At 59.7% G+C, this 56,634-nt stretch carries 57 protein-coding genes (1 of these 57 cut by a window edge); 34 read left to right on the top strand and 23 right to left on the bottom strand.

The window, feature by feature from the left end; genetic code table 11:
• On the bottom strand, positions 1 to 867 hold the beginning of the coding sequence (locus tag BLR25_RS14130; protein WP_091938536.1) for a valine--tRNA ligase. It extends 1,956 nt beyond the left edge of the window; only the first 867 of its 2,823 coding nucleotides appear in the window; its start codon is at positions 865 to 867; its stop codon lies off the left edge, out of view.
• A 157-nt stretch (positions 868 to 1,024) separates the two neighbouring features.
• Positions 1,025 to 2,440, bottom strand: a complete 1,416-nt coding sequence (locus BLR25_RS14125; protein ID WP_091938535.1) for an MBL fold metallo-hydrolase RNA specificity domain-containing protein — start codon at positions 2,438 to 2,440, stop codon at positions 1,025 to 1,027.
• A 139-nt stretch (positions 2,441 to 2,579) separates the two neighbouring features.
• On the opposite strand from BLR25_RS14125, the gene recQ reads away from it, so the two are divergent.
• Entirely contained in the window at positions 2,580 to 4,457 is a 1,878-nt protein-coding gene (gene recQ, locus BLR25_RS14120) for a DNA helicase RecQ (protein WP_245715568.1), read from the top strand.
• Positions 4,458 to 4,515: 58 nt separating this feature from the next.
• Here recQ and BLR25_RS14115 read toward each other — a convergent pair whose 3' ends face one another.
• Together BLR25_RS14115 and BLR25_RS14110 are read right to left on the bottom strand one after the other, a co-directional pair.
• Positions 4,516 to 5,022 (bottom strand): DUF1993 domain-containing protein, encoded by a 507-nt coding sequence (locus tag BLR25_RS14115; RefSeq protein WP_091938534.1) that lies wholly within the window; start codon positions 5,020 to 5,022, stop codon positions 4,516 to 4,518.
• An 85-nt stretch (positions 5,023 to 5,107) separates the two neighbouring features.
• Complete coding sequence (locus tag BLR25_RS14110) at positions 5,108 to 5,593, bottom strand: Lrp/AsnC family transcriptional regulator (protein WP_091938533.1); 486 nt, start codon at positions 5,591 to 5,593, stop codon at positions 5,108 to 5,110.
• Between the two features lie 126 nt (positions 5,594 to 5,719).
• Between BLR25_RS14110 and aceE the strand changes: the two genes are divergently transcribed.
• Positions 5,720 to 8,425, top strand: a complete 2,706-nt coding sequence (gene aceE / locus BLR25_RS14105) for a pyruvate dehydrogenase (acetyl-transferring), homodimeric type (RefSeq protein WP_091938532.1) — start codon at positions 5,720 to 5,722, stop codon at positions 8,423 to 8,425.
• A gap of 138 nt (positions 8,426 to 8,563) precedes the next feature.
• Complete coding sequence (locus tag BLR25_RS14100; RefSeq protein ID WP_143009868.1) at positions 8,564 to 8,911, top strand: hypothetical protein; 348 nt, start codon at positions 8,564 to 8,566, stop codon at positions 8,909 to 8,911.
• A 24-nt stretch (positions 8,912 to 8,935) separates the two neighbouring features.
• On the opposite strand, the gene BLR25_RS14095 is transcribed toward BLR25_RS14100, so the two are convergent.
• From BLR25_RS14095 to BLR25_RS14085, 3 genes are all read right to left on the bottom strand, one after another.
• Entirely contained in the window at positions 8,936 to 9,496 is a 561-nt protein-coding gene (locus BLR25_RS14095) for a hypothetical protein (protein ID WP_091938530.1), read from the bottom strand.
• A 185-nt stretch (positions 9,497 to 9,681) separates the two neighbouring features.
• Positions 9,682 to 11,724 carry a ferrous iron transporter B gene (locus BLR25_RS14090; RefSeq protein WP_091938529.1) on the bottom strand — a complete coding sequence of 681 codons (2,043 nt, stop codon included), beginning with the start codon at positions 11,722 to 11,724 and terminating at the stop codon, positions 9,682 to 9,684.
• Positions 11,725 to 11,729: 5 nt separating this feature from the next.
• Positions 11,730 to 12,680, bottom strand: coding sequence for a cation diffusion facilitator family transporter (locus tag BLR25_RS14085; protein WP_091938528.1), 951 nt, complete (start codon positions 12,678 to 12,680; stop codon positions 11,730 to 11,732).
• Positions 12,681 to 12,801: 121 nt separating this feature from the next.
• On the opposite strand from BLR25_RS14085, the gene BLR25_RS14080 reads away from it, so the two are divergent.
• From BLR25_RS14080 to motD, 17 genes are all read left to right on the top strand, one after another.
• On the top strand, positions 12,802 to 13,461 hold the full coding sequence (locus tag BLR25_RS14080) for a TonB family protein (protein ID WP_091938527.1): 660 nt from the start codon (positions 12,802 to 12,804) through the stop codon (positions 13,459 to 13,461).
• Between the two features lie 110 nt (positions 13,462 to 13,571).
• Positions 13,572 to 14,429 carry a flagellar motor stator protein MotA gene (motA, locus tag BLR25_RS14075; protein WP_091938526.1) on the top strand — a complete coding sequence of 286 codons (858 nt, stop codon included), beginning with the start codon at positions 13,572 to 13,574 and terminating at the stop codon, positions 14,427 to 14,429.
• 29 nt (positions 14,430 to 14,458) lie between these two features.
• Positions 14,459 to 15,400 (top strand): flagellar motor protein MotB, encoded by a 942-nt coding sequence (motB, locus tag BLR25_RS14070; protein ID WP_091938525.1) that lies wholly within the window; start codon positions 14,459 to 14,461, stop codon positions 15,398 to 15,400.
• A 107-nt stretch (positions 15,401 to 15,507) separates the two neighbouring features.
• The gene (locus BLR25_RS14065) at positions 15,508 to 16,335 is read left to right on the top strand and encodes a CheR family methyltransferase (RefSeq protein ID WP_091938524.1); all 828 of its coding nucleotides are present in this window, start codon (positions 15,508 to 15,510) and stop codon (positions 16,333 to 16,335) included.
• A 1-nt stretch (position 16,336) separates the two neighbouring features.
• A complete protein-coding gene (locus BLR25_RS14060; RefSeq protein WP_245715567.1) occupies positions 16,337 to 16,987 on the top strand; it encodes a chemotaxis protein CheB in 651 nt (216 codons plus the stop codon).
• 139 nt (positions 16,988 to 17,126) lie between these two features.
• Positions 17,127 to 18,098, top strand: a complete 972-nt coding sequence (locus BLR25_RS14055) for a chemotaxis protein (protein ID WP_091938522.1) — start codon at positions 17,127 to 17,129, stop codon at positions 18,096 to 18,098.
• A gap of 36 nt (positions 18,099 to 18,134) precedes the next feature.
• Positions 18,135 to 19,076: a chemotaxis protein gene (locus tag BLR25_RS14050; RefSeq protein WP_091938555.1), complete on the top strand. Its 942-nt coding sequence runs from the start codon at positions 18,135 to 18,137 to the stop codon at positions 19,074 to 19,076.
• 26 nt (positions 19,077 to 19,102) lie between these two features.
• A complete protein-coding gene (gene cheY / locus BLR25_RS14045) occupies positions 19,103 to 19,492 on the top strand; it encodes a chemotaxis response regulator CheY (protein WP_091938521.1) in 390 nt (129 codons plus the stop codon).
• A gap of 2 nt (positions 19,493 to 19,494) precedes the next feature.
• On the top strand, positions 19,495 to 20,433 hold the full coding sequence (gene cheZ / locus BLR25_RS14040; RefSeq protein ID WP_091938520.1) for a protein phosphatase CheZ: 939 nt from the start codon (positions 19,495 to 19,497) through the stop codon (positions 20,431 to 20,433).
• Positions 20,434 to 20,443: 10 nt separating this feature from the next.
• Complete coding sequence (locus tag BLR25_RS14035) at positions 20,444 to 22,390, top strand: chemotaxis protein CheA (RefSeq protein ID WP_176785901.1); 1,947 nt, start codon at positions 20,444 to 20,446, stop codon at positions 22,388 to 22,390.
• Between the two features lie 175 nt (positions 22,391 to 22,565).
• Complete coding sequence (gene flhB, locus BLR25_RS14030) at positions 22,566 to 23,708, top strand: flagellar biosynthesis protein FlhB (RefSeq protein WP_091938518.1); 1,143 nt, start codon at positions 22,566 to 22,568, stop codon at positions 23,706 to 23,708.
• On the top strand, positions 23,701 to 25,785 hold the full coding sequence (gene flhA, locus BLR25_RS14025; RefSeq protein ID WP_091938517.1) for a flagellar biosynthesis protein FlhA: 2,085 nt from the start codon (positions 23,701 to 23,703) through the stop codon (positions 25,783 to 25,785). The genes flhB and flhA overlap by 8 nt, the downstream gene beginning before the upstream one ends.
• On the top strand, positions 25,782 to 27,083 hold the full coding sequence (gene flhF, locus BLR25_RS14020; protein ID WP_091938516.1) for a flagellar biosynthesis GTPase FlhF: 1,302 nt from the start codon (positions 25,782 to 25,784) through the stop codon (positions 27,081 to 27,083). The genes flhA and flhF overlap by 4 nt, the downstream gene beginning before the upstream one ends.
• On the top strand, positions 27,076 to 27,960 hold the full coding sequence (locus BLR25_RS14015; protein WP_091938515.1) for a MinD/ParA family ATP-binding protein: 885 nt from the start codon (positions 27,076 to 27,078) through the stop codon (positions 27,958 to 27,960). Before flhF ends, BLR25_RS14015 begins: the two co-directional genes overlap by 8 nt.
• 12 nt (positions 27,961 to 27,972) lie before the next feature.
• Positions 27,973 to 28,719 carry an RNA polymerase sigma factor FliA gene (locus BLR25_RS14010; protein WP_091938514.1) on the top strand — a complete coding sequence of 249 codons (747 nt, stop codon included), beginning with the start codon at positions 27,973 to 27,975 and terminating at the stop codon, positions 28,717 to 28,719.
• Positions 28,712 to 29,452, top strand: a complete 741-nt coding sequence (locus tag BLR25_RS14005) for a flagellar motor protein (RefSeq protein ID WP_091938513.1) — start codon at positions 28,712 to 28,714, stop codon at positions 29,450 to 29,452. The genes BLR25_RS14010 and BLR25_RS14005 overlap by 8 nt, the downstream gene beginning before the upstream one ends.
• A gap of 2 nt (positions 29,453 to 29,454) precedes the next feature.
• The gene (gene motD, locus BLR25_RS14000) at positions 29,455 to 30,246 is read left to right on the top strand and encodes a flagellar motor protein MotD (RefSeq protein WP_091938512.1); all 792 of its coding nucleotides are present in this window, start codon (positions 29,455 to 29,457) and stop codon (positions 30,244 to 30,246) included.
• Between the two features lie 59 nt (positions 30,247 to 30,305).
• Here motD and BLR25_RS13995 read toward each other — a convergent pair whose 3' ends face one another.
• From BLR25_RS13995 to flgA, 3 genes are all read right to left on the bottom strand, one after another.
• On the bottom strand, positions 30,306 to 30,794 hold the full coding sequence (locus tag BLR25_RS13995; RefSeq protein WP_176785900.1) for a flagella synthesis protein FlgN: 489 nt from the start codon (positions 30,792 to 30,794) through the stop codon (positions 30,306 to 30,308).
• Positions 30,795 to 30,802: 8 nt separating this feature from the next.
• Positions 30,803 to 31,081, bottom strand: a complete 279-nt coding sequence (gene flgM, locus BLR25_RS13990; RefSeq protein WP_091938510.1) for a flagellar biosynthesis anti-sigma factor FlgM — start codon at positions 31,079 to 31,081, stop codon at positions 30,803 to 30,805.
• A 72-nt stretch (positions 31,082 to 31,153) separates the two neighbouring features.
• On the bottom strand, positions 31,154 to 31,846 hold the full coding sequence (gene flgA / locus BLR25_RS13985) for a flagellar basal body P-ring formation chaperone FlgA (RefSeq protein ID WP_091938509.1): 693 nt from the start codon (positions 31,844 to 31,846) through the stop codon (positions 31,154 to 31,156).
• Between the two features lie 202 nt (positions 31,847 to 32,048).
• On the opposite strand from flgA, the gene flgB reads away from it, so the two are divergent.
• From flgB to BLR25_RS13925, 12 genes are all read left to right on the top strand, one after another.
• Complete coding sequence (flgB, locus tag BLR25_RS13980) at positions 32,049 to 32,447, top strand: flagellar basal body rod protein FlgB (RefSeq protein WP_342718602.1); 399 nt, start codon at positions 32,049 to 32,051, stop codon at positions 32,445 to 32,447.
• A gap of 4 nt (positions 32,448 to 32,451) precedes the next feature.
• Positions 32,452 to 32,856, top strand: a complete 405-nt coding sequence (gene flgC, locus BLR25_RS13975) for a flagellar basal body rod protein FlgC (RefSeq protein WP_091938507.1) — start codon at positions 32,452 to 32,454, stop codon at positions 32,854 to 32,856.
• Positions 32,857 to 32,880: 24 nt separating this feature from the next.
• On the top strand, positions 32,881 to 33,573 hold the full coding sequence (locus BLR25_RS13970; RefSeq protein ID WP_091938506.1) for a flagellar hook assembly protein FlgD: 693 nt from the start codon (positions 32,881 to 32,883) through the stop codon (positions 33,571 to 33,573).
• 15 nt (positions 33,574 to 33,588) lie between these two features.
• Positions 33,589 to 34,887, top strand: a complete 1,299-nt coding sequence (flgE, locus tag BLR25_RS13965) for a flagellar hook protein FlgE (RefSeq protein WP_091938505.1) — start codon at positions 33,589 to 33,591, stop codon at positions 34,885 to 34,887.
• A gap of 38 nt (positions 34,888 to 34,925) precedes the next feature.
• Positions 34,926 to 35,666 (top strand): flagellar basal-body rod protein FlgF, encoded by a 741-nt coding sequence (gene flgF / locus BLR25_RS13960; RefSeq protein WP_091938504.1) that lies wholly within the window; start codon positions 34,926 to 34,928, stop codon positions 35,664 to 35,666.
• Positions 35,667 to 35,677: 11 nt separating this feature from the next.
• On the top strand, positions 35,678 to 36,460 hold the full coding sequence (gene flgG, locus BLR25_RS13955; protein WP_091938503.1) for a flagellar basal-body rod protein FlgG: 783 nt from the start codon (positions 35,678 to 35,680) through the stop codon (positions 36,458 to 36,460).
• Between the two features lie 9 nt (positions 36,461 to 36,469).
• Complete coding sequence (locus tag BLR25_RS13950; RefSeq protein WP_091938502.1) at positions 36,470 to 37,132, top strand: flagellar basal body L-ring protein FlgH; 663 nt, start codon at positions 36,470 to 36,472, stop codon at positions 37,130 to 37,132.
• A gap of 57 nt (positions 37,133 to 37,189) precedes the next feature.
• Positions 37,190 to 38,278 (top strand): flagellar basal body P-ring protein FlgI, encoded by a 1,089-nt coding sequence (locus BLR25_RS13945; protein ID WP_091938554.1) that lies wholly within the window; start codon positions 37,190 to 37,192, stop codon positions 38,276 to 38,278.
• Positions 38,279 to 38,374: 96 nt separating this feature from the next.
• Positions 38,375 to 39,337: a flagellar assembly peptidoglycan hydrolase FlgJ gene (gene flgJ, locus BLR25_RS13940; protein WP_091938501.1), complete on the top strand. Its 963-nt coding sequence runs from the start codon at positions 38,375 to 38,377 to the stop codon at positions 39,335 to 39,337.
• Positions 39,338 to 39,396: 59 nt separating this feature from the next.
• On the top strand, positions 39,397 to 41,415 hold the full coding sequence (gene flgK, locus BLR25_RS13935; RefSeq protein ID WP_091938500.1) for a flagellar hook-associated protein FlgK: 2,019 nt from the start codon (positions 39,397 to 39,399) through the stop codon (positions 41,413 to 41,415).
• Between the two features lie 11 nt (positions 41,416 to 41,426).
• Positions 41,427 to 42,632 (top strand): flagellar hook-associated protein FlgL, encoded by a 1,206-nt coding sequence (gene flgL, locus BLR25_RS13930; protein WP_091938499.1) that lies wholly within the window; start codon positions 41,427 to 41,429, stop codon positions 42,630 to 42,632.
• A gap of 28 nt (positions 42,633 to 42,660) precedes the next feature.
• Positions 42,661 to 43,107, top strand: a complete 447-nt coding sequence (locus BLR25_RS13925; RefSeq protein WP_176785899.1) for a hypothetical protein — start codon at positions 42,661 to 42,663, stop codon at positions 43,105 to 43,107.
• A 7-nt stretch (positions 43,108 to 43,114) separates the two neighbouring features.
• On the opposite strand, the gene fliR is transcribed toward BLR25_RS13925, so the two are convergent.
• The 13 genes from fliR to fliF all read right to left on the bottom strand — a co-directional run bounded on the left by fliR (position 43,115) and on the right by fliF (position 53,836).
• Positions 43,115 to 43,894, bottom strand: coding sequence for a flagellar biosynthetic protein FliR (gene fliR, locus BLR25_RS13920; RefSeq protein WP_091938497.1), 780 nt, complete (start codon positions 43,892 to 43,894; stop codon positions 43,115 to 43,117).
• Between the two features lie 49 nt (positions 43,895 to 43,943).
• Positions 43,944 to 44,213 (bottom strand): flagellar biosynthesis protein FliQ, encoded by a 270-nt coding sequence (fliQ, locus tag BLR25_RS13915; RefSeq protein ID WP_091938496.1) that lies wholly within the window; start codon positions 44,211 to 44,213, stop codon positions 43,944 to 43,946.
• Complete coding sequence (gene fliP, locus BLR25_RS13910) at positions 44,210 to 44,974, bottom strand: flagellar type III secretion system pore protein FliP (RefSeq protein WP_091938495.1); 765 nt, start codon at positions 44,972 to 44,974, stop codon at positions 44,210 to 44,212. The genes fliQ and fliP overlap by 4 nt, the downstream gene beginning before the upstream one ends.
• Positions 44,961 to 45,410: a flagellar biosynthetic protein FliO gene (gene fliO, locus BLR25_RS13905; RefSeq protein ID WP_091938494.1), complete on the bottom strand. Its 450-nt coding sequence runs from the start codon at positions 45,408 to 45,410 to the stop codon at positions 44,961 to 44,963. The genes fliP and fliO overlap by 14 nt, the downstream gene beginning before the upstream one ends.
• A gap of 84 nt (positions 45,411 to 45,494) precedes the next feature.
• Entirely contained in the window at positions 45,495 to 45,923 is a 429-nt protein-coding gene (gene fliN / locus BLR25_RS13900; RefSeq protein ID WP_091938493.1) for a flagellar motor switch protein FliN, read from the bottom strand.
• Complete coding sequence (fliM, locus tag BLR25_RS13895) at positions 45,920 to 46,918, bottom strand: flagellar motor switch protein FliM (RefSeq protein ID WP_091938492.1); 999 nt, start codon at positions 46,916 to 46,918, stop codon at positions 45,920 to 45,922. Before fliM ends, fliN begins: the two co-directional genes overlap by 4 nt.
• A gap of 18 nt (positions 46,919 to 46,936) precedes the next feature.
• A complete protein-coding gene (gene fliL / locus BLR25_RS13890; protein WP_091938491.1) occupies positions 46,937 to 47,482 on the bottom strand; it encodes a flagellar basal body-associated protein FliL in 546 nt (181 codons plus the stop codon).
• Between the two features lie 38 nt (positions 47,483 to 47,520).
• Entirely contained in the window at positions 47,521 to 48,585 is a 1,065-nt protein-coding gene (locus BLR25_RS13885) for a flagellar hook-length control protein FliK (protein WP_091938490.1), read from the bottom strand.
• Positions 48,586 to 48,639: 54 nt separating this feature from the next.
• On the bottom strand, positions 48,640 to 49,089 hold the full coding sequence (fliJ, locus tag BLR25_RS13880; protein WP_091938489.1) for a flagellar export protein FliJ: 450 nt from the start codon (positions 49,087 to 49,089) through the stop codon (positions 48,640 to 48,642).
• A 15-nt stretch (positions 49,090 to 49,104) separates the two neighbouring features.
• Positions 49,105 to 50,514: a flagellar protein export ATPase FliI gene (gene fliI, locus BLR25_RS13875; RefSeq protein WP_091938488.1), complete on the bottom strand. Its 1,410-nt coding sequence runs from the start codon at positions 50,512 to 50,514 to the stop codon at positions 49,105 to 49,107.
• A 2-nt stretch (positions 50,515 to 50,516) separates the two neighbouring features.
• A complete protein-coding gene (locus BLR25_RS13870; RefSeq protein ID WP_091938487.1) occupies positions 50,517 to 51,203 on the bottom strand; it encodes a flagellar assembly protein FliH in 687 nt (228 codons plus the stop codon).
• 13 nt (positions 51,204 to 51,216) lie between these two features.
• A complete protein-coding gene (gene fliG / locus BLR25_RS13865; protein ID WP_091938486.1) occupies positions 51,217 to 52,215 on the bottom strand; it encodes a flagellar motor switch protein FliG in 999 nt (332 codons plus the stop codon).
• Positions 52,205 to 53,836 (bottom strand): flagellar basal-body MS-ring/collar protein FliF, encoded by a 1,632-nt coding sequence (gene fliF / locus BLR25_RS13860; protein ID WP_245715566.1) that lies wholly within the window; start codon positions 53,834 to 53,836, stop codon positions 52,205 to 52,207. The genes fliG and fliF overlap by 11 nt, the downstream gene beginning before the upstream one ends.
• A 190-nt stretch (positions 53,837 to 54,026) precedes the next feature.
• Between fliF and BLR25_RS13855 the strand changes: the two genes are divergently transcribed.
• Together BLR25_RS13855 and BLR25_RS13850 are read left to right on the top strand one after the other, a co-directional pair.
• On the top strand, positions 54,027 to 55,247 hold the full coding sequence (locus tag BLR25_RS13855; RefSeq protein ID WP_091938484.1) for a sensor histidine kinase: 1,221 nt from the start codon (positions 54,027 to 54,029) through the stop codon (positions 55,245 to 55,247).
• A 9-nt stretch (positions 55,248 to 55,256) separates the two neighbouring features.
• Positions 55,257 to 56,627, top strand: coding sequence for a sigma-54-dependent transcriptional regulator (locus BLR25_RS13850; RefSeq protein WP_091938483.1), 1,371 nt, complete (start codon positions 55,257 to 55,259; stop codon positions 56,625 to 56,627).
• The last annotated feature ends 7 nt before the right edge of the window (positions 56,628 to 56,634 follow it).

Raw genomic sequence — 56,634 nt, 5'->3', positions numbered from 1 at the left:
GTGGCGCTGGCTGACGGCGTAGTCGTTGAAATCGTGCGCCGGCGTGACCTTGACGCAGCCGGTGCCGAATTCGCGATCGACATAGGTGTCGGCGATGATCGGGATCTCGCGGTCGGTCAGCGGCAGCTTGACCATCTTGCCGATCATGTCGCGGTAACGCTCATCCTCGGGGTGGACCATGACGGCGGTATCGCCGAGCATGGTTTCCGGACGCGTCGTCGCCACCGTCAGGTCGCCCGAACCGTCGGCGAGCGGATAGCGGATATGCCACATGAAACCGGCTTCTTCCTGGCTGTCCACTTCGAGGTCGGAGACGGCGGTGTGCAGCACCGGGTCCCAGTTGACGAGGCGCTTGCCGCGATAGATCAGGCCTTCCTTGTAGAGCCGGACGAAGGTTTCGGTGACGATCTTCGAGAGGCCGGCGTCCATCGTGAAGCGTTCGCGCGTCCAGTCGGGCGAGGTGCCGAGGCGGCGCATCTGGCGGGTGATGGTGTTACCCGAATATTCCTTCCACTCCCAGACTTTTTCGAGGAACTTCTCGCGGCCGAGGTCGTGTCGTGAAATGCCTTGAGCATCGAGCTGGCGCTCGACGACGATCTGCGTGGCGATGCCGGCGTGATCGGTGCCCGGCTGCCACAGCGTGTTGTCGCCTCGCATGCGGTGGTAGCGCGTCAGCGCGTCCATGATCGCCTGGTTGAAGCCGTGACCCATGTGCAGCGTGCCGGTGACGTTCGGCGGCGGCAACAGGATGCAAAAGGCATCGGTCTTGGCCGTATCGAGTCCGGCGTTGAAATGGCCCTTGGCTTCCCAGTCGGGATACCAGCGACGTTCGATTTCTGCGGGTTCAAAGCTCTTGGCGAGTTCCATGGCTAGCGTAGGGAAGTGCGAAATGGATAAACCGCGCATTATACCGGACGCCGGGCCGGCGCCGGCAGTTCGCCGACGCGTTCGGCATGGAGACGCTTGGCTGGCGGACCTCGGCGAATGGCGAGCCCGTCGATGTGTGACACAGCGGCTCGGCGTGTTAGAACTCGATGAATTCGCCGCGCTTCGGGCGACGTAGCGCCGTCCAGCCGAGTTTTTCGCGAATCGCGGCGTCGAAGGCTTCGGCCGCGCCGACTTCGCCGTGTACGATGCAGGTCTGTGTCGGCGGCGTCTTGAAGCCGCGCAACCAGTCGAGCAGCGTCGGCTGGTCGGCATGCGCCGAAAGTCCGCCGACCGTGCAGATCCTGGCGCGCACTGGCACCGGCTGGCCGAAGATGTGCACGAGCTTGGCGCCCTCGACGAGGCGGCGGCCGAGCGTGCCGGCCGCCTGGAAGCCGGCGATCAGCACGGTGCATTCGCTGCGCGGCAGGTTTTCGCGCAGGTGGTACTTGATGCGTCCGGCTTCGCACATGCCGCTGGCCGAGATGATGACGGCGCCGCTCCTGATGTCGTTGAGCGCGCGCGATTCATTCACGTCGCCGACGAAATTCACCTTCATTTTTTCGGGATGGTGCTGCACCCAGTCGACGAGTTCCTTGACGCCGCGGTCGAGCAGTTCCGGATGGGCGAGGGTGATGCGCGTGGCGGTGTTGGCCATTGGCGAGTCGACATAGACCTTGAGCGGCGCGATGCGGCCACGGCGGACGAGATCGGCGAGCAGGTAGATGATTTCCTGGGTGCGGCCGACGGCGAATGAGGGAATGACGAGATTGCCGTGGGTGGCGTGGGTGCGCGCGAAGGCGGCGACGATCTCGTCTTCGGTCTCTTGCATCGAGCGGTGCTGGCGGTTGCCGTAGGTCGACTCGACGAGCAGCAGGTCGGCGGTCGTGCGGACCGGTTCCGGGTCGTGGATGATCGGCCGGTCGCGCATGCCGAGGTCGCCGGAGAAAATCAGCCGGCGCGGTTTGCCGTGACCGCCGATGATGACTTCGATCCAGGCCGAGCCGAGGATATGGCCGGCTTCATGGAAATGCACGGAGATGCCGTCGGCGGGTTCGAGCGTCGCGCCGAAGGCGACCGGTTGCAGCAGTTGCAGCGCCGCCTGCGCCTGGGCGACGGTGTAGAGCGGCGGTGTGATGCGTGCCGTCGCGCTCTTGCCACGACGGTGCTGGTGGCGCAACTGCCATTCGCTTTCCTTCTCCTGGATGTGGGCGCTGTCGGGCAACAGGACTTCGAGCAGGTCGACGGTGGCGTTGGTCGCATAGATCGGCCCGCGGTAGCCGAGCACGGCGAGGCGCGGCAGCAGACCCGAGTGGTCGATGTGGGCGTGGGTGAGCAGGACGAAGTCGATGTCACGGATGGCGCAACCGAAATTGAGCGCCGAGAGGTTTTTCGCCCGCGCTTCGGGACCGCCCTGGAACATGCCGCAATCGACGAGGAAGCGCGTCGTGCCGGTGTCGACGAGATAGCTGGAGCCGGTGACTTCGCCGGCGGCGCCAAAGAATCCGATGCGCATGATCCGAGTCCTTTCCTGTAGTCGAGTCGGGTCCATCTTACGATGCCGCGTCGGGAAATTCGACCGGAAAAACGCCGGTCGGTTCGTCGGGACGATTCGGCGATCGGTTAAACTCGCGCTTTTGCCGCGCTGCCGAACCGTGACGTCTCCTGCCTCGAACTCCCCCGCCGCCATCCTGCACGACGTCTTTGGCTACGGTGCCTTCCGCGGTCGCCAGGCCGAGATCATCGACCACGCCATCGCCGGCGGCGACGCGCTGGTGTTGATGCCGACCGGCGGCGGCAAGAGCCTGTGCTATCAGGTGCCGGCGATCGCGCGGCATCGCGCCGGCCTGGGGGTCACCGTCGTCGTCAGTCCGCTCATCGCCTTGATGCACGATCAGGTTGGTGCGCTCGAGGAGGCCGGTGTCCATGCTGCCTTTCTCAATTCGACCCTGAGCCTGCCGGAGACGCAGCAGGTCGAACGCGAGATGATGAGCGGCCGTCTGGTGCTGCTCTACGTCGCCCCTGAACGCCTGACGACGCCGCGCATGCTCGGACAACTCGATTCGCTCTATGAGCGCGGCCAACTGAGCCTGGTGGCGATCGACGAGGCGCATTGCGTCAGCCAATGGGGCCACGACTTCCGCGCCGATTACCTGGCGCTGAATCTCTTGCATGAACGCTATCCGCGCGTGCCGCGGCTGGCGCTGACGGCGACCGCCGACGAGCAGACGCGCGCCGATATCGTCGATCGTCTCGCGCTCGGCGAAGCGCGTCGTTTCGTCAGCAGCTTCGACCGTCCGAATCTCCGCTATACCGTCGTCGAGAAGGACGATGCCCGGCGACAGCTCCTGCAGTTCATCCGCGACGAGCACGAGGGCGATGCTGGCATCATTTATTGCCTGTCGCGTCGCAAGGTCGAAGAGACCGCCGACTGGCTGAATGCGCAGGGGATTGCTGCCTTGCCCTACCACGCCGGTCTGGAGGCCGAGTTGCGGCGGCAGCATCAGAATCGCTTCTTGCGCGAAGATGGACTTGTCATGGTCGCGACGATCGCTTTCGGTATGGGCATCGACAAGCCCGACGTGCGCTTCGTCGCCCACCTCGACCTGCCGAAGAATATCGAAAGCTACTACCAGGAAACCGGTCGTGCCGGTCGCGACGGATTGCCGGCCGATGCCTGGATGGCGTATGGCTTGGCCGATGTCGTGAACATGCGGCGCATGATCGACGACAGTCCGGCCGACGAGTTCTTCAAGCGCAGCCAGCGCGGCAAGCTCGAAGCGCTGCTGGCGCTCGCCGAGGCGCACGATTGCCGGCGTGCCCGCCTGCTCGCCTATTTCGGCGAGCCGAGCGACGCCTGTGCCGCGCACCAGAGCGCCTGCGACAACTGCCGCCAGCCGCCGGCGACCTGGGAAGCGACCGAGGCGGCGCGCAAGGCGCTGTCGTGCATCTATCGCTTCCACCAGAACGGCGGCCAGAGTTTCGGCGTCGTGCATCTGATCGACGTGTTGCGCGGGCGGATGACCGACAAGGTGGCGCAATACGGGCATGAACACCTCAGCACCTTCGGTATCGGCGCCGACCTCAGCGAAGTCCAATGGCGGGCGGTGTTGCGGCAGTTGATCGCGCTCGGCCATGTCCATGTCGAGGGCGAATACAGCACCTTGGCATTGACCGAGTCGGCGCGCGCGGTGCTGCGCGGCGAAGTGTCGATGCGCCTGCGGCAGCCGTCCGAACGGACGAGCCGGGCGAAGCGTAGCCGAGGCGCCAAGGCCGGCGGGGCGAAACGTTCGGCGGCGGCGATGGCGCTCGACGGCGCCAGCCTGGAACGCTTCGATATGCTGAAAGCCTGGCGCGCCGGTGTCGCCAAGGAACATAACCTGCCGGCGTATGCCGTTTTCAACGATGCGACACTGGCCGAGATGGCGCAGCGCGTACCCGAATCGCTGGCCGCGCTGAGCGAGATCAGCGGCGTCGGTGCCAAGAAGCTCGAGGCCTACGGGCGCGATATCCTGCGCATGCTGGTGGGATAGCGTCCCGGTCGTTGCATTCGCGGCGGGCGACTATCCGCGCCCGCCCCGGTCCGTATCGTCAAGCGCCGAGGTAATCCTTCTTACCGACGTCGATGCCGTTGTGGCGCAGGATGGCATAGGCCGTGGTGACATGGAAATAGAAATTGGGGAACACCCAGGTGAGCAGATAGTCCTTGCCGAGGAATTCCTTCTTGGCGCCGCCATGCAGGTCGAGCACGATGGTGCGTGTTTCGCTGCCGTCGATTTGCGCGGCCTGGATGCCATCGAGGAAGCCGATCGTCTTGGCGATGCGCGCTTGCAGTTCGTCAAAGCTCGCTTCGGTGTCCTCGAATTTCGGAATCTCGATACCGGCCAGTCGGGCGGCACAGCCCTTGGCCTGATCCGTGGCGATCTGCACTTGTCGCGACAGCGGGAACATGTCGGGGAAGAGGCGGGCGTTGATCAGCACCGTCGGCTCGATCTTGCGCTGCGCGGCGTGCTCTTCGGCCTTTTTCAGGATGGCGGCGAGGTTTTGCAGCCAGCGTTTCAGGACGGGTATCGATGCGTCGTACATGGATAGGGACATGAAGATCTCCTGGTGAGCGTTGAGGGAGCGGATTACTTAGAGGCCGTTCCTGACAAAGCGTTCGGCGATGTGTGAAAACGATGGCCTAGACATCCATCGGCAAGGCGGTCTTGTACTTGATCTGCTTGAGGGCGATGCTCGAACGGATGTTGGCGACGTTGGGCAGGCAGGCGATGCGGTCGACGATGAAGGACTGGAGTGCCGCCAGGTCGCGCGCGACGACGCGCAGCAGGTAGTCGGAATCGCCGGTCATCAGGTAGCACTCCATGACTTCCGGATAGCCAGCGATGGTTTCCTCGAAATTCTTGAGCGCGTTGAGGACCTGCTTTTCGAGGCTGATCTGGATGAAGACCGAGACGTGGAGGCCGATGGCTTCGGGGTCGATGAGCGTGACGTAGCCGCGGATGGCGCCGGCCGATTCGAGGTCGCGCACCCGGCGCAGGCAGGGGGCGGGCGAGAGGTTCACGCTTTCGGCGAGCGCGACATTGGTGATGCGCGCGTCATTCTGCAGGCGGTCGAGCAGGCGCAGATCCATCGGGTCGTCGATGCTTTGTGTGTAATTGTTGCGCATAAGGCCGGGAAAAATTGTGTTTATTGCTAATCATCGCGCAGATGCTCCCAAAAAGGCAATGATCGCTCGTCGGCTTAATTCTAGAATGCATCGGGTCGCCGTCCCGCTTATCGTCGGAGTCTTGCCATGAATCTAGCCAATGTCCCCCCTTATGCCGATGCCGCCGGGATTCGTCCGGACACCGATTCCGACGAAACGCAGGACTGGATCGCCAGTCTTGCCGATGTCATCGCTCGCGACGGGGTGGCGCGCGCCGAATTTCTCGTCGATCGCCTGATCGAAACGGGACGGGCCGCCGGCGGGCGCTTCCACACGCGGCACACGACGCCCTACCGCAACACGATCCCGGTCGAGGCGCAACCGCCGTATCCCGGCGACCTCGATCTTGAAATGCGGATCACGGCGATCCATCGCTGGAATGCCTTGGTCATGGTGATGCGCGCCAATCAGGCGCACGCCGAACTCGGCGGGCATATCGCCACCTATGCGTCGAGTGCCGATCTGTTCGAGGTCGGTTTCAACCATTTTTTCCGCGCGCCGAGTGAGTCGCATCCCGGCGACCTCGTCTATTTCCAGCCGCATTCGGCGCCCGGTGTCTATGCCCGTGCGTTTCTCGAGGGACGGCTCTCCGAGGACAGGCTCAACTATTTCCGTCGCGAGGTCTCGGGCGGTATCGGTCGCGGCCTGTCCTCGTATCCGCATCCGACGCTGATGCCCGATTTCTGGCAGTTTCCGACCGGGTCGATGGGGCTTGGCTTGCTCACGGCGATCTATCAGGCGCGCTTTCAGCATTATCTGCAGCGTCGCGGCCTGGCGCCGGCCAGCGATCGCAAGGTCTGGGCCTTTGTCGGCGATGGCGAGATGGACGAGCCGGAATCGATGGCCGGCATCTCGATCGCCGCACGCGAACAGCTCGACAACCTGATTCTCGTCGTCAATTGCAATCTGCAGCGGCTCGACGGTCCGGTGCGCGGCAACGGCAATATCGTGCAGGAACTTGAAACGCTGTTTGCCGGTGCCGGCTGGAACGTCGTCAAATGCCTGTGGGGCAGCAACTGGGACGTGCTTTTCGCCCGCGATCGCGATGGCTGGATCCTGCGACGCATGGCCGAGGCCGTGGACGGCGAGTTCCAGAAGCTGTCGGCGACCGACGGACACTACAACCGCGAGCATTTTTTCTCGCGCTATCCCGAACTGGCGGCGCTCGTCGCCAACATGTCGGACCGCGATATCGACGCGCTGATGCGCGGCGGTCATGATCCGGTCAAGATCTACGCGGCCTACGCCGCCGCCATGGCGTGTCGCGGCCAGCCGACGGTGATCCTGGCGCAGACGACCAAGGGCTTCGGCATGGGCGCGTCCGGCCAGGGCGCCAATACCTCGCACCAGATCAAGAAGCTGGCGCGCGACGACATGGTCCGTTTCCGCGAGCGCTTCGGCTTGCCGCTCAGCGATCGCGATATCGACGAAGCGCGCTTCTACCATCCTGGGACGGAAAGCGCGGAGTTGCGCTACCTGCAGGTGCGGCGTGCTGCGCTGGGCGGCGCACTGCCGCAGCGCCAGGCCTTGGCGGCGCCGGTGCCGGCGCCGGCGGACGAGGTCTTTGTCCCCTTGCGCGAGGATTCCGGCGATCGGCCGGTGTCGACGACGATGAGCTTCGTCCGGCTGTTGTCGCGCCTGATGCGCGATCCGGCGGTCGGTGCGCGCGTCGTGCCGATCGTTACTGACGAAGCACGCACTTTTGGCATGCAGGACCTGTTCCGCCAGGTTGGCATCTATTCGCCCTGGGGGCAGCGCTACACGCCGGAAGATGCCGGCCAGCTGGCTTTTTATCGCGAGGACGTCGCCGGCCAGATCCTCGAGGAAGGCATCACCGAAGCCGGCGCGATGGGCTCGTGGATCGCCGCTGGCACCGCTTGGTCGCACAGCGCGCAGCCGATGTTGCCGTGTTACATCTTCTACTCGATGTTCGGTTTCCAGCGCGTTGCCGATCTGATCTGGTGCGCCGCCGACAGTCAGGCGCGCGGCTTCCTGTTCGGCGCCACGGCCGGGCGTACGACGCTGTCCGGCGAGGGGTTGCAGCACGAGGACGGCCAGAGCCACGTCTACGCGGCGACGGTACCGAATTGTCGCGCCTACGACCCGGCGTTCAGTTACGAGGTGGCGGTGATCGTCGAAGACGGCATCCGGCGCATGCTCGGAGCGGGCGAGAACGCGTTCTATTACGTCACGCTCTACAACGAAAACATGCCGCAACCGGGATTGCCCGAGGGCGCCGAGGCGGGGATCCGGCAGGGCTTGTACCGGCTGCGCGTTTCCGCCTGCGATGCTGCCTGGCCGCGGGTGCAGTTGCTTGGCAGCGGCAGCATCCTGCGGGAAGTGCTGGCGGCGGCCGACCGGCTCGAAGCCGAGTTCGGCGTTGCCGCCGACGTCTGGAGCGCGACGAGCTACGGCGAGTTGCGTCGTGACGGGATCGACTGCGATCGCTGGAATCTGCTGCATCCCGACCAGCCGGCGCGGGTCCCCTACGTGACGGCGCAACTGGCCGCGACGCGCGGACCGGTGATCGCAGCGAGCGATTTCATTCGCGCCTATCCCGACCTCATCCGCAACTGGATTCCACGCGCCTACACCGTCCTCGGCACCGATGGCTTTGGCCGCTCCGATACGCGGGTCGCCTTGCGCGATTTCTTCGAGGCCGATGCGCGCTATATCGTCCTCGCGGCCTTGCGCGGTCTGGCCGACGATGGCGTCATCGCGCGGACAGTCGTGGCTGATGCCTTGAGGCGCCTGGGGATCGACGCCGAGAAGCCCGATCCGCGTCATTGCTAGGAGGCGCAATCAAGATTGATGGTGAGCCCCTTCCCGGTTGCCGGCGGTGTGTCCCGCGCCGGGGCGATCGGGGCTAGAATGGCCGTTGGTCGCTGTCGGTCGGACGCGGAGCGGAGGGTGCCGGTGAACGGGATGGGCGTGGGGCGAGCATTGATCGTGCTGGTCGGGCTGGGCGGGCTGCCCGCCTGGGCGCAAGGCGTTTACGTCACACCGGGCGAGAGCAGCCCGTTGTTTTCAGATAAGCCGCGTGCCGGCTCGCGCGAGGTCCGTCTGCGGCCCTTGAGTGTCATTCCCGCCGAGAAGGTGCGCGGCGCCGGTCAGGCGCTGGCAGCCAACCCGGCAAGCGCAACAAGTACGGCTGCCGGAGCGCCCCGGGGGGCATCGGCAGCGCCGGATGCCACTGCGCCGGCTACGGGCGACGCGCCGATCATTCCCGGTTTTCCGAGCAGCCCATTTCCCGAATCGGCCGAGACGCGCCAGCCCTGAGGCACGCTTGCGGGCAGGTCTTGTTCAGAAAAATCCGGGCAGCATGGGCGTCTGCGGCTGCAGACTGATCGGGTCGAGCTTGCCCTGAAACAGCGCTTCGATGACGGGCGCTTCCCGCCACGGCTCGTCCATGAAGCGCAGGCCGACTTCTTCGACGAGCGCGCCCTTCCAGTAGTAGTTCGAGACTTCGTCGAGGGTCGACAGGCCGAGGCTGTGCGGCAGTCGCAGGTAGTCGAGCCAGCTCGAATCGTGGAACGACACCGTATAAGGGCCGCGGCTGCGCGCGCAGACGAGGTACTTGCCATAGACGCGGCCGGGATGCTTGGCCCGGAAATTCTCGGCGTCGACCTTGGTGGCGAAGAGCAGCAGCGCATGCAAACGGCTTGGAAAATCGTTGAAGAGCCGCTGCCGGTAGTACTCGAGATGGTATTCGGCGAAGTAATTCTGGACCGTCGTGAACTGGTCTTCCGGTAGCGACGTGCCGAACGGATTGCCGGTCAGCACATCCCAGCCCGGCAGTTCGGCTTCGGGGTCGAGCCAAGCGTAGAGTTCCAGCGTCGCGGAATCTTTGATCAGATGATCCATGGTGACGCTATTGTCACCTTTTGCCGTGGATTGTCCACGGGGTTAAGAGCCTGTTTCAGTAGAGCTCGCGAGCCGCGTTGTCGATAGGGGCGGATGGATGCAAGCCAAGCAACGCCGCAGACGCCACCCGTATCGACACCCCGGAGGGCTGCCGGCGCGGCCCACTATCTCCGCCGAAATTGGCGCTAAACCATGCGTTGGGAGATCTCCAGAATGAGACGGGCCAATCCCGAAAGCACGAGCGCGCTGGCGAGCGACACGGTCGCCGAGAACCAGGCTTCCTTGCGTCCGAGTGCCCGGTAAGTGACGGCGAACGTCGACAGGCAGGGGACGTAGAACGTCAGAAATACCAGGAAGGTGAAGATCTGCGTCGGATCGAGGACGGCGGCGATATCGGCGGTGCCGAGTGCCTGCTGGATCATCAGCATCGAGAGTTCCTTGCGCAGCACGCCAAACAGGATCGGTACACCGAGCGCTTCGGGCAGGCCGAGCCACCAGACGGTGACCGGCGTCAGCAGGATGTCGATGATGCGGTCGGCGCCGAAGTGGCTGAGCAGGGCGAGGACGACGCTGCCGACGACCAGCAGGGGCGTGACGATGGTGACGATGTCCTCGGTGCGCGACCAGGTCTTGCGCCAGACACAGGACCAACGCGGCAGCGAATAGGGCGGGATGGACTGGACCACGCCGGGGGCGCTGTCGGCCAGGCGCCAGGAGAGCAGTTTGCCGAGCACGGCGATGGCGAACAGCGTCAGCACGAAAATGGCGAGGACGCCGGCCCCGCCCAGGTATTTTCCGCCGATGGCGAGCAGGATCGCCGAACGCGCCGAGCAAGGGACGAAGGTGATCAGGATGGCGGCGACGACGCGCTCGCGCCAGGAGCCGGTGGCGGTGGCGGCGGAAATGGCGGGGACGTTGCAGCCGAGGCCCATGAGGAACGGGACGGCGACGCCGCCGTGCAGTCCGATGCGGTGAAAGCCGCGGTCGACGACGAACGCGACCCGGTGCATGACGCCCGACTCCTCGAGCAGCACCAGCAGCAGAACGAGCGGCAGCATGTAGGGAGCGACGATGCCGACGAGACCGACGAGGCCGTCGGCAACGGCGCGGCCGATGACACCCGGCGTGGTGTCCGGTTGCCATTGTTGCACCCATTCGGCCAGGCGCGCCGAGGTGAAAGCGTCGATCAGCGCGCTGATCTGGAGGACGATGAACAGCACAGCGGCGAAGACCAGCAGGCTGCCGACGAGCCCCCAGCGCCGGTGCAGGAAAACTTTGTCGAGGCCGTGTCGCCAGTTGTCGCCGAGGTCGGCGCCGCGGGCGCTGCTGACCGCTTCGTGCAGGAGCGCGGCGCGGTGGTGGCGGTCGGCGTGCACTTCCTCCGGGAGCGGTCGCGGCAGCATGGCTTCGGCGGCAGCGCGCGCGGTAGTGATCTTGTCGAGCAGCGGCGGGAAATGGGTGCCGATGGCGCTGAGGAAGTAGTCGTCGTTTTCCGCGAGTTGCGAGAGCAGCAGGGCGCGCGGGACGCGGAAGATATTCTCGATTTCCGGGGTGGCGATGACCGCCTGCAAGGCGTGCAGGCTTTCGGCGATGTGCCGCGTCGGCGGCTGCGGCAGCGGGCAGGATTTTTCCCGGGCGACGGCGACGATCGTTTCGAAGAGCTTGGCGACGCCCTTGCCCATCGCCGCGTTGGTCGGGATGACCGGCACGCCGAGGCGTGCGCTCAGGGTCTGGACGTTGATGTAGCGGCCTTTGCGGCGCGCTTCGTCGATCCGGTTGAGGGCGATGACCATCGGCCGTCCGAGCATGCTGAGCTCAAGGGCGAGCTCAAGGTCCTGTTCGAGGGCGGTGGCGTCGACGACCTGAACCAGGACGTCCGGTGCAGGGAAGTCACTGTCGGCCTCGACTGCGTCGCGTGGCGCCACCTCGGGCCATTGGTCGCCCCAGAGCAGATACATGAGGACGACCTGATCCTGCGGGCTCAGACGGTGCAGCGAATCGATCGACGGCAGATCGACGAGTGAGATCTGGTCGAGTCCGACATCGACGATACATTCCTGATAGGCGCCGCCCAGGCCGGCGAGATGTTCGTGGCGGACGACCGGGCTGGAAGCCGCCTCGAAGATGGTGCTCTTGCCAGCGCCGAAGCGGCCGACGAGGACGACCCGCGGACGTCGGGCGCCGCGTAGCAGGGGGCCGCGCAAGGGGGCTGTGGGGGTCGGTCGCATTGGGCTCAGGGGGGCGGCTGGTGATCGAGGTCGGGGCGCTGCGCCGGGTCGATGTGCGTCAGGAGATTGATTACCCGGTGTCGCTGCATGACGCGGTTGCGGGCGGCGACGGCGATGTTGTGGCCGGCTTCGACGGTCTGCGCGGCGTCGACTTCGAGGTGGACATCGACGACGATCATGTCGCCCATCTTGCGGGTGCGAAGGTCATGTACGTTCTCGACGCCGGGTGTCTCGAGCAGCGTGGCGCGAATCGCGGCGACTTCCTCGTCGTCGACCGCGCGGTCCATGAGGTCGTGCAGCGCGTCCCAGCCGAAGGACCAGCCCATGCGGCTGACCATGAAACCGACGATCAGCGCGGCGATCGGGTCGAAAATCGGGAATCCGGCGAGGTTGCCGACGATGCCGATGGCGACGACCAGCGACGAGGCGGCATCCGAACGGGCGTGCCAGGCATTGGCGACGAGCATGCTCGATTTGACGCGCTTGGCGACGGCAAGCATGTAGCGGAACAGCGTCTCCTTCGCGATGAGGGCGCCCAGTGCCACCCAGAGCGCTGACAGATGCACGGTCGGAATGCTGGCCGGCGCTTCGAGCTTGGTGAAGGCGGACCACAGCATGCCAAGGCCGACGGCCAGCAAGAGTGCGCCGAGCGCCAGCGACGCGCCCGTTTCGAAACGCTGGTGGCCGTAGGGGTGATCGGCGTCGGCGTCCTTCTGACTGTGATGGTTGGCGACCAGCACGACGAAGTCGGCGACGAGGTCGGACAGCGAATGGATGCCGTCGGCGATCAGGCCTTGCGACTTGGCCAGGATGCCGGTCGCGATTTGCAGGAGGGTCAGGGCCAGATTGACGACGACGCTGACCCAGGTGCTGCGACTGGCGGCGGCGGCGCGCTGTGCCACCAGCGACTCGTTGTCGTGGACGTTATCGTCGTATTCGGTTTGGTGCAGGGTCATGGGACGGGGTGGCTGGCGGCGTGAAGCCGCGCCACATACAATAAAGCCTGTATTTTGCCTGCCCCAAGGGTTTTTCTCTAGGAGCAAAGCCGCTTTTTTCCAGGGTCTACCGGGGAATTCAATGTTCCAGCGCTTGCCCCGCGCGCTTGTCGGCGCGCTCCTGCTTTCGCTTGTGGCCCACTTGGTGCTATTGATCGGAATGCCACGGGACTCGCTGTTTTGGCTGGGGCGCGTGCCGGTTGACGAAGTCTCGGGGCGGTTCGATGCTCGTTTGCAGACGGCCGCAAGGACGGTGACGGACGGGCATGCAAGGAATGGCGGTGGTGCGGCGCCGCGGCGGCACGAGGCAGAGTCGCCGGTGCCTTTGATCCGGTCCGCGGCGACGCGCCGCGGCGAATCGCGGCGCTTGGTGGCGACCGTTCATGCGGCGCCGGAAACGATGGTGTCCAATACGCTGTCTGCCGACAGGGCCGACGGGATCGATGCTGACGACATGCGCGCGTACCGCTTCAATCTGGCGCTCGCTGCCCGGCAGGGGCTTTCCGCCATTGCCGCGGAAGGCGATGAGCACCGGCAGGGACGTGTCGATGTCTCGGTGACGCTGCGCGGTAGTCGGGTAGCGGCAGAGGTCGTCGTGCATCGGTCGAGCGGCCAGCCAGCCCTCGATCGGGACGCGGTCAGGATGATGGCGCGTGCAGTGGCTCTGGCCGACCTTCCGCGCGGGATGTCCGGGCGGGATTTTCGTCTTGTGCTGCCTTTGTTGTTCGGGACTGTGGAATAGCGGCGGTGGGCGTGTTTTGCGGTTTCCTCCCACGGGTCATATCGTTACAATATGACAGTGCGCGGAGCAGGCGATGGTCGTGCCATCGCATGAGAAAGCTAGAGGGCTGAATGTTTCTGATTGTCGGGTACATCATTATTCTTGGGTCGTCGATTGGCACCTACGCGGTTCACGGCAGTCTTGCTGCCCTGTGGATGCCGCTGGAGTATGTGGCCATCGTCGGGTTGGCGCTGGGCGGATTCCTGGCCGGCAACGACATCAAGGTCATCAAATCGACGGTTGGCGCTCTGCCAAGTCTGTTCAAGGGGTCGAAATACAACAAGGCCCTGTATGTCGATCTCCTGGCGATGCTCTTCGAAGTGCTCTCGAAGGTGCGCAAGGAAGGCCTGATGTCGATCGAGAACGACGTCGAGAATCCGCACGAGAGTCCGATTTTCAGCAAATTCCCGGGGATATCGCACGATCATCACGTCATGGAATTCATCACCGACTATCTACGCATGATGGTCGGCGGCAACCTCAACGCGATGGAAATCGAAAACCTGATGGACATCGAAATCGAGACTCATCACCACGAAGTCGAAGTCCCTGGGCACGTCATGTCAAAAGTGGCCGATGCCTTGCCGGCATTCGGTATCGTCGTTGCCGTGATGGGCGTGGTCAACGTCATGGGTTCGGTCGGCGAACCGCCGCCGGTCCTCGGCAAGATGATTGGCGGCGCGCTCGTCGGTACCTTCCTCGGTATTCTCGTTTCATACGGCTTTATCGCGCCGATTTCGACCCAGCTCGAACAAAAGGCGCACGAAGGCTCGAAGATTTTCCAGGTGATCAAGGTCGTGTTGCTGGCGTCGATGTCCGGCTATGCGCCACAGGTGGCGGTCGAGTTTGGGCGCAAGGTCCTCTTCTCGGGCGACCGGCCGACCTTCAGCGAGCTTGAGAACGAGCTCAAGGCGCGCAAGGGCAAATAAACGGCGGACCCGTCCAGGAATAGAAACGAATGAGCGAAGACGTACGCCCTATTGTCATCAAGCGCATCAAGAAGTCCGCCGCCGGGCATCATGGCGGCGCCTGGAAGCTTGCCTATGCCGACTTCGTCACGGCGATGATGGCATTCTTTCTGCTCATGTGGCTGCTTGGATCGACGGCGAATGGCGACCTCAAGGGGATTGCCGAGTATTTCCAGAACCCGATGCGAGTGAGCATGTCCGGCGGCACTGGCGCCGGCGATGCGACCAGCATTCTCAAGGGGGGCGGCAAGGACATCACCGCCACCTCGGGGCAGGTCAAGGGCGGAGACATGCCGGCCAAGCGCGACGCGGGCAAGGATGTCCGCGAAAAGTTGCGCAAGGAGTTCGAGATGCGCGAGAAAGCCGCGCTCAATGAACTCAAGCAGAGCATCGAAAAGCTGATCGACAGCAACTCGACGCTACGGCAATTCAAGAATCAGCTTCTCATCGATGTGACGCCGGAAGGCTTGCGCATCCAGATCATCGACGAGAAAAACCGGCCGATGTTCGATCTCAGCAGCGCCGAACTCAAGCCCTATTCTCGAGTCATATTGCGTGAGATCGGCAAGGCGCTGAACGCAGTACCGAACAAAGTCAGCTTTTCCGGACATACCGATGCAGCCCAATACAGCAGCGGCGAGAAAGGCTTTTCGAACTGGGAGCTCTCGACGAACCGGGCCAACGCGTCGCGGCGCGAGATGATCGCCGGTGGCATGGATGAGAACAAAGTCTTGCGCGTTGTCGGTTTGTCGTCGACCGTGTTGTTCAACAAGAACGACCCCCTCGATCCGTCGAATCGTCGGATCAGCATTGTCGTCCTGAACAAGAGGACGGAAGAAGCGATGCTCCAGGAGGACGGTAGTGCCAACATCGAGATCGACGGCGAGCAAGGCGCAGAAAACGCGGTCAAGCCGGCCGAAGGACGCAATTGAACCAGCGCGGACCGAATTTGTCAGTCAACGGAGCGCCTTGCTGTAATGTCAATCGGGGGTAAAAAGTGGCTGAACTGAGGTCCGGACTGGGCTTTTCGTCGACCGGGATGGGTGATCGGGAATTTGTGTTCACCGCGGCTGATTTCGAGCGTGTGCGCAAGATGATCTACGATCACGCCGGGATTTCGCTTGCGGCGACCAAGCAGGATATGGTCTATAGCCGACTCGCCCGCCGTCTTCGTGAAACCGGCAAGCGGACTTTCACCGAATATCTGGCGCTACTTGAGCGTGGTGATCGATTGGAATGGGAAAAATTCGTCAATTCGCTGACGACAAACCTGACCTCTTTCTTTCGCGAACCCCACCACTTCCCGATCCTGGCCGATCACCTCCGGAAAATTCAGGGCAAGCAGTCGATCAAGATCTGGTGTTCCGCAGCATCGACCGGCGAGGAGCCGTATAGCATCGCGATGACTGTGGTCGAAGCGCTCGGCGGCTTCAATGTGCCGGTGACGATCGTCGCGACCGACCTCGATACCAGCGTTTTGGCGACGGCCGCCAAGGGCGTATATCCGGCGGATCGTGTGGATAAGATTTCACCCGAACGGCTGAATCGTTTTTTCACGCGCGAAGCGCTGACCGCAGGTGGCGGCTACGTGGTGAAACCCGAACTGCGGCGCATGATCACTTTTCAACGCCTCAATCTGCTCGAGCCCAATTGGTTCGTGCGCGGCCCTCTCGATGCGCTTTTTTGTCGCAACGTGATGATTTATTTCGACAAACCGACGCAGCACAAAATTCTCACGCGCTTTGCCCCGCTGATGGCCGAAAACGGACTGCTATTCGCCGGGCATTCGGAGAGCTTCCTGCATGCAGCGGATCTTTTCCGTTCGCTTGGAAAGACGGTCTACGACCTTGCTCCAAAGAAGCGGTGACATGAATCCGAGCCCGGTTGTGCAAACGTCATGCCGTCCGGTGGTCAACGGGGCGAAGATCATCTTCGTCGGTGCGTCGACTGGCGGGACCGAGGCCGTCAAGAACTTTCTGCAAGGGATTCCGGCCGACTGTCCGCCGATTTTGGTCGTCCAGCACATGCCGGAGACATTCACCGGCCCTTTTGCTGCCCGCTTGAACAGCCTGAGCAAGCCGCGCGTCGTCGAGTCGCACGGTGGTGAGGTCCTCGAAACCGGGACGGTCTATATCGCACCCGGCCACTCCCATCTGCGCGTGCGGCGCCAAGGCGGCGGGTATATGACGGAACTGTTGTCGACGCCGCCGGTGAATCGTCATCGTCCCTCGGTCGATGTGCTCTTCGATTCGGCGGCGGAAGTGGTTGGGCGCAATGCGATCGGTGTCATCCTGACCGGTATGGGAAAAGATGGCGCCTGCGGTTTGCTGCGCATGCGTCAGGCGGGGGCAAGGACCTTCGGTCAGGACGAGGCGAGTTGTGTCGTCTACGGCATGCCGAGGGAAGCCGCGCTGATCGGCGCCGTCGAGGACGTGGCCAGCGTGTCCGAATTGCCCAAGCGTGTCATGGCGCTGGTCGGGCGTCCTGGCGAGACGCCGCAGCGAGTCGTGCTCAAGTAATGTGCGCCGGCGTCGTCAACGCAGGCTGATGCACGCAAAGACAAGGGTTTGCGGCGTGGCTGCGTTGGTTAAATGAAATCCGATGGATTAAGATGTACGAAAGAATAGTAAGGTAATTTTCCCTAGAGGGAGTCACAGTATGTCAGAGCTTTTGAAAAGCATTGATGCGCGGACCAAGCTCGCCGGCACCAACAAGCTTGAGATTCTTCTTTTCTCGCTTGGCCTGAACGAAAGAACGGGGCGCCGCGAAACCTTCGGCATCAACGTGTTTAAGGTGCGTGAAGTGATGCGGACGCCGCCGATTACGTCGGCGCCGGAGATGCCGGCATCGGTGGAAGGCATGGTCAGTTTGCGCGGTGCGCTGGTGCCGGTGGTCGATCTGGCGAAATATGCCGGTGTCTCCACCGATACGCCGCGTTCGATCATGATCGTCACCGAGTATGCCGGGCATACTCAGGGCTTTTTGGTTGAAGCCGTCGATACCATTCTGCGCCTCGACTGGAGTCAGATGAAGGTGCCGCCGGAGATGCTGACGGCGGAAATGGGCGGGCTGGTGACGGCGGTGACCGAACTTCCCGACGGTCGCCTGGTCATGATGATGGACGTCGAAAAGGTCTTGTCCGAGACGACCAACTACGATGAAGAGTCCATCTACCGGAATATCCAACCGCTGAACAACACGCAGGCGACGGTGCTGTTTGCCGACGATTCCGTCGTGGCGAGACGTCAGATTATCCGTACGCTCGAAGCGATGAACGTCAAATACATCGAGTCGATCAACGGACGTCATGCCTGGTCGGAACTCGAGAAAGTCGCTAATTACGCGCAAGCGGCCGGGCAGGAAGTCAGCAATTTCGTCAGCCTGGTCCTGACCGACGTCGAAATGCCGGAAATGGACGGCTATATCCTGACCAAGAAGATCAAGTCGGATTCGCGCTTCGCGGGTATTCCGGTGATCATGCACTCTTCCCTGTCCGGGATGTCCAATCAGCAATTGGGCAAATCGGTCGGTGTCGACGAGTATGTGGCCAAGTTCGAACCCCACAAGCTTTCAGAAACGCTGAGCCGGCGTTTGCTTGGAGAGCTTCCGGTGGCTCAGGCCAATGCTTGAGTCTGCGGCCGTTATTGCTGGAGTGACGCCATGACGATGGATATCGCGGAAAGAAACAAGAACCTGCTGGATACTGTTGATGCCAGAACGCGCCTGGCCGGTTCGAACAAAATGGAAATTCTCCTGTTCTCGCTCGGGACGCGGGAGACTTTCGGAATCAACGTATTCAAGGTGCGGGAAGTGGGGCGTACGCCGCATATCACCAAGACCCCGAACATGCCGCGTGGCGTCGAGGGTTTGGTGTCCTTGCGCGGCAACGTGATTCCCGTGCTCTCGCTGGTCAGCTTCCTCGACATCAAGGACAAGCCGACGGAGCGCGGACAGACCATGATGGTGGCCGAATACTCCAAGCGCACGCTCGGTTTTCTGGTGCACGAGGTCGACCGCATCATTCGCGTTGATTGGGAGAAGGTCCGTGCGCCGGAAAGCGTGCTGTCGTCCAATCAGGGCTTGATCACGGCGATTACCGAGTTGGAAAACGGGACGCTGGTGTCCCTGCTCGATGTGGAGCAGATTCTGGCCAATGCCTTCGGGGAGGCGCTGATCGTCGATGTGCCGAAGGCGCAGGTCTCGGAAGATACAGGCGTGTTCTTCGTCGATGATTCGATCGTCGCGCGGCGGAAGATTTCCGAGGTGTTCGACAAACTGGGCGTCAAGCACAAACATGCCACCAACGGCCTGGAGGCCTGGGGGCGTTTGCAGGGACTGGCTGCGCACGCGCAACAGACGGGCGCTTTACTGCGCGACGCCGTGCGACTCATCCTTGTCGATGCCGAGATGCCGGAAATGGACGGCTACGTGTTGACGAAGAACATCAAGGCCGATTCCCGTTTTGACGGGATTCCCGTTGTCATGCACTCGTCACTGTCTTCAGAGGCGAACCGCGCCATGGGGCAGGCGGTGGGCGTCGATGCCTATGTGGCCAAGTTTGACGCGGAAGTGCTTGCCGATACCTTGCGTCCCTTACTTGAAAGATAAAAGAAGCGTTTCAGGAGTAACAAATAATGGCTGATCCCAAGTTGAGAATTCTGGTTGTCGACGATTTTTCGACCATGCGTCGCATTGTGCGAAACCTGCTCAAGGAACTCGGTTTTACCAATGTCGACGAAGCGGAGGATGGTGCGATTGCATTCCAGAAGCTCCAGTCGGGCGGGTTCGAGTTCGTCGTGACGGACTGGAATATGCCGAATATGGATGGTCTGCAGTTGTTGCAAGCGATTCGCTCGACGCCGACGCTGTCGCATCTGCCGGTGCTGATGATCACGGCGGAGGCCAAGAAAGAGAACATCATCGCTGCTGCGCAGGCGGGCGCCAACGGCTATATCGTCAAGCCGTTCACCGCAGCCACACTGGCTGAAAAACTGCAAAAAATCTTCGAGAAAATGGGTATTTAAAGATGAGTGACGCGAATACCTCAGGGGATTCGAGCGAGCTTGAAGCCCTCTTTGACAGCATAGCCAGCGGAGTGGCGAAGACGCCTGCGCCGGCGGCGGCTGCTGCTCCCACGCCTCCGGCTCCAGCGGCGGCTCCCACGGCCGCTGCCGCGCGCTCTTCTTTAATGCAACAGGCGCGCGAGAGCGAAGCGACGACAGAAGATTCCGACGAGTTGCAGGCGCTTTTCGATTCGGTGGCGGAGAGGATGTTGACGCCGCCAAGTGCCGAGCTTGCATCTCCCGCACCGGCGGCGCCTGAAGCGGCTTCTGCCGAGGCGGCGATACCGTGGCCAGCGCAGGGCAAAGTGTTTCAGCAGGTCGGCCAGATGGCCCGCCTGCTTCACGATACGCTCGGCAATCTTGGTTTCGACGACTTGTTGAAAAACACCGTGGCAGCACTACCCGATGCCAAAGACCGCCTGTCCTATATCGCAAACCTGACCGAACAGGCTGCGTGCAAGGTGCTCAACGCGACGGATGTGGCCAATCCTCTGCAGGAAGAACTCGAAAACGGCGCGTCGCTGTTGGCTGCGAAATGGGACCGTTTGTATGCCAATCAGATGAATGTCGATGAGTTCAAGCTGTTGGCGGCAGAAACGCGGGCATTCTTGAAGAGCGCGGTACCGCAACGCACAGCCGCAACGAAAGAGCAGTTGATGGAAATCATGATGGCTCAGGATTTCCAGGATCTGACCGGGCAGGTCATCAAGAAGGTGGTATCGGTTGCGCAGGATCTCGAATCACAGTTGATGGGGGTGTTGATCGAGGTTATGCCCGGGGATCGGCGAACCGATTCGGTGAATTCGCTGCTCAATGGTCCTGTCATTGATGCCGCAGGACGTGCGGATGTCGTCGCCAGTCAGCAGCAAGTCGATGACTTGCTCGACAGCTTGGGTTTCTAGGAGGTTCAGCATGAGTGATTTTTCCGGGATGGAAGACCTGCTGCAGGATTTCCTGCAAGAGGCAAACGACTTGCTGTCCGATGTCGATAATAAACTCGTCGATTTGGAGCGCGCACCAGACGATCGCCGGTTGCTGAACGATATTTTCCGCGGCTTTCACACGATCAAAGGCGGTGCAGGTTTCCTGAACGCAACCGAATTGGTGGCGCTGTGCCATTTGACTGAAAACCTGTTCGACAAATTGCGCAACGGTGAGATGAATCTGTCGCCGGACTTGATGGATACGATCATGGCCGCGACACAGGAAGTGCGCAGCATGTTCGGCGAACTGGCGCAGGCAACGCAGCCGCGCTCGGCGCAGGCGCATGTTTCCGCCGCGCTTCGAGCAGCGCTTGAGGGTGATGTTCATGCTGCCGCACCGGCGGTCGCCGTGGCACCGACTGCGCCTGCAGCGGCTCCAGTAATGCCGCCACCGGTTGTCGAATTGCCGGAGACGGCAACCGTGCAGTCCGACGACGAGCCGGATTGGGAGACTCTTCATAGCGCGATCAGTGGTGCGCCTGTGGCGCCTCCCCCCGTTTCGGCGCCGGTTGCGCCTCAGGCGGTGGTAACGCCGGTCGTGGCGTCGGCGGGACAGCATTTTCCGCCGGAAGGGCGTCGTTCCACCGACAAGCCGGGCGCGGTTGCCGCAACTTCAGCAGCCGGACGGCGGTCGGAAGAGAAATTTGCCGCGCGCGAGTCGACGATTCGTGTTGATACGGCACGGCTTGATCAGGTTCTGAACCTGTCGGGCGAAATCGGATTGACGAAGAACCGTCTGACCAGCCTGCGTGCCGACATCCTGGCCGGACGCAACGATTCGGACACTCTGCACGCACTCGATCAGGCGGTCAGTCAGCTCGACCTGCTGGTGTCCGATCTGCAGAATTCGGTGATGAAGACCCGGATGCAGCCGATTGGTCGGCTCTTCCAGAAGTATCCGCGAATTGCGCGTGATTTGGCGCGTCAATTGGGCAAGGATGTCGAACTGGCGCTGATTGGCGAGGAAACGGAAGTCGATAAGACGATGATCGAGGATCTTGCCGATCCTTTGGTCCATCTGGTCCGCAATGCCGTTGATCACGGCGTCGAATCTCCCGAGGATCGCGTGGCCGCCGGCAAGCCGGCCAAGAGCATCGTTCGTCTCGAAGCGCGTCAGGAAGGCGACCACATCGTGCTGATCATCGCCGATGACGGACGCGGCATGAGTCCGGAACGCATTCGTATGAAGGCCATCGAGAAAGGCCTGATCCGTGAAGAAGAAGCCAATACACTCGATGATCGGCAAAGTCTCAACCTGATCTTCCTGCCCGGCTTCTCGACGAAGATGGAAGCGTCGGCGGTGTCCGGTCGTGGGGTCGGCATGGATGTGGTCAAGACCAATATCCAGAAACTGAACGGATCGGTCGATATCCGTTCGGAACCCGGTAAGGGATCGGTATTTATCATCTCGCTCCCGCTTACCCTGGCGATTCTGCCGGTTCTGCTCGTGCTTTTGGGTGATCAGCCGTTTGCCTTGCCGCTGTCGATGGTGCGCGAGATCCTGCCGATCGACAAGACCAAGATGCAGGAGGTTGGCGGCAAGGAAACGCTCGTGGTGCGCGGCGAGGTGTTGCCGGTCGTGGCGCTGTCGCGCCTGCTTGGTTGGCCGCAACTGCAGACACCGGAATACGGAGTGTTGATGCAGACTTCGGAGCGGAGCTTCATTCTCTCGGTCGATAGCTTTGCCGGTCGGGACGATGCGGTGATCAAGTCGCTCGATGACTTCCGTCCGCGTGGCGTGGCTGGGGTCACGACGCTCTCGAACGGGCAGATCGTGTTGATCCTCGATATGAAAGAGTTGCTTGCTGACTTAAATGCTCACATTGACACGAGCTTAGGCGTCAAACATACGAGATCACTTGAACTTTCTGCATAACTTCAGGAAATTCAAAGAATTAAGCGGGGCGCTTCGGCGCCCCGCTTGTTTTTTGGCGCAAGTTTTGCTGTTGCAATTGCGCGACTATCTAAGAAATTGAGTAAATAAAATCGCATACCTCTTTATTTTATATAGTATTTTTATATAATAGGCGCTAACTTACCGGAAGTCGCCAATGGCAGAAGAAAGCGATCTCGAAAAAACAGAACCTGCATCAAGTCGTCGCATTGAGCAGGCACGCGAGGAGGGGCAAGTTCCCCGTTCTCGGGAGATCGGTGCCTTTATGATTTTGATGGTTTCGGCGGGGGCCTTCTGGTTCATCGGACCTTGGATGATGCAACGTACCGCGGCGCTCGTTCGACGCGGCCTGACGCTTGACGCCCAGTCGTTGAGCGATTCGCAGTTCATGATGGCGCGGCTCACCGTGCTCTCGGGCGATGCCCTGATGTCCTTCGCGCCGCTCTTCATTGCCCTGGTCGTTGCGGCATTGCTGTCGCCTTTCTTGCTGGGCAGCTGGAATTTCACGCTCAAGGCGATTGAACCGGATTTCGGGCGGCTGAATCCGATGAATGGTTTGTCCCGCATCATCTCCTGGAGCGGGCTTGCGGAACTTGTGAAAGCCGTTGCCAAGGCAATGCTGGTCGGTGGTGTCGCCGCTTGGGTGATGTGGAGCGAGCGCGCTGACATCTTCGCCCTGTTTGGCCAGTCGATCGAAGTGGGCTTGCTGAGTGCCGGGCAACTGATCAATTTCAGTTTTCTGATGATTGTCGCGTCGATGCTGCTGATCGTGGCCATCGATGTTCCCTTCCAGTTGTGGCAGTACTACGACAATCTGAAAATGACCCGCGAAGAAGTCAAGCAAGAGCACAAGGAAATGGAAGGTAATCCGGAGGTGCGCGGACGGATTCGCCAATTGCAGCGCGATGCGGCGCGCAAACGGATGATGGGCGCGGTGCCGAAGGCGGATGTGATTGTGACCAACCCGACCCACTTCGCCGTGGCTCTGGCCTACAAGAACGGAATGAAGGCGCCCAAGGTGCTGGCCAAAGGTCGTGGCGCCATAGCGCTGAAAATACGTGAAATCGGCGCGGCCAATGGCGTGCCGATGCTGGAAGCACCACCACTGGCGCGGGCCCTCTATCGCCATGCCGATTTGGATCAGGAGATTCCGTCGGGCTTGTATGCGGCGGTGGCCGAAGTCCTGGCGTACGTGTATCAGTTGGCCAATTGGCGAAAAGTCGGCGGTCGCTTCCCGAGCCCGCCGAGGGAAATCGCGGTTCCGGCTGAGCTGGTCCCAGCGGAGGTGAGCTATGGCTAACGCGACCATGTCGCTTCAGCGCTTGTTTGGGCGCGTTGGCATTCAACAACTGGCCGGCCCCGTGTTGATCCTCCTGATCCTGTCGATGATGGTGTTGCCGTTGCCGCCGTTCATGCTGGATCTGTTCTTTACGTTCAACATCGCCATCTCGGTCATCGTCATGTTGGTGGCGATCAACGTGATGAAGCCGCTCGATTTTTCGGTGTTCCCGACCGTGCTGTTGGTGACCACGTTGCTGCGCCTTTCGCTGAATGTCGCCTCGACGCGCGTCGTGCTGCTCGAAGGCCATACCGGGCCGGGCGCAGCCGGGCAGGTGATTGATGCGTTCGGACATTTCCTGGTTGGCGGCAATTACGCCGTCGGTATCGTCGTTTTCACGATTCTGGTGATCATCAATTTTGTCGTGATTACAAAAGGCGCCGGCCGCGTCGCGGAAGTGGCCGCTCGCTTTACCTTGGACGGCATGCCCGGCAAGCAAATGGCTATCGACGCCGATCTCAACGCCGGGCTGATCGGCGAAGACGAAGCGCGGCGTCGGCGTGCCAACATTTCCGAAGAGGCGGATTTCTTCGGGTCGATGGACGGTGCGTCGAAGTTCGTGCGCGGTGATGCGGTCGCCGGCATTTTGATCATGTTCATCAACGTCATCGGCGGTTTGTTCGTCGGCGTCTTGCAGCACGGAATGGACGTCGGCGCGGCCGCCAAGGCCTACACCTTGCTCACGATTGGCGACGGACTGGTCGCGCAGATTCCTGCTCTGATTATTTCGATTTCCGCCGGTATGGTGGTGACGCGGGTCGGTGATACACAGGATCTTTCGCAGCAGTTCCTGTCGCAGTTGTTCAATAATCCGCGCCTGATTGGTCTCACTGCCGCGATTCTCGGCCTTCTCGGCCTGATTCCGGGAATGCCCAATCTGGTCTTCCTGCTGCTGGCCAGTTGTCTCGGTGCGATTGCCTGGGAAATGGATCGCCGGCAGAAAATGGCCAAGCCCGTGCCGGTGGTGGTGGCGCCGACCGTCGCGGCGGAATCGCTGGAAGCCAGTTGGGCCGATGTGACGCCGCTCGATGTTCTGGGCCTGGAAGTCGGGTATCGCTTGATTCCGCTGGTCGACAAGTCGCAGGATGGCGAGTTGCTGCGACGGATTCGCGGGATCCGTAAGAAATTTGCACAGGAAGTCGGTTTCTTGGTGGCCTCGGTCCATATTCGCGACAACCTCGAATTGAAGCCCAATGCCTACCGGATTCTGCTGAAGGGTGTCGAAATCGGACAAGGGGAAGCTTTCCCCGGAAATCTGTTGGCCATCAATCCGGGCCGTGTCTCCGGGACGGTGCGCGGTACTGCGACGAAAGATCCCGCCTTTGGCTTGCCGGCGGTCTGGATCGAAATCGGCCTGCGCGATCAGGCTCAGGCTTACGGTTACACCGTTGTCGATGCCAGCACCGTGGTGGCGACGCACCTCAATCACCTGATCCTCGGACACGCGGCCGAGTTGCTCGGACGCCAGGAGGCGCAGGCGCTACTCGACCATCTGTCGAAGGAAATCCCCAAGGTCATCGAGGAACTCGTTCCCAAGATTCTCCCGCTCGGCGTCGTGCAGAAAGTTTTGCAAAACCTGCTCGACGAAGGAATACACATTCGCGACATGCGCACCATCATCGAGACGCTGGCGGAGATCGCGCCGCGTGTCCAGGATGCCGAAGTGCTGACGGCGCAGGTGCGCATCGCATTGGGACGGTCGATTGTTCAGCAGCTCTATCCGACCGGGCAGGAAATGCAGGTGATGTCGCTCGATCCCCAACTGGAGCGCGTGCTGATGCAGGCCATCTCCGGTGGCGGCGACAACGCCAGTATCGAACCGGGGCTTGCCGATACGCTGATTCGCGAAACCGCGGTGGCGGCGCAACGGCAGGAAGAACTTGGTTTGCAACCGGTGCTGTTGGTGCCGGGCAATCTTCGTACGCTGCTCTCGCGCTTCCTGCGCCGCGGCATAACTCAACTCAAGGTACTGGCTCATGCAGAAGTGCCTGAAAACAAGATTATTAAAGTGACCTCGATTATTGGAGGCAAGGCATGAATGTCAGGAAATTTATCGCGGCGACAGCGCGTGACGCGTTGCGTAAGGTCAAGGAGATGCTTGGCCCCGATGCGATCATCCTGTCGAACCGGGCGATTCCCGGTGGGGTGGAGATCATGGCTGTGGCCGCCGGAGAGATGGATACCATCCTGCCGCCGCCGGTCGTCGAGTCGCGTCTGGATGACGACTACACGGTGCATCTGAGCGCCGAGCGGCTTGCCGCGCCGACTCCGGCTCCGGTCCAGCGGCGTGTCGAGGTGGCGCCACCGCCCCTGTCGCCGCGTCCGGCGCCGCAGATCGAACGTCCCTCCCGTCCGGCCATGAATCACGAACCGGCGGAAGTGATTACCGCCGACATGATGGAAGAAATCCGTTCCTTGCGCCGCATCGTCGAACAGCATCTCGCAGGCGCGGCCTGGGGGGAAAGCGCGCGCAGTGAGCCGGTCAAGACCGAAGTCCTGCGCCAAATGCTCGATGCCGGATTTTCGCCGAGCCTGGCGCGCGAATTGTTGAATGCACTTCCTGGTGATTTGAGCGTGGCCAAAGCGATCGCCTGGGTCAAGCAGGCGGCTGACCGGGCGCTCGTTACCCTGCCGGCCGAAGCGGATATCGTCGATCGCGGCGGCATATACGCGCTGGTGGGGCCGACCGGGGTCGGCAAGACGACGACGACCGCCAAGCTGGCGGCGCGTTGTGTTCTGAGGCACGGCGCTGGAAAAGTGGCGTTGATAACCACTGACGGCTATCGGATCGGCGCTTACGAACAACTCAGAATCTACGGTCGGATTCTTGGCGTGTCGGTGTATCTCGTCAAGGATGCGCAAGAACTCAAGCAGACGCTGGTCGATTTGCAGCACAAGCATATGGTGCTGATCGATACCATGGGAATGAGTCAGCGCGATAGCATGGTCGGCGAACAGGTGGCGATGTTTGGCGCCAACAATGTCAAACGATTGCTGCTGCTTGCGGCGACGGGTCGGGGCGATACCCTTGACGACGTCGTGCGTGCTTACGGCGGTCCTGACCTGGCCGGGTGCATTCTCAGCAAGATCGACGAGGCGGCCGGTTTGGCGGCGTCGCTTGATACGGTCATTCGAAACAAGCTGACGCTGCATTACGTGTCGAATGGGCAGCGCGTGCCCGAAGATCTGCACCTGCCGAATCGAACCTATCTCCTGCATCGGGCCTTCAAGGACGTTCCGGAAGCTTCGCCGCATCGCCTGGACGGGGTCGAACCCGGGCTTGTGATGTCGGCGACGGGAATGACACTTAAGGCGGCAGGCGGACGTCGTGGCTGACTATCGAGGCGATCAGGCTGACGGCTTGCGGCGTCTGTTTGGACGAGAACAGACGCGCGTTGTGGCGTTTACCTCGGGACGGGGCGGCGTCGGAAAAACGGCGCTCGTGGCGAACCTCGGGGCCGCTTTGGCGTCGCAAGGGCGTCGGGTGTTGATTGTCGATGAGAATACGCAACATAACGTGGCAGCCTTTTTCGGCATGCGTTCGCGGCACGATCTGCTTCAGGTGCTCGACGAAGAGATCGGTCTGGACGAGGCCTTGCTTGGCGTGACGCCTGGCGTGCGGGTGTTGCCGGCAGCCAAGGCGGTCAAGCAGCTTGGGCACCTCGATGCCCGGCAGCAGGATACGCTCATCCATAGCCTGACCGGGATGGATCAGCCGGCCGATGTCATCCTGGTTGACGCATCGCCGGATCATCCGCTCGGGTTTTCTCCTTTTGGTTTGGCGGCGCATGACACAGTCGTTGTCATCTCGCCGAGCGGGGAGGATATTACAGACGCATATGCCCTGATCAAGAAGGTGAGTTTGGGATACGCGCATCGCAGTTTTCGTTTGTTGGTCAACAAGGCGAGGAGCGCGGAAGAAGCGGTCGCGATTCACAGAAATATGGCGCGGCTTAGCCATGGACGCGGCGTGGCGCGCTTGTCCTTGGCAGGCTATGTGCCAGCGGATGATGCCATGCGCCAGGCGGCGCGTCTGAGGCAAGCTATTGCCGTTGTCTTACCAGGGTCGCCCTCGGGGCGGGCATGCCAGACCTTGGCGACTGAATTGCAGCGCTGGCCATTGCCGGATGAAAACGCGGGCGGGCTCGAATATTTTGTTCAACAACTGCTACACTTGAGCCAGCACATCGATCCGCAACCCATCTACGCGTGATACCCTTTTTCTATGTATAACGCTGCCGGTCAAATCGACAGGGATCAGCTGGTGCAGCGCTTTGCTCCGCTGGTGAAGCGTATCGCCTATCACCTGATGGCGCGTCTGCCGGCCAGCATCCAGGTGGACGACCTGATCCAAAACGGCATGATGGGGCTGCTCGACGCGATCGGGCGATTTGAATCGGGGATGGGAGCTCAGTTCGAGACCTATGCCACTCAACGCATTCGTGGTGCCATGCTCGATGGATTGCGCGACAACGATTGGCTGCCGCGTAATCTGCGGCGCGATTTTCGTCGAATAGAGTCGGCGATTGCCAAGCTTGAGCAGGAGAACGGGCGTCCGCCGAGTGAAAATGAGCTGGCAGCCGCGCTCGGTATGTCGCTCGCCGAATATCAAAAAATGTTGCAGGATGCCCGTGGGCATCAACTGGTATCGTTTGAGGATCTCGTTGAAGATGGCGACGATGACTATCTTGAACGTCATCTTGCCGACCCTTCCCGCGAACCCTCAAGATTGCTCGAAGAGGAAGGCTTGCATCGGCTGTTGGTCGAGGGTATCGAAATGTTGCCGGAACGGGAGCGCCTGATGATGGCGCTCTACTATGAACAAGATCTCAACCTGCGCGAAATCGGTGAGGTCATGGGGGTGACGGAGTCGCGCGTCTGCCAACTGCACAGCCAGGCTGTCGCGCGCTTGCGCGTCAGGATTCTCGGCGAAACCCGGGTCATCAAGAGCAAGAAGAAACGCAATGGATAAGATCAGCGTATTGGGATTGCTGCTGGGAGTTGCTGCTATCGTTGGCGGTCAACTCCTCGAAGGTGGCAGTGTCGCGTCGCTGGCGCAGCCGACGGCTCTTCTTATCGTCCTTGGCGGTACGATGGGTGCAGTCATGCTGCAAAGCCCGTATGCCGTATTCATCCGCGGTATTCGCATGGTTCGCTGGGTCTGGTTCCCGCCGGTCATCGACCATGCACAACTCATTGGGCAGGTGACGGGCTGGAGTCAGGTGGCGCGCCGGGAAGGATTGTTGGCACTCGAAGGTATCATGAGCCAGCTTGACGATCCCTTTATGCGCAAGGGCCTGCAATTGCTGGTAGACGGCGCCGAGCCGGAGCGCTTGCGCGAGGTGCTGGAGGTAGAGATCAACACCTTCGAAGAGCAGATGAAGTCGTCTGCCAGGATCTGGGAAGCCGCCGGAGGCTATTCACCGACCATTGGGATCATGGGGGCCGTGCTTGGGCTGATTCATGTCATGGAGAATCTGTCGGAGCCCGCGAAACTCGGCGCCGGGATCGCAGTTGCGTTTGTCGCGACCATCTACGGGGTCGGATTGGCCAATCTGGTCTTTCTGCCGATGGCCAACAAGCTCAAGGCGCATATCAGTCGGCTGGTGGCGCAGCGTGAGATGGTCGTCGACGGATTATTGGGTATAGCCTGCGGCGATAATCCGCGGATTATCGAGAGCCGGTTACAGGGTTACATCTTCTAGGCATGGCCCGCAAGCGCCGAGAGGAGCCAGGGGACAACCACGAGCGGTGGCTGGTCTCTTATGCTGACTTCATTACGCTGTTGTTTGCCTTCTTCGTTGTCATGTACGCCTTGTCGACGGTCAACGAGGGAAAGTATCGGGTGTTGAGCGAGTCGCTCGTGCACGCGTTTCGCAACGTTCCAGTCAATACGGCGTCGACGATGACGCAGGTAGCCCCTCCGCCATTGCCTGTCGTGCCAAAGAATGCGACGGCGACAGCGGCGACGCGCGCGCAGGAAGCGGCCAAGCAAAAACAACGCGAAAAAATGCGCGGGATGGCGAAGGACATCATGGAAGTGATGGCGCCGCTCATTGAGCAGGGAAAGGTACGGGTGATCGAAACCAGCCGCGGAGTGACGATCGAAATCAATGATAGCGTGCTGTTCTCGCCCGGTCAGTCAGTGCTACAGCCGCCCCTGGTCAAGGCAATGCGGGCAGTGGCCGATGTGATCGCGACGACCGATTTTCCGGTCACCATCGAGGGGCATACCGATAATGTCCCGATCAAGACGTCGCAATTTCCCTCCAATTGGGAGTTGTCTGCGGTGCGTGCGACCACGGTCCTCCGCTTGTTTTCCGATGCTGGTGTGTCGGCCGAACGGCTGACGGCGATCGGGTATGCCGATACGCGGCCGGTGGAAACGAACGCGACGATCGAAGGACGTGCGCGTAACCGTCGGGTCAACATCCTGATTGACTCGGCAGCGCCGGAAAAAGGTAAAGAACTCGATCTCGACGCGAGCGAAAAACGCTAGAGGCTGATCTTTGCAGGGAGATGCTCTCGCGTTGCACTCGGCACGTCCCAGGGCTTAAATCAGGCGCTGTCGTTCAAGCGTCCGAGGTTATGAGGGCGTGTCTGTCCGTCCGGACCGTATACCGAGGAACTCGACGGGTTGCCCTGCAATGCGCCCAGCACCTGGCTGTTGAAATGCATGCGCAAATCAACCAGCGCTCCGCTCACCCGGTTGATTTCCTTGGCGCGGGTCGCGAGGGCAATAATTTCTGCCCAGAGGGTAGCGAAGTATTTCTCTGCAGGTAGATTGGCGCAAAACGCTTCGATACCGGGTCTATCGGCCGGGAATCCCAATTGCTGTAGCAGTGCGTTGCGTTGCATGGCCAGAGCGCCCAAGCGCTCAGCCAGTTGATCCTTGATGTCGACGTTCTTGGGTAATGCTTCAGTATCGCCACGCTTGAGAATGTCCTGCTCCTGCTCAAGCACATTGACGAAAGCGGCAAACTGATCCCGTTCCGATTGAAGGCTATCGCGGAGTTGGGAAATGAGGGTCGAGCTCAGTTTATGCAAGCTACGACTTACCGATTGATGGCGAGAAATTCTTGTGCTGACGCGATCAGTCGGTCGCTGATGGCGCTGGCGTTGATGGTGAATTGTCCGTTGGCGATAGCCTGCTTGATTTCGGCGACACGCGCTGCATCAAATGGATAGTCGCTGTCTGACCCGCTAAGCTGGGTGCCGAGCGCGCTGAGTTGTACTTCATCGCTGGAGGAGGACTCCGTTTTGCTGGATGAGGTACTACGGCTGCCTTTGATCAGCGTTGTTCCGACAGGAGTGGTCAAACTATCGATCTTCATGACAAAGCCTCAGGCAGTCTTCTGCATAAGTGCGCTAACGGAAATTACAGGCAGAACTTTAGCACTATTTTGCTAATGTGAAACATCAACAATGCCATTTGGCTTGGCGATGCCGCTGACAATCTGCCCGGAACTCGTTCTGACCTGTACGACCTGGCCGTCGAGTGCGTTGCTGATGGCCTTGCCTTCGCTGCTGACGCTGAATCCACTGCCGTTTGCGACGGTGCGTACTGTTTGTCCCTGGAGGATGGCCCAGCTGGCAACAAGCAAATCGCTGCGTAGAGGGGCTCCGCTCATGATGCCGGCACGGAGTCGCTTGCCGATTGCTTGCGTTGGATCGGTCAGAATACTGTTTGGGAACGTTGTCAAATCACCGCTGCGAACGGCGATGTCGTCGGAGGTCAGCATCGTCCCGCTGGGCAAGGTGCGGGTTGATGCCAAGAAATTGCCGGTGACACTGATGTTGACTTGAACATAAACCGTCCAGTTGGCCGGGCCCAGGCAGCGCACCCCAATCATGGACTTTCCCCACAGTTTGGCACCCGGGGGTAAAAACGGCTCGAAAAGTTGACACGGAGCGAGCTGGGCGCGGGGATCAATCGGGGAGATCGAAAAACTTACCTTGCCTGGCAGGCCTCGCGTTTGGGTGCTGACGAAATCCTCCAATGTGGCGGCCAGTGGCGATGTCTGGGCGCTCGCCGTCGACCATAAGACGCTTACCAGCAAGGCTATGCCTGCCGCCAGTTGAAGAAGTCGCTTAATCATTCTCCTATTGTGCCTGAGAGTCGTTCAAGGGGGAAATCAGAGCGGCGAACACCTCCGGATAACCCGGCAAGATTTGCCGTTGCGCCGGGATAACGTGGCCGGAGATGCCGATGTTTTGGTCTGTCTGAGCGATTGTTTGCTGGTGGCATGTAGCTTGCTTGTTGTTGGCCTGTGAATGTTTTTCCAGTAGAGGGATGGTGTGGTGAGCAGAATCGATCAGGCGTTTGCTTTTCAGGAAAGAGCACTGAACCTGCGGGCGTATCGGCAGCAGGTGCTGGCGAGCAATATCGCCAATGCCGATACGCCGAATTACAAGTCGCGCGACTTCGATTTTGCTTCGGCGCTGAAGGGCGCGATGGCCGGGCAAGGACAATCCGATCTGGCTATGGAAAAAACATCGCCGATGCATCTGTCCGGAAGTGGCGACCAGGGGTTGGTGTCCTTGCAATATCGTTCGTCGCTACAACCGAGCGCGGACGGAAATACCGTCGATATGGACATTGAACGCGGTGAGTTCTCCGAAAACGCCGTTCGTTATGAGGCCGGCATCACTTTCCTCTCTCATCAGATCAAGATGCTGACAGCAGCACTGCAGAGCTAATGCCATGAGTGTTTTCAACGTATTTCATGTTGCTAGTAGCGCGCTGACCGCGCAGAGCTTGCGCCTCAATGCTGTCGCCAGCAATCTGGCCAATGCCGATAGCGTTGTCGGCCCGGATGGGAAGCCGTACCGCGCGAAACAGGTCGTTTTTGAGACGGCGAAGGTTGCCGACGGCGGAGCCCAGGGCGTGCGTGTGCGCCAGGTTGTCGAAGATGCGAGTCCGGGACGGATGGTGTACGACCCCCGTAACCCGGCTGCAAATGAAAGCGGTTATGTGACGATGCCCAACGTCAGTGTTGTGGACGAGATGGTGAATATGCTTTCGGCGTCACGTTCCTATCAGACCAATGCCGAAGTGATGAATACGGCAAAGCAACTATTGCTCAAGACCCTGACGCTGGGTCAGTGAGAAACGGGATACCAGGAGATCTGAATGACTACAACGAGTGGCGTAACATCAACGAGTAGCACGACTTCAACGTCGTCGTCGAACAGTACGACGACGGCAGCCGATATCCAGAACCGCTTCATGACCTTGCTGGTTGCCCAGCTTCAGAATCAGGATCCTCTCAATCCGTTGGATAACACGCAGATCACGAGTCAGTTGTCTCAGATGAGTACGGTTCAAGGCGTCGAGCAACTGAACACGACGCTCAACTCTCTCGTGTCGAGTCTTGCCGATACGCAAGCGGTTCAGGCTTCGGCCTTGATCGGCAAAACCGTGTTGGTGCCCGGTTCCAGTCTGACGCTCTCAACGTCCACGAATTCGAGTGGAACGACCACTACAAGCGCATATGGTGGCGTCAATTTGGCGAGTGCCGCCGATGCGGTTACCGTCAAAATTTACGACTCCTCGGGCAATTTGGTTCAGACGCAGTCGCTTGGCAAGGCCGATGCCGGAAGCATGCTGTTCAACTGGGACGGCACGACGAGTTCCGGGACGACGGCCTCGACCGGGTCTTACACCTTCAAAGTGACGGCGACCAAAGGGACCGAAAGCGTGACCGCGACGGCGCTCGATTTGGGAACGGTATCGGCGCTGACCCGTGCTTCGAGCGGAAATTTTGTTCTCGACCTCGGGTCGAAGGGCACCGTCAGCTTCGACGATGTGTATCAAGTTTATTGAGATCGGGAGTCGGAAATGTCATTTCAAGCAGGATTGAGCGGACTCAATGCTTCGTCGAAGGCGCTGGATGTCGTTGGCAACAACGTTGCGAACAGCAGCACGGTTGGCTTCAAATCGGCCTCGGCGCATTTTGGCGATCTCTATGCGGCTTCACTGACCGGCAGCGGCGCTTCGCAGATCGGTATCGGGACGGCGCTTAATACAGTTGTGCAACAGTTTACGCAGGGCAATATCACGACGACGAGCAATACGCTCGACCTCGCGATCAACGGTGGTGGGTTCTTCAAGGTCACGAACGGAACCTCTGTTTCCTACACCCGCAATGGACAATTCCATACCGATAGCAAGGGTTATGTCATTAACGACAATGGCTATAAGCTGGAAGGCTATATCGCTACTGCCACCGGTGAAATCGTCGCCTCCGAACCAGCGGCGATTCAGATCGACACGGGGAATATCTCGCCGCTTGCAACGGGGAATGCGACGGGGGGCGACGCGACGCTGAAGCTGAATCTCAACTCCAGCAAGTCGACGCCGACCGTGACGACATTCGATTCGACGAATCCTTTGTCTTACACCTACTCGACGTCGATGACTACGTATGACACGCTCGGCGTCGAGCATGCGATTCGGTATTACTTCATCAAGGGCGACACCGATACGACCACTGGGCTGACGAGTTGGACGGTGCACGCGACGCTGGATGGTGATTCGGCGACGGACACTACCATGGGGACCCTCGATTTCGATTCCAGCGGCCTGCTGTCCAGCGTGACCGATTCGGGTGGGGCCTCGACGACAACCGGTGTGCTTGCGCTGCCGTCGACCTGGGATATCACAACCGGTGCGACGACGCCTCTGGGGTCTGGTTTGCCCAACTGGAACGTTGATTTTAGCGGGTCGACAAGCTACAGCGGCGAAAGTACCGTCAATGCGATGACGCAAGGCGGATATGCCCAGGGACAATTGTCGAGCCTGACGGTGTCCGATGACGGGACGATTCAGGGTAACTACAGCAACGGGCAGACCAAGACCCTGGCGCAAGTCGTACTCTCGACATTCGCTAATCCCAACGGCCTGAGCAGTATCGGCAATAACCTCTACACGTCCACGCCTGCTTCCGGGCAAGGGCTTGACAGCGTGCCGGGCGCAGGAACGCGCGGTTTGTTGCAGTCTTCTGCTGTGGAAGAGTCGAACGTCGATTTGACGCAGGAACTCGTCAATATGATCACGCTGCAGCGTAACTACCAAGCCAATGCCCAGTCGATCAAGACGCAGGATCAGATCATGCAGACGCTAGTGAATCTGCGCTAAGACGGCTGATGCAAGCCTGATGCACTAAGGAAAAAACGATGGATCGACTGATATATACGGCTATGAGCGGCGCCAAGCAGGCCTTCCTGCAACAGGCCGGTGTCGCCCAGAACCTGGCCAACGCCTCGACGGTCGGCTATCGGGCCATGGAACATAAGTTCCGCGCGGTGCCGGTGCAGGGTGAGGGCGCATCGACGCGTGCTTTCGTCGTCGATGCGTCGGTGGCGGATACCTTCGACCAGGGGCCGTTGATGGCAACCGGACGGCCGCTTGATGTCGCTGTCCAGGGGGCGGGATGGATCGCGGTCGAGGGGCGTGACGGGCGTGAAGCCTACACGCGGGCGGGTAATCTGCAAGTGAATGCCAACGGGCAATTACAAACCGCGAGCGGCCTGAACGTACTCGGCGACGGCGGGCCGATCGCCCTGCCGCCGGACAACCGGATCACGATTGCGGCAAATGGCACCGTGTCGGCGGTTCCGCTATTCGGTGTGCCGAATAATGTGAATGCCGTTGGCCGTATCAAGTTGGTCAATCCGCCGGAGGACCAATTGGTGCGGGGCGATGACGGCCTCTTTCGTACCAAGAATGGCGTTCCGGCGACGACCGACGAAGCAGTCAAGGTTGCACCGGAAACACTGGAGGGTAGTAACGTCAATCCGGTGGATTCGATGATCGGCATGATTAGCCTCGCACGACAGTTCGAAATGCAGATCAAGATGTTGCAGTCCGCTGACAGTAATGCCAACAAGGCCAGTCAGATTCTTTCGATGAATTAAGAGAACCGAACATGATACGTTCCCTCTGGATCGCCCGGACCGGGCTTGACGCACAACAGACCAGTCTGGATGTGATCGCCAACAACCTGGCGAACAGCAGTACCAACGGCTTCAAACGGGCGCGTCCGGTTTTTGAGGACCTGCTGTATCAGACCCTGAGGCAACCGGGGGCACAGTCGTCGCAGACGACGCAGATTCCGAATGGCTTGCAACTGGGTACGGGAACCCGGCCGGTGTCTACGGCGCGCATCCATACGCAGGGATCGCTGCAGCAAACCAGTAACGATCTCGACGTGGCCATCGATGGCGCCGGGTTCTTTCAGGTGCTTCTGCCTGATGGGACGACTGCTTATACGCGGGATGGTTCGTTCCAGAAAGACAACCAAGGGCAGATCGTTACGTCGAGCGGCTATCCGGTTCAGCCGAGCATTACGGTGCCGAGCAATGCGCTGTCGGTGACGATTGGCAAGGACGGTGTGGTCACGATCACGCAGCCCAGTTCGTCGGCGACCACGCAGATCGGTACCTTGCAGGTTGCGACCTTCATCAACGTCGGCGGCTTGCAAAGCATCGGCGAAAATCTTTTCCTCGAGACGGCCTCGAGTGGTACGCCGACGCCCAATACGCCGGGGACTAATGGTTCGGGGTCGCTCAACCAGGGGTATGTGGAAACGTCGAACGTCAACGTGGCGGAGGAACTGGTCAGCATGATCCAGACGCAACGCGCGTATGAACTCAATTCGAAAGTGATTTCGACCTCGGACGCCATGCTGGCGAAACTGGCCGAGGTGTAGGAGATAGTCATGACTAAAGCCGCAACGGCAGTTCTTCTGACGGCGCTGCTCGCCGCGTGCACGACTGTTCCGCCGACCAATGTGCATCAGCCGATGACGGCGCGACCGATGCCACGGACGGAGAATTTGGCAGCGACCGGAAGCATCTATAACGCGGGGAACTCACGGACCCTGTTCGAGGATCGTCGAGCGCGCTATGTCGGGGATACGCTGACGATCGTGATCAGCGAAACGACGTCGGCATCAACCAAATCGAATACCAATGCCAGTCGCTCGACCAGCACCACCGCGTCGATTCCGACGGTGGTTGGCTTGCCGTTCAAGGCGTTACAGGGGATGGATCTCTCGGCGAGCAGCGCGAACTCGCTCGCCGGTAAGGGCGATGCGGCGGCCAATAATGTATTCACAGGGAACATCACTGTCACCGTCATTGAAGTGCTGGCGAACGGCAACTTGTTGGTGTCCGGCGAGAAGCAGGTGTCGATCGGTCATGGGACCGAATATATTCGCCTGTCCGGTGTCGTGAATCCGTACTTCATCACGAGCGCCAATTCGATCAGTTCGGCGAACGTGGCCGATGCGCGGATCGAATACAAGGAAAGCGGCGTTATCAGCGAGGCCCAAGCGATGGGTTGGCTGGCACGCTTCTTCCTGTCAGTCCTTCCCTTCTAGCGCGCCCGTCGGAGTGTGATGATGAAAAGCCGTGTCGGTCAATTGCTGGGCAAAGCGATGTTGTTGATGTGCGTTGCCTTGTCGTTCTTCAGCGGAACAGTCCAGGCTGAGCGCATCAAGGATTTGGCGTCCGTGCAGGGGGTGCGCAATAACCAGTTGGTGGGCTACGGCCTTGTCGTCGGTCTGGACGGCACTGGCGACCAGACGACCCAGACGCCATTTACGACGCAAAGCATCATCAATATGCTGGCCCAGTTGGGGACGACGCTACCGACGACGCAATCCTTGCAGTTGAAGAACGTCGCCGCGGTGATGGTGACCGCGAATCTGCCGCCGTTTGCGCGGATCGGGCAGCAGATCGATGTGACGGTCTCATCCATGGGAAACGCCAAGAGTCTGCGCGGCGGCACCTTGGTAATGACACCGCTCAAAGGGGCCGATGGACAGGTCTATGGGCAGGCACAGGGCAACCTGATGGTCGGCGGCGCCGGTGCCGCCGCCGGCGGTAGCCGGGCGGTCGTCAATCATTTGCTGGCCGGGCGCATCGTTGGCGGTGCGACCGTTGAACGTGAAGTGCCGACAATGCTAGGCGAGGGCGGCTATATTCACTATGAGTTGATCAACACAGACTTCGGCACGGTGCAGCGCATGGTCGATGTGATCAATCGTGAAATTGGGCCGGGGATGGCGCAGGCGCTGGACGGTCGGGTCATTCGCGTGCTGGCGCCCGAAGATCCGAGCGCGCGTGTGGCTTTCCTTGGGCGGATCGAAAACCTCGACGTGAAGCCGATGAAGATGATGGCCAAGGTGATCGTCAATCCCAGAACCGGTTCGGTAGTCATGAATCAGACGGTGACGCTCGAAGCCTGTGCGGTGGCGCATGGCTCACTGTCGGTTGTGGTGAACTCCGAGCAGCAGGTGAGCCAACCCAATGCACTTGCCGGCGGCCAGACCGTCACGACGACACAATCCGATATCGAGATCAAGCAAGGCAGCGGATCGTTGATGGCGGTCAAGGCAGGGGCCAATTTGTCCGACGTGGTCAAGGCGATTAACGCCCTCGGCGCCAACCCGCAGGACCTGTTGTCGATCTTGCAGGCGATGAAGGCGGCCGGGGCGTTGCGGGCGGATCTGGAAATCATTTGATGCGTTTGCCGCAGGCGGAGTCTGGACTGGCTCCGCCCGGGGCGCCGATGTTTCCGGCAAGTTTGACGGTGGCGCGGGTTTTGCTTCTGGCCTGTCATGCACTTCGATACCATCACTCCGAATCGTTTCGTTCTTGATCCCAAGAACATGGCAGACCTGCGATCCTCGATCAAGGGCGACCCGCAGGCAGGATTGAAGCAGGCCGCGCAGCAGTTCGAAGGCATGATGCTGCAAATGGTGCTGAAAAGCATGCGCGATGCGACGCCACAAAGCGGCATGATGGATAGCGACCAGACCCGCTTCTTCACATCGATCCTCGATCAGCAGCTCGCGCAAAACTTGTCTGCGCAGGGCAAGCTTGGATTTGCCCGTCTCATTGAGCAGCAATTGGGACGCAATCTGACCGCAGGAATGCCCGCAGCGCCTGCCGAACTGGATGGAATGCCGTCGGATGTTTTCCAGAAAAGTCTGCTGATGCAGCGGCAAGCGGCAAATTCTGCCGGGCTGCGTGTTGCCGGAACAGGCGCGAGTCGCTGGCGGAGCGTGCCGGATGCCGTGAGCGGCTCGCCGATGACGGCTGGCGCGGATTCCAGTGCCGGTGAGTTCGTGAGCCGAATCTGGCCCTATGCCGTTGGTGCGGCCAATGCGCTCGGCGTTCCGGCGCAGTTCGTCGTTGCCCACTCGGCCTTGGAAAGCGGCTGGGGAAAGGGCGAGATCCGCCAGGGGAACGGCGCTTCGACGTTCAATCTGTTTGGCGTCAAGGCCGGGCGAGGATGGCAGGGGCCCAGCGTCGAAGTGCAGACCACCGAATATGTCGATGGCGTGGCACAGACGGTTCGAGAGAAGTTCAGGGTGTACAGCTCTTATGCTGAATCCTTCCGCGATTACGCCAATTTGCTGCGAAACAACGGACGGTTTTCCTCGGTAATCGGGCAACAGGATGGCGCTCAGTTTGCCGGGGCGTTGCAACGCTCGGGCTATGCGACCGATCCGGCGTATGCGGACAAACTGACACGCATCATTAACGGAGCAACCTTGCGTCAAGCATTGATCGGCTGATTTCCGGACTCAATGATCCGGCGTTGCTGCCGTAATGCTTAGCAAGAGAGGAGAGTTTCATGGGATCTGGAGTTTTCAGTGTTGGTGTAAGTGCTTTGCAGGTGGCGCAGATCAATCTTGCGACGACCGCGCACAATATCGCCAACACCAGTACCGATGGATACAGTCGGCAGCGTACGATTCAAGCGTCGAACATCGCAGTCCTGACCGGGGCGGGTTATGTCGGTAGTGGCGCGCATGTCACGACGATTGAGCGCGCATACAGTTCGACTGTGGCGGCGCAGGTGAATCTGGCGCAGTCCAAGGTCAGCGCGCTGGATACGTATTCGACCGAAATTACGACGCTGGACAATCTGCTGTCGGATGAGGGATCGTCGGTGTCTTCGGCATTGTCCAGCTTTTTTGGCAGCGTCAGCGATGTCAGCGCCGATCCATCTTCGTTGACGACGCGGCAGACGCTTGTGTCGGCAGCCAAGACACTTTCTGCCCGGTTTCAGAGTGTCAGCGAGCAGATCAATCTGCAGTATCAGAACGTCAATAGCGAAATTCAGAGCTATGTGTCGGAAGTCAATTCGTATGGGCAACGCATTGCGACCCTGAATAAGCAGATTATTTCGGCCGAGGCGGCGAACGGTCAGCCGCCGAACGATCTCTATGACCAGCGGGATCAATTGGTCGCAGAGCTGAACAAGCTCGTAGGGGTTGGCACGACGGCGAATACAAACGGGTCTTACAACGTCTATTTCGGCAACGGACAACCGCTGGTGACTTCAACGACTGTCACGACGCTGAAGGCTGTCGCTTCGTCCGAGGATCCCTCACGCATTACGATCGGTGTCGATACGGCGAATGGTGGCGTTGAATTGCCGGAGTCGCTTATCTCCGGAGGGAGTCTGGGGGGGATTCTGCAATATCGGTCGGAGACGCTGGATACTGCGGCCAATGAACTGGGACGCGTGGCCGCCTCGGTGGCGGCGACCGTCAATGCGCAGCAATCACTTGGGCAGGATTTGCTCGGCAATGTCGATGGCGATTCCCAATTTGCATCGACATTTTTCAACGTCAGTGCGCCAAAGGTCGTCGCGAACGTCACTAACACCGACATGTCGGTGGTGGTCTCGGCGAGCTATTCGGCACCGTCAATCAGCAGCGACGGTGTTCCGTACACAAACCTCACTACCAGCGATTATCGTCTCCAATATGACGGTACCAACCTGTCGCTGACCCGTCTGTCGGATAATCACACGTGGTCGGTCGCTTCCAGCAGTATCGAAGATCTGAATGCGGAGATTGCATCAAGTGCCGAGGGCGATCAAGGGTTCTCGCTTTCGGTGACCGGATCGTTGACTGCGGACTCGTCGTATCTCATTCAGCCGACCCGATTGGCGGCGTCCAGCATTGCGGTCAATGATGCCATTTCGTCCGATGTTCGCCTGGTTGCGGCAGCCGCGCCGATTATTGCATCGGCATCGTCGTCGAATACGGGAAGCGCTGCGATTACCAATGGTACGGTTGCATCTGGGTATTCAATGAACAATGTTCCGGTAACGCTGACCTACGACAGTGCGTCGGGGAGCCTGTCCGGTTTTTCATCGTTTCCCGTGACGGTCACGATTGACGGCATCAGTTCAGAGTACAGCAGCGATCCGGTTCCCTATTCAAGCGGTGCGACAGTCAGTTTTGACGGAATCAGTTTCAAGCTATCCGGGACACCGGGTAATGGCGATACCTTCGCCATCAAGGCTAATACCAACGGCGTTTCCGATAGTCGCAACATGAGTCTGATCGGGTCGCTGCAGACGGCCAAAACCATGGCTGGAAATACTGCGAGCTATGCCACCGCCTACTCGCAAATGATCAGCGACATCGGGAACAAAGCGAGCGAGATCGATACGGTCAAGACCGCACAGACAACGATCTTGACGCAGTCGCAGGACTCGCGGAATTCGATTTCAGGCGTCAACCTGGATGAAGAGGCGGCGAACCTGATCCAGTATCAGCAAGCCTACCAGGCTGCCTCTAAAGTGTTGGAAATCGCCTCGAAATTGTTCGATTCGATCCTGGCGATTGGCGCCTGAGGGAGATAGGAATGCGCATTAGCACAAGTCAGATTTATGGAACCAGTGCCGCCGGCATCATGGACAACCAGTCGTCCTTGTACAAGCTGCAAAACCAGCTGTCGACCGGCAAGAAAGTTCAGTCGGCCAAGGACAATCCTGTTGCCGCAGCACAGGTTTTGCTTAACACGCAGTCATTGGCGGTAACAACGCAGTACGCGAACAATCAGGGTACGGCCACCGATCTGTTGGCGCTGGAGGAGGACCGTTTGCAGTCGATTGTCGATAGCGTTCAGTACATCAAGGAACAGGTTGTGGCGGGAACGAATGCGACGTATTCCGACAGTCAGCGCAGCTATATCGCGCAAAACCTTCAGAGTCAGTATGAATATCTGCTTGGCATCGCAAACGGTACCGACTCGGCAGGGAATTACCTGTTCTCCGGGTTTCAAGGCGATACCAAACCATTCCAGCAACTTAGCGACGGCAGTGTCGTATATGCCGGGGATGACGGCGAACGGACTTTGCAGGTCTCGTCGACGGAACAGATGGCCATCAGCGATTCAGGTGGCCGGGTATTCCAGAATATCCGGACAGGAAATGGGACGTTTTCCCTTGGCGCGGATGCTTCGAATACGGGAAACGGCGTTATCGCGAGCGGATCAGTGAGCGATATTTCTTCGTGGTCTGGTAATAACTATTCGATCAGCTTTACGTCCCCTACGACATTCGATATTACCGACACCACGACCGGGGCGCTTGTTTCGTCGGAGACCTTTACTGCTGGAAACGATGTGACCTCGATTCCGGGGATTTCGTTTGCCATTTCAGGGGCGCCCGCCGCCGGCGACAGCTTCACGGTGTCGCCTAGCACGAATCAGAGCGTGTTCACGACGCTGAAGAACCTGATCGATGCGTACAATACTCCGGTATCCGGAGATGCGACGGCGACGGCAACCCAACGCAATGCCATTAACATTGGTATGGACAATCTTGACCGTGTTCTCGAGAACGTCTCCAGTGTCCAGGCGTCGATCGGATCGAGGCGCGCAGAGTTGACGGCGTTATCATCGACCTCAAGTGCATTGCAGTTGCATTACCAGGAGCGCATTTCCAACTTGCAGGATGTGGATTATGCAGCGACCATTTCACAGTTTTCGCAGATGCAGTTGCAACTCCAGGCGGCGCAGAGTGCTTTCGCGAAAGTCAGCGGTTTGAGTCTGTTCAACTACTTGTGAGGTGGTGGTGCGCACGCGAGCCATTCTGTTGCTTCTCTCGCTTGGTATTGGCGGCTGTGGTACTGCCAATACCTCGATATATCCGACGAACGGATACCTGCTTCCTAACAATACGTTGAAGCTGACGCCGGGGGTAAGCGTCACGGTCGAAGAGGCGCTTGCTGTCGGTATGGTCGGGGCTGCGATCTACTTGGTCTATGACCCGCTTGCGCCGAACTGGGAAATCGAGGAAAAGCCGCTGAGTGACGATACCTACGCACTTTCTCTGCGAGCCAAGAGTTTTCGCATCGGCGGTGACGGCGAAGCCTACCAGATCATGAAACGGCGCGCCGCGCAGTTGCAGCAGTTACGGGGATATACCGGATATCGTATCGTCAGTTATTCCGAAGGCATTGAGTCTGGAACGCCGTTTACACACCGTGTCGGCGAGGGGACGATCAGGTTGGTGCGGAACGAGGTTCGCGGCTTGCGTTGAGCGGGTTTCAGCGAGCGACGAAAAAGCCGTTCATCGATAGCAGGCCGTATTCAAACAGTTGACGCAACGGCGAGTCGAGATAGCTCATTCCGAGCAGGAGAGTGGTGAATCCGAGCACGATCGTGATCGGAAATCCGATCGCCATCAAATTGAGTTGTGGTGCGACGCGCCCGAGAATGGCGACGGCGACGTTGCCGATCAGAAGCGTCACGACGATGGGCAGTGCGAGAAATATGCCCGATGAGAATACGATACTGCCGGCACTGACGAGGTTCTTCCATGAACCGGCCGCGGGCAGCGCAATGCCGATGGGGAGTACGGTAAAGCTGTTGGCAATCGTGGCGATCACCATCAGATGACCGTCGATAGCGAGAAACAAGAGCAAGGCCAGAATGCCGAGAAACTCTGATGTAACCTGGGTTTGTGCCGTGTTTTGCGGATCGTAGGCGGTGGCGAAGCCAAGACCGGCCTGGTTCCCGATCATGAAGCCAGCCATGTCGATGGCTGCGAAGATGAGTCTCAGGGCGAACCCCATCGAGAATCCGATCAGCATTTGCTCGGCAAGGACGAGCAGGCCGGTGAATGTCGCCGGTTGAATGCCGCGGATCGGCGGCAAGGTCGGCATGATGGCGACGGTGATCGCGATGCCGAGAATTAGGCGAATACGCGTCGATAAGGCCGGATTGTTGAACGGTGGGGCGACGGTGAGCAAGGACAGTATACGGGTGGCCGGGTAAAGAAAGGCCATGATCCATGCGTCGAGTTGGGCAGATGTCAGCTGGATCATGGGTTAAAGTAACCGGCGTAGGCTCTTGGGCCGTCTTGATGATCGGACGTCATCCGATGATTTGCGGGATGCTCTCGAACAGGCGGCGGATAAAATCGACCATCATCTGAAGCATCCATGGGCCGGCAAGGATGAGCACGAGGAATGTCCCGACGAGTTTGGGGATGAACGACAATGTCTGTTCGTTGATCTGCGTTGCCGCTTGGAAAATGCTTACGATCAAACCGATGATCAACGATGCCAGTAGCAGCGGCCCGGACAAGGCGAGCGTCATCTCGATGGCCTGGCGGCCGATATTCATGACGACTTCTGGCGTCATGTCGCGAAGCTCATCACGAGCGATCCCATCAGCAGGTGCCAGCCATCGACGAGGACAAATAGCATCAGCTTGAAGGGCAGTGCGATCATGACAGGGGACATCATCATCATGCCCATCGACATCAGAACGCTGGCGACCACCATGTCGATGATCAGGAACGGGATGAAGATGATGAAACCGATCTGGAAAGCGGTTTTCAGTTCGCTGGTGACGAAAGCCGGAATCAGCACGCGCATGGGAACGTCATTGGCTGATTCGAGCTTGGGCGCGTTGGAAAGCCGGGCGAACAGGCCAATGTCCGATTCTCGTGTCTGTTTGAGCATGAAGGCGCGAAGCGGAACCGCTCCTCGATCGAGCGCCTGCGAAAAGGTGATGCGGTTTTCCGACAGTGGCTGATAGGCATCGACGTAGATTCGGTCGAATACCGGTGACATGACAAAGAACGTGAGAAAGAGGGATAGCCCAACGATGACCTGATTCGGAGGCGATGTTTGCGTTCCGAGTGCGTGCCGGAGCAGCGACAGGACAATGACGATGCGCGTGAAACTCGTCATCATCAGCAATGCTGCTGGGATAAAGGTCAGCGCCGATAACGTCAGCAGCGTCTGTATCGAGAGTGAGTACGTCTGACCGCCTCCGGCTGACGGGGTTGTCGTCAGGGCGGGCAATCCTGCCGTCTGTGCCAATGCGGCGACGGATGGGAGGAGCAGCAGCAGCGTCGATACGCGCAGAAACGATGCAATCCGACTATTTGGGCTCATGATGTCGTGTCGCGAACTGCTTGAGCCATTGTCCAAAGGGGTTGTCATTAACTTCGAGTCCGGGCAGTTCGCCCTTGGCTAGCGTGTGGAGTGTCTTGATTTGCCCTGGCACGATACCGACGATTAGCCATGTGTCGTTGATCTCGATGAGCAGGATTCTCTCTTTTGGACTGAGCATCAGGCCGCCAATGACTTTCATTGGACCCGAGTGCCCGAAAGTCTTGCCGCCATTCAGCCGTTGCAGCAAGTAGGCGCCCAAGAAGAGCATGCCAATGATGAGTCCCAGGCCGAGCAGCATCTGCAGCGTGAGCATGCCGGATACGCCGGGCGGCTCCGCAGCAGGTGTTGTCTGGGCAAACGCAACGCCGGGTGATAATGCCAGAATCAACACGGCATCGGTGACTATTCCGGGTGTTGATCGGATGTGGGTCGGCATATTGCGGTCGGGAGGGGTTGTCCGACCGCTATCTTAATCGAAGCGCCAAGCGACGGCAAAGCTGAAATACTGACGCTGGCGATGTTAGCGACCGATTTTGCGCATACGTTCCGATGGCGTGATGATATCGGTCAGACGGATGCCGAATTTGTCGTTGACGACGACAACTTCGCCTTGCGCAATCAGTGTGCCATTGACGAAGACACTCATCGGCTCGCCGGCCATCGCATCGAGTTCGACGACGGAGCCATGGGCGAGTTGCAGCAGGTTCTTGATGGTGATTCTTGTGCGGCCGAGCTCTACCGACATTTGGACAGGGATGTCCAGAATCATGTCGAGATCGTTCATCATTGCCGCTTTGCCGTCGCCTTGTCCGAACGATTGGAAAATTTGGGCAGGTTGCGCGTTGGCACTGCTGGCATCGTTCATGGTCTGCTCGGCCATGGCGGCAGCCCAGTCGTCTTCGAGGTCGCTGCCGTTGCCCAGCGCGGAATTTTCTGTTTCGTCGTTCATCGAGACTCTCCAGGAGCGGATTCGTCATTCGGGGTGACGAAGCGTTCGATTTTCAAGGCGTATTGCCCTCCCTGTTGTCCATAGCGGCATTCCATCACTGGAATGTCGTCGACTTTCGCCATGATGGTCTCAGGGATGGTGATCGGAATGATGTCGCCGGTCTTGAGCTTAATGATCTGTCCGAGCGTTACCGTCGTGGTGGCGAGTTCGGCGGTAACCTCGACTTCGGCATCCTTCAACTGCTTGCGCAGCATGATGATCCAGCGATGGTCGGTCGAGAGCTGATCGCTCTGCATCGCGCTGTACAGCAGATCGCGGATCGGTTCGAGCATCGAGTAGGGGAAGCAGATATGCATGTCGGCGGCCGCTCCCCCGAATTCCAGAGAGAATGTCGTCGATATGACGATCTCTGAGGGGGTTGCGATATTAGCAAACTGCGAGTTCATTTCAGACCGGATGTACTCGAAGTTCATGTCGTACACCGGTTTCCACGAGCGACCGTATTCGGCGAAGACGACACGCAGCATGCCTTGGATGATGCGTTGTTCGGTACCGGTGAAGTCGCGCCCTTCCACTCGCGTATGAAAGCGACCGTCGCCGCCGAACATATTGTCGACGACGAGAAAAACGAGATTCGGGTCGAAGACGAACAGCGCCGTGCCGCGCAACGGTTTGGCCGTGACGAGATTGAGGTTGGTCGGAACAACGAGGTTGCGGACGAATTCGCTGTATTTCTGGACGCGAATCGGGCCGACGGAAATTTCCGCGGTCCGATGCATGTAGTTGAACAACCCGATTCTCAGATAACGCGCAAATCGCTCGTTGATCAGTTCGAGCGTCGGCATCCGGCCACGGACGATTCGCTCCTGCGTACCCAGGTTGTAGGTGCGAATGCCATCTTCACCGTTGGCGGCGACTTCGGGCTCGTCGGTTTCTCCGGTGACGCCTTTCAGTAGGGCATCAACCTCGTCCTGGGAGAGAAAATCGGTGGCCATGTCTTGATGCGCAGGCGGCTATTGGATGATGAACGAGGTGAACAGCACTTCCTTGACAGGGGCTGATGGTGTTCCAGCGCTCTCCGGTTCGAGGACGTTGCTGATCATGTCTCTGATTTCGGTGGCAAGCTTTTCCTTGCCTTCACGGGTAACCAGATCGGAAGCCTTCTTGCTCGACAACAGCAGCATGATGTTGTTGCGTAGCTTCGGCGTGTACGACTTGACCTTGTCACCGAGCTTGATGTCGTTGACCTCGATGGACATGACGATTTGCAGGTATTGCTCGCCATTCTCGGGAACAAGATTGACGGTGAATGCATCAAGCGGGACGTAGACGGGCAGTACTTCTTTTCCGGATTTGTCCTTTTTCTTGTTGGCAGGGGCCTTTTCTGCGGTGGCTTCGCCGTCGTCACCTTCGTGGTCGCCACTTCCTCCGAGCAGGAAGAACGCGGCAGCGCCGCCGATGCCAAGAATGAGGACGACAGCGGCAATCACGATGATCAGCATTTTCTTGTTTTTCTTTGGGGGTGCTGCGCCTTCTGTCTCTTCAGATGCCTTGGCCATCCGCTAGCTCCTGTTCGTGAAATATGGTGTCGGGGCCGTCAAGCGAAAATGTCGACAAGACCAATGCCTTGCTGTTTGGCATAAGCTCCCGAAGACGCGCCGGCGGCCGATACCGTTGTCGTGCCAGCCGTTAGTATACCGTTGCCGTTGCGCTCTTGTGACCGATTTGAGTACTCCTCGCCGTTGCTCGTCGGCTGCTGGAAAGATTCGCTGCTGACATTGGCTTGGCCGAGTTCGATGCCGATGCCGGCGAACATTTCGCGCAGTCTGGGAAGCGCTGTTTCAATCGAATCCCGGACGTCGGAATTGGCCGAGACGAAGGTTGCCGTGGCGCTGCCTTTGTCGATATTCAATGAAACCTCTATCGGCCCCATTTGCTCAGGGTTGAGGGTGATTCGTGCCGATTGTTTTTCGTTGGAGGCCATCCAGACGATTTTGTCGCTGAATGCCTGGTGCCAATCGTTGCTCTTGACGGGCGTGCGAACGCTAAGTTCCGAGCTGCGGGATGCGTCAGTTGCGCTGGTGTTTGAGGTGCCCACGCGATTGAGCGCGTCCGAGAACGCGCCGGTCATCGTGCCGGCTTCCTTGGTGGCAGTGGTGTCGTCGGCAATTTTTGCCGCATCGTCCTGCGCGTCGAGCGTTTTCGCACGCAGCGACGCCATGAGGTTCGCCTGCCCGGTGTCGGAATTCAGTTCCGTCGTCGATGCTGTTGTCAGGTTTTCCGCCTGAGGCTGGCCTTTGCCGATACCTGCCATCAGCGCCGAACTGTCGTTGGCGGCGGTTCCGCTCTTGCGCGACGCGATGTCGTTGAGTGTGATGGTTGGGATGCTCGCATTGACGAGCCCGAGTGCTGCCAGCAAGCCGTCTTGGGCTGCTGTGTCCGAGTCTGTCGCCTGAGCGGAGGTGTCATCCTGTGTGTCGATCGATTCCAGAGTCATCGATTGGCCAGTGCTGCCGGTTTGAAATCCAAGGCCCAGCAGGAGCGAGAGAAAATCCTGATTGGCGGCGGCATCCGAACCTTCGGTGCTGCCGGCGCTTGTGTCAGCGTTGGCGTTGGCAACGGGGGCGGATTTCGGGAGTGCCGAGATGACGGTGATGGCCATGGATGTTCCTTTTGTTGCATGAATTGATGCAACTAAAAGCAAAGTCCATGCCGGTTATTGGTCTTTTGTGTGGGTGGCATCGAAGCGTGATGCAAATTCGTCCTGGAGCTTTTGGTCGCGCCGCATTTCGAGTGCGTCTTCCTTGGAACGATGGCGTTCGGAGAGCGTGTCGATCGCTTTCAGTTTCTTCTGCTGTTGCCGCCAGTGTGCCTGGCCTGCCGCAGTGTTGCCCGCTTGCTGCGCGACTGCCTGCGTCTGGGCAGTAATGGCGTCGTCCAGTCGGTTGAGAAAATCCCGGTAGTTGTTCCAGGCGCCGGGCGTCAGACCTGCCTTTGCCGCCTGGGTGAAGCGGTCAGCATATTCGTTGCGATATTGTTGCAACATGGTTAGCTTGCTGCGGGCGTCACGTTCGTTGGCGATGAGCCGGGCGAGTTCGAGAGTTGCCTTGTCAGCGCGGGCTTGCATCAGTTCCAGAACGGTCTGAAGTGCGAATGGTGTACTCATGTTCGTTCAAACAGACTAGGCGCCGAATAGTTCGAACAGGCGGCTCAGGCTGGCCTCGTACTCGGCTTTTTCGCTGAGCGGTTGCTGCAGGAAGTGTTCGAAGGTGGGGTATTGCCGAATGGCCTGGTCCAGCAGGGGGTCCGAGCCAGCGACATAGGCGCCGACGCTGATCAGGTCGCGAGAGCGCTGGTAGCGCGAGAACAGTTGCTTGAAACGCCGGATCTGGTCGAAATGTTCCGGGGTGATCAGGTTGACCATCGCTCGCGAAATCGATTGTTCAATATCGATCGCGGGGTAGTGCCCGGCGTCGGCGAGCGAGCGCGACAGGACGATGTGACCGTCGAGGATGGCCCGAGCGGCATCGGCAATCGGATCCTGCTGGTCGTCTCCTTCCGCGAGCACCGTGTAGAAAGCCGTGATCGAGCCGCCGCCGTCGGCGCCGTTTCCAGCCCGCTCAACGAGTTGCGGCATGCGGGCGAAGACCGAGGGCGGGTAACCGCGGGTCACCGGGGGTTCGCCGATCGCTAGGGCAATTTCCCGCTGTGCCATCGCATAGCGCGTCAGAGAGTCCATGATGAGCAAGACATGGCGTCCCTGGTCGCGAAAATGTTCGGCGATCGCCGTGGCGTAGGCTGCACCTTGCAGCCGCATCAGTGGACTGACATCGGCGGGGGCGGCGACGACGACCGAGCGTTTGAGCCCCTCGTCGCCGAGGATCTGTTCGATGAATTCCTTGACTTCCCTTCCCCGTTCCCCGATCAGTCCGACGACGATGACTTCAGCCGAGGTATATCGCGCCATCATTCCGAGCAGCACACTCTTACCGACGCCGGAGCCCGCGAATAATCCCATGCGTTGCCCACGTCCGACCGTTAGTAGCGCATTGATGGCACGCACGCCGACGTCAAGCGAGTGATCGATTGGCGCTCGCGCCATCGGGTTGATCGGTCGTCCTTGCAGTGGACGTAGCGTTTCGGCTTGAAGCGCGCCCAGTCGGTCGAGTGGCCTTCCAGCGCCGTCGATGATGCGTCCCAGCAGACCGTTACCGACCGGCAGCAGTTTCGCGCGGTCGACGCTTCTCCGCCTTGCCGGTGGAGGCTGTCCGAGCTTTGGGCGGTGAATGTGGGGCTCGTGGGCGACGACGCGGGCGCCCGGGGATAATCCATAGACATCTTCCGACGGCATCAGGAAAAGGCGCTCACCATTGAAGCCGACGACCTCGGCTTCGATGGGGTGCCCTCCTGCCGGAAGGATGCGACAGGAGCTTCCGAGCGGAAGCTTGAGCCCGGCCGCTTCCATCACCAAACCATTGATTCGCGTCAGATGTCCGCTCGGCAGAATTGGCGAGGCATGTGATACGCCTTCGTGGCAATGGTCGAGAAATGCCTTCCAATTGGCCAGGCGGGTCTGGGCGCTGTCGTCCATGCTTATCGCCCTGTGGGCATGTCGGCCAGCCACTCCTGCGTGATGCCGATGGATTCGATCGTGCGCCGCCAACGGGTTTCGACCGTTGCATCGACTTCGCTGGCGCCATGCTCGACCCGGCATCCTCCCTGCGTCAGGCTGCTGTCTTCGATGATCCGCCAGTTGTTGTGCGAGAGCTGTTCGCCCAAGTGGGTACGGATCAATTCTGCATCGTCAGGGTGAACAAAAAGCAGAGGGTGGCCTGGATGCGGATGCAGCGCGGTGATCGCTTCCCGCACCACCGGGATGAGGAATTCAGGTCGGATCGACAGGCTTTTGTGTACGACCTGTCGGGCGATCTCCACCGCAGTCGCCAGCAAATTATCGGCAACGTCCTGTTCCAGGGCCGACATGGAGTCTTTCAGTCCGGTCATCAGGACATCGAGTCGCGTACTGATTTCTCTCGCCCTAGCCAGGCCTTCTTCGTATCCGACGGCATAGCCTTGTTCGTGGGCCTCGGCGTGCATGCGCTCGATATCGGCGGCAGTCGGCAGTACGAGCGGGGCTTCGGTCACAGCGGCGGGCGAGGCCTCCTCGCTGGGAGGCGGTGCTGCGGCAGATGGCTGCACCATTCGCTCAACTTCGTCGAATGCCGCAAGCTCCCAGCGTTGGTAGGCCGTCAGCTTTTCCTTCGGAACAAAACCGGTCATGGTAGATGTCCGTTTAGATCATTTCTTCCCCGCCGGCACCGCCCAGGACAATCTGTCCTTCGTCGGCCAGGCGGCGCACGATCTTGAGGATTTCCTTCTGCTCGCCTTCAACTTCGGAGAGCCGTACCGGTCCGCGGGATTCGAGGTCTTCGCGCAGCATTTCTGCGGCGCGTTGCGACATGTTCTTGAATATCTTCTCGCGCAGTGGTTCAGACGCGCCTTTCATCGCCAGGATCAGCGAGTCGGACTGGATTTCACGCAACAGCAACTGTACGGCGCGGTCGTCGAGATCCAACAGGTTTTCGAAGACGAACATCTCGTCGAGGATCTTTTGGGCGAGGTCGGGATCGTATTCGCGAATCGAGTCGATGACGGTCGTCTCGTTCGCCGTACCCATGAAGTTCAGTATCTCGGCGACGCTGCGGACGCCGCCCATTGCAGATTTCTTGATGTTGGCCGAGCCCGAAAGGAGTCGCAACATCACGTCGTTCAGTTCCTTGAGCGCTTCCGGCTGAATCCCTTCGAGTGTCGCAATGCGTAACACTACATCGTTGCGCAAGCGTTCAGTGAAGTGGTTCAGAATGTCGCTGGCATGATCATGTTCGAGATGGACGAGGATGGTGGCGATGATCTGCGGGTGCTCGTTGCGAATCAGGTCGGCGACCGTCGGCGCATCCATCCATTTCAGTCCTTCGATGCCATTGGTATCGCCGCCCTGGAGGATTCGGGAAATGAGATTGGCTGCCTTGTCATCGCCGAGGGCCTTGGTCAGGACGGCGCGCACATAGGCGTCGGTGTCCACATTGACGGCGGCCGATTCGACTGCCGTCTTCTGGAAGTCGCTCAGGACCTCCTCGACTTTCGCCCGCGGGACGCTACGAAGCGCGGCCATCGCATGGCCCAGCTTCTGAACTTCCTTGGGCCCCAGATGTTTGAGGACTTCGGAAGCATAATCTTCACCGAGCGCTATGAGCAGAATGGCGCTCTTTTCGACACCGTCATCAGCCGGCATTGGCGTTCGTCCAGTTCTTGATGATGTTGGCTACTGTCTTCGGATCCTGCTGCGCCAGGGTGCGCACCTCGCCGAGTTTGTGGTCGAAGCCAACCGCCGAAGTTGCGGTCCCTCCCTCGCCTTCGTCATCGATGATGTTGATGTTGCCGCCCAGTGTCCGGGCCGTTTGCGGCGGCGGTTGCAGCATGGTTTGAACCAACGGACGGATAACCTTTAGGATCAGGTAGGCGAGGATGCCGGCGATCGCTGCGTACTTGAAGACTTCCTTCAGCGTCGCTAGCAGGTCGGGGTCTTTCCAGAGCGGCAAGCTCGCTTCATTTTTCTCGACCGCCGTGAATGCCGCATTGGCTACAGAGACCGTGTCCCCGCGTTCCTTGCTATACCCCATGGCTTCCTTGACGAGATCGCCGATTTGCTTGATCTCGGTGTCGGAGAGCGGCTTCATGACGCCTTTGGCATCCTTGCGATGATTGATGACAACGGCCGCCGAAAGTCGCTTGATGGTGCCCATCGACTGCTTGGTGTGACGGATGGTCTTATCAACTTCGTAATTGATCGTCGAGTCTTTGCGCGTGTTGATCGGCTGGCCGAGGCTGGCAATGGCGCCTTGCACGCCGGCCGCATTGATCTGGCCTGGCACCGGACCAGCGGCTTGTCCAGCGGCGGGCACCGGTGGTTGCGTGATTGGCGCGGTCGCGGGAACTGGGGGTTGGTTTGTCAATGCGCCCGGTACGCCTTGTGCCGAGGGGGTGGCGCTTGCCGATTCGCTGGTTTGTTGGCTGCGAATGGCGACGTCAGGTGGCGTCGTGTTCGGACGATGACTCTCGGCCGTCTGTTCGTTCTGCGAAAAATCAACATCCGCGGCAATTTGAACGCGGGCGTTATCCTTGCCGACAATGGGCGTGAGGATATCTTCGACACGCTTGATTGCGTTGGCTTCCACTTCTTGTACGTACTTGATCTGTACGGGGTCAAGCCCGGCGTCCATCAGCTTGCTCTTGAGTTGCGAGAGCATGGCGCCGCTTTGGTCGATCAAAGTGACGCTTGTGGCTGCAAGATTGGGAACGCTTGCCGATACAAGATTTTGAATACCCGCAATTTGAGAGGGGTCCAGTGTGCGTCCGGGATAAAGGTTGAGCATCACCGATGCGGACGGACGTTGTTCTTCGCGCACGAAGACGGTTGGCTTCGGGATTGCGAGATGGACGCGCGCCGCCTGCACGGCACCGATCGACTGGATCGTCCGGGCGAGTTCGCCTTCAAGGCCGCGTTGATAGTTAACTTGTTCAGCGAATTGGCTGGTGCCAAACTTCTGGTTCTCCATGAGTTCGAAACCGACACCGCCGCCTTTGGGAAGCCCTTGCGAGGCAAGGCGCAAGCGGATTTCGTGTACTTTGGAGCCCGGCACCAAGATGGCGGTGCCTGTGTCGTTGAAGCGATACGGCGTGTTCATCTGTTCCAGCGCGGCGATGATTGATCCGCCGTCACGCTCGGAAATGTTAGAAAACAGCACGCGGTAATCGGCTTGCTTGATCCAGGTGCTGCTGGCAACCAACAGCGCCACAGTTGCCGCAACGGCGATTGCGAGCGCGATTTTTTGCTGTGTCGTCAGGCGTGCCAACGCCTGGCGGATTCGCTCAGCCAGATTCGTGGTGTCAGCAGGAGCAGTCGATTGGGTTCCGGGTGTCGCCATGCCTGAAAAAAATTAACTGTCTTTGTAAGTGAACTCGGCGATTAATCAAGCAGGAAGCGATAAATGCTGAGAATTATTCTACTATTGTATCTGTGAATTGCACGGGATTTTCCATCGAATGAGTGATGAGATGCAAATTGCCGTTCCCGACCATAAGGCGCGGGAGCTGCAACGGGCTTTTGATGTTTTCAATCAAGTCTCGTTGGAACTGACTCAGGCCTATGAAACACTGCAGGCCAAGGTCGAGTCGCTAACGGCGGAGTTGGCAGTAGCCAATGGCGAATTGCGCCGTCAGTACCGCGAGAAGGAAGCGCTTTCCGAACGCCTTTCGCTGCTGTTGGATGCCTTGCCAGCCGGGGTCGTCGTGCTCGACGGGGAGGCGGTTGTGAGCGAAGCCAATCCGGCAGCCCGCGCCATGCTCGATGATCCGGTGGTCGGTAGTGACTGGCCAGATCTGGTTCGGCGGCGATTGCAAGCGACTGATGCCCCGGACGAATGGTTGTTGGGGGCAAAGCGCGTGTCGATCGCGGAGAGTCCGCTGGATTCGGCGGGCGGGCGCCTGTTGCTGATCCATGATATTACGGCAGCGCACGAACTCAAGGCGCGTCTCGAACGCAATCAGCGATTGGCCGCCATGGGCGAAATGGCTGCGTCTCTCGCGCATCAATTGCGCACGCCTTTGGCCACCGCGTTGTTATACAGCGCGAACCTGTCCGAGCCGAATCTCTCGGAACTCGCGAGAGTCCGTTTCGCCGGTAAGGCGGCTGACCAACTTAAGCGTCTGGAACGGCTCATCCAAGACGTGCTTTTGTTTGCCAGAGGCGAGAGTATTGGCCGTGATGTGATCCCGGTGTCCTCTCTGGTTGCCGATGCGGCACAGACGATGGAGCCACTATGCGCGGAAAGGCGGGTGGCTTTTTGCGTCACAGGCGAGTGCGAGGATCTTATAATCACGGGGAGCCGTAAAGCATTGGGTGGAGCGCTCCTCAATTTGCTGGAGAATGCCTTACAGGCGTGTGAGGCGCGCGGCGGCGAAGGGCGGATGGCGCAGGTCGGGCTCTCGGTCTTTTCAGACGGAGGGGCGATTCGTTTGGGCGTTCGCGATACCGGCGTGGGCATTTCACCGGAAGCGCAGTCGCGTATTTTTGAGCCATTTTTCACCACGCGGGGCCAAGGAACCGGCTTGGGTTTGGCGATTGCGCTCGGTGTTGCACGTGCGCACGGTGGCACGATAGAGGTGAACTCCCGTCTCGGGACAGGTTCGGAATTTGTCATGGTTTTGCCGGTTGGCGGGAAAGAGGACGCCGCGGCGGAATGCCAGCAGGTCAACCAGTATTAAGCGGATAACATGATTCAGGGACTACCTATTCTGGTCGTCGAGGACGATCCCAACTTGCGCGAGGCGGTGTGCGATACGCTTGAATTGGCGGGGAGGGCGGTCGTGTCAGCGGGTGGCGGCGAAGAAGCGTTGGGCGTGCTTGAGCGCCAGGCTGTCGCTCTGGTCGTCAGTGATGTGCGCATGATGCCGATGGATGGCATTACCTTGCTGAAGAATATTCGGGAGCGCTGGCCGCATTTGCCGGTGGTTCTGATGACGGCGTTTGCCGAGGTCGATCGGGCGGTCGAGGCGATGCGTTCCGGTGCCTGCGATTTTCTCCTCAAACCGTTCGAGCCGAAGGCATTGCTTGCGCATGTCGAACGCTATCGCTTGCCCGAGGCGCTCGATGATGAGCGGGTTGTCGCCCAAGATGTGGCAAGTCGCAATCTTTTTGCCCTGGCTACGCGGGTGGCCCAGACCGATACGACCGTTTTGCTCACGGGCGAGAGCGGTGTCGGCAAGGAAGTGGTGGCACGGTACATTCATAACCACTCGGCGCGGCGAGAAGGGCCCTTCGTGGCCATCAACTGCGCGGCGATTCCTGACACCCTGCTGGAGGCGACGCTCTTTGGCTATGAAAAAGGTGCGTTTACCGGGGCGCTTCAGGCGCAGGCGGGGAAGTTCGAACAGGCTCAGAACGGCACGCTCTTGCTTGACGAAGTGACGGAAATGCCCTTGAGTCTGCAGGCAAAACTGCTGCGGGTGTTGCAGGAGCGCGAGGTTGAACGGGTTGGCGGAAAGAAACCGGTTGCGCTCGATATCCGGATAATCGCGACGTCCAACCGGGATATGGCCGAAGCGGTGGCGAGAGGGGTCTTGCGCGAGGATGTTTACTATCGGCTCAATGTTTTTCCCCTGTTGATTCCGGCCTTGCGTCAACGAGTCGCGGATATTGTGCCGCTGGCGCGCCATTTTCTTGCAGAGCACGGCGGTCGATCCGGTCGTCCCGGGCTCCGCCTGTCATCTGCCGCCGAGCAGGTGTTGAAAGCGCACGCCTGGCCAGGGAATGTTCGTGAGCTCGAGAACGTGATGCAGCGGGCGGTGATTTTTGCCGCGGGAGAGAGTGTCGAGCCGGATGCGCTTCATCTGCTTTCAGGCTTGCCAGTCACCGCGCGTTCGTTGGAGATGGATGTTCCGCCGCTGGTGCCGTCTTTTGCCGGCGTGGAGGGTTCTGGCGGAAAGACCGATAACTTGCGGGATCTTGAGCGAGAGCATATTCTCGAAACTCTGGCGGCCGTCGGCGGATCGAGGAAACTTGCCGGCGAGCGTCTGGGAATGTCGGAACGAACGCTGAGATACAAACTCAAACAGTATCGAGATGCCGGTTTCTTTCATGAGTAACGTCACT

The organism is Propionivibrio dicarboxylicus (genome assembly GCF_900099695.1).
Taxonomy (GTDB): domain Bacteria; phylum Pseudomonadota; class Gammaproteobacteria; order Burkholderiales; family Rhodocyclaceae; genus Propionivibrio; species Propionivibrio dicarboxylicus.
This window is presented reverse-complemented; position numbering and strand designations above follow the sequence as displayed.

Bases quoted from the DNA above. Each gene is read 5' to 3' on its own strand.
- BLR25_RS14125 (WP_091938535.1), bottom strand. From the start codon at position 2,440: ATGCGCATCGGATTCTTTGGCGCCGCCGGCGAAGTCACCGGCTCCAGC.
- BLR25_RS14115 (WP_091938534.1), bottom strand. From the start codon at position 5,022: ATGTCCCTATCCATGTACGACGCATCGATACCCGTCCTGAAACGCTGG.
- BLR25_RS14110 (WP_091938533.1), bottom strand. From the start codon at position 5,593: ATGCGCAACAATTACACACAAAGCATCGACGACCCGATGGATCTGCGC.
- aceE (WP_091938532.1), top strand. From the start codon at position 5,720: ATGAATCTAGCCAATGTCCCCCCTTATGCCGATGCCGCCGGGATTCGT.
- BLR25_RS14095 (WP_091938530.1), bottom strand. From the start codon at position 9,496: ATGGATCATCTGATCAAAGATTCCGCGACGCTGGAACTCTACGCTTGG.
- BLR25_RS14090 (WP_091938529.1), bottom strand. From the start codon at position 11,724: ATGCGACCGACCCCCACAGCCCCCTTGCGCGGCCCCCTGCTACGCGGC.
- BLR25_RS14085 (WP_091938528.1), bottom strand. From the start codon at position 12,680: ATGACCCTGCACCAAACCGAATACGACGATAACGTCCACGACAACGAG.
- BLR25_RS14080 (WP_091938527.1), top strand. From the start codon at position 12,802: ATGTTCCAGCGCTTGCCCCGCGCGCTTGTCGGCGCGCTCCTGCTTTCG.
- motA (WP_091938526.1), top strand. From the start codon at position 13,572: ATGTTTCTGATTGTCGGGTACATCATTATTCTTGGGTCGTCGATTGGC.
- motB (WP_091938525.1), top strand. From the start codon at position 14,459: ATGAGCGAAGACGTACGCCCTATTGTCATCAAGCGCATCAAGAAGTCC.
- BLR25_RS14065 (WP_091938524.1), top strand. From the start codon at position 15,508: ATGGGTGATCGGGAATTTGTGTTCACCGCGGCTGATTTCGAGCGTGTG.
- BLR25_RS14060 (WP_245715567.1), top strand. From the start codon at position 16,337: ATGAATCCGAGCCCGGTTGTGCAAACGTCATGCCGTCCGGTGGTCAAC.
- BLR25_RS14055 (WP_091938522.1), top strand. From the start codon at position 17,127: ATGTCAGAGCTTTTGAAAAGCATTGATGCGCGGACCAAGCTCGCCGGC.
- BLR25_RS14050 (WP_091938555.1), top strand. From the start codon at position 18,135: ATGGATATCGCGGAAAGAAACAAGAACCTGCTGGATACTGTTGATGCC.
- cheY (WP_091938521.1), top strand. From the start codon at position 19,103: ATGGCTGATCCCAAGTTGAGAATTCTGGTTGTCGACGATTTTTCGACC.
- cheZ (WP_091938520.1), top strand. From the start codon at position 19,495: ATGAGTGACGCGAATACCTCAGGGGATTCGAGCGAGCTTGAAGCCCTC.
- BLR25_RS14035 (WP_176785901.1), top strand. From the start codon at position 20,444: ATGAGTGATTTTTCCGGGATGGAAGACCTGCTGCAGGATTTCCTGCAA.
- flhB (WP_091938518.1), top strand. From the start codon at position 22,566: ATGGCAGAAGAAAGCGATCTCGAAAAAACAGAACCTGCATCAAGTCGT.
- flhA (WP_091938517.1), top strand. From the start codon at position 23,701: ATGGCTAACGCGACCATGTCGCTTCAGCGCTTGTTTGGGCGCGTTGGC.
- flhF (WP_091938516.1), top strand. From the start codon at position 25,782: ATGAATGTCAGGAAATTTATCGCGGCGACAGCGCGTGACGCGTTGCGT.
- BLR25_RS14010 (WP_091938514.1), top strand. From the start codon at position 27,973: ATGTATAACGCTGCCGGTCAAATCGACAGGGATCAGCTGGTGCAGCGC.
- BLR25_RS14005 (WP_091938513.1), top strand. From the start codon at position 28,712: ATGGATAAGATCAGCGTATTGGGATTGCTGCTGGGAGTTGCTGCTATC.
- motD (WP_091938512.1), top strand. From the start codon at position 29,455: ATGGCCCGCAAGCGCCGAGAGGAGCCAGGGGACAACCACGAGCGGTGG.
- flgM (WP_091938510.1), bottom strand. From the start codon at position 31,081: ATGAAGATCGATAGTTTGACCACTCCTGTCGGAACAACGCTGATCAAA.
- flgA (WP_091938509.1), bottom strand. From the start codon at position 31,846: ATGATTAAGCGACTTCTTCAACTGGCGGCAGGCATAGCCTTGCTGGTA.
- flgC (WP_091938507.1), top strand. From the start codon at position 32,452: ATGAGTGTTTTCAACGTATTTCATGTTGCTAGTAGCGCGCTGACCGCG.
- BLR25_RS13970 (WP_091938506.1), top strand. From the start codon at position 32,881: ATGACTACAACGAGTGGCGTAACATCAACGAGTAGCACGACTTCAACG.
- flgE (WP_091938505.1), top strand. From the start codon at position 33,589: ATGTCATTTCAAGCAGGATTGAGCGGACTCAATGCTTCGTCGAAGGCG.
- flgF (WP_091938504.1), top strand. From the start codon at position 34,926: ATGGATCGACTGATATATACGGCTATGAGCGGCGCCAAGCAGGCCTTC.
- flgG (WP_091938503.1), top strand. From the start codon at position 35,678: ATGATACGTTCCCTCTGGATCGCCCGGACCGGGCTTGACGCACAACAG.
- BLR25_RS13950 (WP_091938502.1), top strand. From the start codon at position 36,470: ATGACTAAAGCCGCAACGGCAGTTCTTCTGACGGCGCTGCTCGCCGCG.
- BLR25_RS13945 (WP_091938554.1), top strand. From the start codon at position 37,190: ATGTTGTTGATGTGCGTTGCCTTGTCGTTCTTCAGCGGAACAGTCCAG.
- flgJ (WP_091938501.1), top strand. From the start codon at position 38,375: ATGCACTTCGATACCATCACTCCGAATCGTTTCGTTCTTGATCCCAAG.
- flgK (WP_091938500.1), top strand. From the start codon at position 39,397: ATGGGATCTGGAGTTTTCAGTGTTGGTGTAAGTGCTTTGCAGGTGGCG.
- flgL (WP_091938499.1), top strand. From the start codon at position 41,427: ATGCGCATTAGCACAAGTCAGATTTATGGAACCAGTGCCGCCGGCATC.
- fliR (WP_091938497.1), bottom strand. From the start codon at position 43,894: ATGATCCAGCTGACATCTGCCCAACTCGACGCATGGATCATGGCCTTT.
- fliQ (WP_091938496.1), bottom strand. From the start codon at position 44,213: ATGACGCCAGAAGTCGTCATGAATATCGGCCGCCAGGCCATCGAGATG.
- fliP (WP_091938495.1), bottom strand. From the start codon at position 44,974: ATGAGCCCAAATAGTCGGATTGCATCGTTTCTGCGCGTATCGACGCTG.
- fliO (WP_091938494.1), bottom strand. From the start codon at position 45,410: ATGCCGACCCACATCCGATCAACACCCGGAATAGTCACCGATGCCGTG.
- fliN (WP_091938493.1), bottom strand. From the start codon at position 45,923: ATGAACGACGAAACAGAAAATTCCGCGCTGGGCAACGGCAGCGACCTC.
- fliM (WP_091938492.1), bottom strand. From the start codon at position 46,918: ATGGCCACCGATTTTCTCTCCCAGGACGAGGTTGATGCCCTACTGAAA.
- fliL (WP_091938491.1), bottom strand. From the start codon at position 47,482: ATGGCCAAGGCATCTGAAGAGACAGAAGGCGCAGCACCCCCAAAGAAA.
- BLR25_RS13885 (WP_091938490.1), bottom strand. From the start codon at position 48,585: ATGGCCATCACCGTCATCTCGGCACTCCCGAAATCCGCCCCCGTTGCC.
- fliJ (WP_091938489.1), bottom strand. From the start codon at position 49,089: ATGAGTACACCATTCGCACTTCAGACCGTTCTGGAACTGATGCAAGCC.
- fliI (WP_091938488.1), bottom strand. From the start codon at position 50,514: ATGGACGACAGCGCCCAGACCCGCCTGGCCAATTGGAAGGCATTTCTC.
- BLR25_RS13870 (WP_091938487.1), bottom strand. From the start codon at position 51,203: ATGACCGGTTTTGTTCCGAAGGAAAAGCTGACGGCCTACCAACGCTGG.
- fliG (WP_091938486.1), bottom strand. From the start codon at position 52,215: ATGCCGGCTGATGACGGTGTCGAAAAGAGCGCCATTCTGCTCATAGCG.
- BLR25_RS13855 (WP_091938484.1), top strand. From the start codon at position 54,027: ATGAGTGATGAGATGCAAATTGCCGTTCCCGACCATAAGGCGCGGGAG.
- BLR25_RS13850 (WP_091938483.1), top strand. From the start codon at position 55,257: ATGATTCAGGGACTACCTATTCTGGTCGTCGAGGACGATCCCAACTTG.